The organism is Archangium sp. Cb G35 (assembly GCF_001896145.1).
GTDB classification, from domain to species: Bacteria; Myxococcota; Myxococcia; order Myxococcales; family Myxococcaceae; genus Archangium; species Archangium violaceum.
Genome location: NZ_MPOI01000021.1, coordinates 1 through 56,350 on the forward strand (window position 1 = coordinate 1; position 56,350 = coordinate 56,350).

The 56,350-nt window shown below is 70.6% G+C and carries 48 protein-coding genes (1 of these 48 cut by a window edge); 28 read left to right on the forward strand and 20 right to left on the reverse strand.

The annotated features are described in order from the left end of the window. The 6 genes from BO221_RS46970 to BO221_RS46995 all read left to right on the forward strand — a co-directional run. Positions 1-1,282, forward strand: a 1,282-nt coding sequence (locus tag BO221_RS46970; RefSeq protein WP_073567477.1) for a transposase, incomplete at its 5' end; no start/stop codon positions are given. 211 nt (positions 1,283-1,493) lie between these two features. After that, positions 1,494-2,396 carry a type VI immunity family protein gene (locus tag BO221_RS46975; RefSeq protein ID WP_083682549.1) on the forward strand — a complete coding sequence of 301 codons (903 nt, stop codon included), beginning with the start codon at positions 1,494-1,496 and terminating at the stop codon, positions 2,394-2,396. Between the two features lie 42 nt (positions 2,397-2,438). Next, complete coding sequence (locus BO221_RS46980) at positions 2,439-2,888, forward strand: hypothetical protein (RefSeq protein WP_233166575.1); 450 nt, start codon at positions 2,439-2,441, stop codon at positions 2,886-2,888. After that, entirely contained in the window at positions 2,885-4,714 is a 1,830-nt protein-coding gene (locus tag BO221_RS46985) for a hypothetical protein (RefSeq protein ID WP_073567479.1), read from the forward strand. The genes BO221_RS46980 and BO221_RS46985 overlap by 4 nt, the downstream gene beginning before the upstream one ends. Continuing rightward, complete coding sequence (locus tag BO221_RS46990; RefSeq protein WP_073567480.1) at positions 4,711-7,476, forward strand: bpX6 domain-containing protein; 2,766 nt, start codon at positions 4,711-4,713, stop codon at positions 7,474-7,476. The genes BO221_RS46985 and BO221_RS46990 overlap by 4 nt, the downstream gene beginning before the upstream one ends. Positions 7,477-7,597: 121 nt before the next feature. Beyond that, entirely contained in the window at positions 7,598-7,837 is a 240-nt protein-coding gene (locus tag BO221_RS46995) for a hypothetical protein (protein ID WP_043410804.1), read from the forward strand. Here the strand turns inward: BO221_RS46995 and BO221_RS47000 are convergent. Further along, complete coding sequence (locus BO221_RS47000; RefSeq protein WP_073567481.1) at positions 7,834-8,205, reverse strand: response regulator; 372 nt, start codon at positions 8,203-8,205, stop codon at positions 7,834-7,836. The two genes, BO221_RS46995 and BO221_RS47000, sit on opposite strands and share 4 nt — an antisense overlap. Positions 8,206-8,669: 464 nt before the next feature. On the opposite strand from BO221_RS47000, the gene BO221_RS47005 reads away from it, so the two are divergent. Both BO221_RS47005 and BO221_RS47010 read left to right on the forward strand, forming a co-directional pair. Then, positions 8,670-9,047 carry a helix-turn-helix domain-containing protein gene (locus BO221_RS47005; RefSeq protein ID WP_043410808.1) on the forward strand — a complete coding sequence of 126 codons (378 nt, stop codon included), beginning with the start codon at positions 8,670-8,672 and terminating at the stop codon, positions 9,045-9,047. A 97-nt stretch (positions 9,048-9,144) separates the two neighbouring features. Continuing rightward, the gene (locus BO221_RS47010; protein WP_073567482.1) at positions 9,145-12,054 is read left to right on the forward strand and encodes a TonB family protein; all 2,910 of its coding nucleotides are present in this window, start codon (positions 9,145-9,147) and stop codon (positions 12,052-12,054) included. Here BO221_RS47010 and BO221_RS47015 read toward each other — a convergent pair. After that, entirely contained in the window at positions 12,038-13,030 is a 993-nt protein-coding gene (locus tag BO221_RS47015) for an Rpn family recombination-promoting nuclease/putative transposase (RefSeq protein ID WP_073567604.1), read from the reverse strand. The two genes, BO221_RS47010 and BO221_RS47015, sit on opposite strands and share 17 nt — an antisense overlap. A 252-nt stretch (positions 13,031-13,282) precedes the next feature. Between BO221_RS47015 and BO221_RS47020 the strand changes: the two genes are divergently transcribed. Next, positions 13,283-15,217 (forward strand): PAS domain-containing sensor histidine kinase, encoded by a 1,935-nt coding sequence (locus BO221_RS47020; protein WP_143196098.1) that lies wholly within the window; start codon positions 13,283-13,285, stop codon positions 15,215-15,217. Positions 15,218-15,244: 27 nt separating this feature from the next. Here the strand turns inward: BO221_RS47020 and BO221_RS47025 are convergent, their stop codons facing one another. The 5 genes from BO221_RS47025 to BO221_RS47045 form a co-directional block, all read right to left on the reverse strand. Then, positions 15,245-16,159: a metallophosphoesterase gene (locus tag BO221_RS47025; protein ID WP_073567484.1), complete on the reverse strand. Its 915-nt coding sequence runs from the start codon at positions 16,157-16,159 to the stop codon at positions 15,245-15,247. 189 nt (positions 16,160-16,348) lie between these two features. Further along, a complete protein-coding gene (locus BO221_RS47030) occupies positions 16,349-17,812 on the reverse strand; it encodes a hypothetical protein (protein WP_233166576.1) in 1,464 nt (487 codons plus the stop codon). A gap of 260 nt (positions 17,813-18,072) precedes the next feature. Next, positions 18,073-18,549, reverse strand: coding sequence for a hypothetical protein (locus tag BO221_RS47035; RefSeq protein ID WP_073567485.1), 477 nt, complete (start codon positions 18,547-18,549; stop codon positions 18,073-18,075). 151 nt (positions 18,550-18,700) lie between these two features. Beyond that, on the reverse strand, positions 18,701-19,150 hold the full coding sequence (locus tag BO221_RS47040) for a Fur family transcriptional regulator (protein WP_073567606.1): 450 nt from the start codon (positions 19,148-19,150) through the stop codon (positions 18,701-18,703). A 304-nt stretch (positions 19,151-19,454) separates the two neighbouring features. Then, positions 19,455-21,404: a permease gene (locus tag BO221_RS47045; RefSeq protein ID WP_073567486.1), complete on the reverse strand. Its 1,950-nt coding sequence runs from the start codon at positions 21,402-21,404 to the stop codon at positions 19,455-19,457. Positions 21,405-21,598: 194 nt separating this feature from the next. Between BO221_RS47045 and BO221_RS47050 the strand changes: the two genes are divergently transcribed. Beyond that, a complete protein-coding gene (locus BO221_RS47050) occupies positions 21,599-22,015 on the forward strand; it encodes a DUF1490 family protein (RefSeq protein ID WP_083682551.1) in 417 nt (138 codons plus the stop codon). A gap of 1 nt (position 22,016) precedes the next feature. Continuing rightward, positions 22,017-24,359 carry a cation-translocating P-type ATPase gene (locus BO221_RS47055; protein ID WP_073567488.1) on the forward strand — a complete coding sequence of 781 codons (2,343 nt, stop codon included), beginning with the start codon at positions 22,017-22,019 and terminating at the stop codon, positions 24,357-24,359. On the opposite strand, the gene BO221_RS47060 is transcribed toward BO221_RS47055, so the two are convergent. Then, positions 24,304-24,735: a MerC domain-containing protein gene (locus BO221_RS47060; RefSeq protein WP_073567489.1), complete on the reverse strand. Its 432-nt coding sequence runs from the start codon at positions 24,733-24,735 to the stop codon at positions 24,304-24,306. The genes BO221_RS47055 and BO221_RS47060 overlap by 56 nt on opposite strands. A 264-nt stretch (positions 24,736-24,999) precedes the next feature. On the opposite strand from BO221_RS47060, the gene BO221_RS47065 reads away from it, so the two are divergent. The 6 genes from BO221_RS47065 to BO221_RS47090 all read left to right on the forward strand — a co-directional run bounded on the left by BO221_RS47065 (position 25,000) and on the right by BO221_RS47090 (position 31,940). Next, positions 25,000-25,353 carry a hypothetical protein gene (locus BO221_RS47065; RefSeq protein WP_073567490.1) on the forward strand — a complete coding sequence of 118 codons (354 nt, stop codon included), beginning with the start codon at positions 25,000-25,002 and terminating at the stop codon, positions 25,351-25,353. Between the two features lie 159 nt (positions 25,354-25,512). Next, positions 25,513-25,899: a response regulator gene (locus BO221_RS47070; RefSeq protein ID WP_073567491.1), complete on the forward strand. Its 387-nt coding sequence runs from the start codon at positions 25,513-25,515 to the stop codon at positions 25,897-25,899. After that, positions 25,880-26,782 carry a hypothetical protein gene (locus tag BO221_RS47075; protein WP_083682553.1) on the forward strand — a complete coding sequence of 301 codons (903 nt, stop codon included), beginning with the start codon at positions 25,880-25,882 and terminating at the stop codon, positions 26,780-26,782. Before BO221_RS47070 ends, BO221_RS47075 begins: the two co-directional genes overlap by 20 nt. A 68-nt stretch (positions 26,783-26,850) precedes the next feature. Continuing rightward, complete coding sequence (locus BO221_RS47080) at positions 26,851-27,351, forward strand: hypothetical protein (protein ID WP_073567492.1); 501 nt, start codon at positions 26,851-26,853, stop codon at positions 27,349-27,351. 84 nt (positions 27,352-27,435) lie between these two features. Further along, positions 27,436-29,091, forward strand: a complete 1,656-nt coding sequence (locus BO221_RS47085) for a glycosyltransferase family 39 protein (protein ID WP_073567493.1) — start codon at positions 27,436-27,438, stop codon at positions 29,089-29,091. A 200-nt stretch (positions 29,092-29,291) separates the two neighbouring features. Next, on the forward strand, positions 29,292-31,940 hold the full coding sequence (locus tag BO221_RS47090; protein WP_233166577.1) for an ATP-dependent Clp protease ATP-binding subunit: 2,649 nt from the start codon (positions 29,292-29,294) through the stop codon (positions 31,938-31,940). A 155-nt stretch (positions 31,941-32,095) separates the two neighbouring features. On the opposite strand, the gene BO221_RS47095 is transcribed toward BO221_RS47090, so the two are convergent. Continuing rightward, entirely contained in the window at positions 32,096-33,085 is a 990-nt protein-coding gene (locus BO221_RS47095; protein WP_083682556.1) for a TerC/Alx family metal homeostasis membrane protein, read from the reverse strand. Between the two features lie 276 nt (positions 33,086-33,361). Between BO221_RS47095 and BO221_RS47100 the strand changes: the two genes are divergently transcribed. After that, positions 33,362-33,790 carry a GAF domain-containing protein gene (locus BO221_RS47100; protein ID WP_073567494.1) on the forward strand — a complete coding sequence of 143 codons (429 nt, stop codon included), beginning with the start codon at positions 33,362-33,364 and terminating at the stop codon, positions 33,788-33,790. Positions 33,791-33,800: 10 nt separating this feature from the next. On the opposite strand, the gene BO221_RS47105 is transcribed toward BO221_RS47100, so the two are convergent. The 4 genes from BO221_RS47105 to cutA all read right to left on the reverse strand — a co-directional run bounded on the left by BO221_RS47105 (position 33,801) and on the right by cutA (position 37,907). After that, positions 33,801-35,804: a prolyl oligopeptidase family serine peptidase gene (locus BO221_RS47105; RefSeq protein WP_073567495.1), complete on the reverse strand. Its 2,004-nt coding sequence runs from the start codon at positions 35,802-35,804 to the stop codon at positions 33,801-33,803. Positions 35,805-35,963: 159 nt separating this feature from the next. Beyond that, the gene (locus BO221_RS47110) at positions 35,964-36,722 is read right to left on the reverse strand and encodes a hypothetical protein (protein ID WP_143196099.1); all 759 of its coding nucleotides are present in this window, start codon (positions 36,720-36,722) and stop codon (positions 35,964-35,966) included. A 99-nt stretch (positions 36,723-36,821) separates the two neighbouring features. Continuing rightward, entirely contained in the window at positions 36,822-37,526 is a 705-nt protein-coding gene (locus BO221_RS47115; protein ID WP_143196100.1) for a hypothetical protein, read from the reverse strand. A 54-nt stretch (positions 37,527-37,580) separates the two neighbouring features. Then, positions 37,581-37,907 carry a divalent-cation tolerance protein CutA gene (gene cutA / locus BO221_RS47120; RefSeq protein ID WP_073567609.1) on the reverse strand — a complete coding sequence of 109 codons (327 nt, stop codon included), beginning with the start codon at positions 37,905-37,907 and terminating at the stop codon, positions 37,581-37,583. 452 nt (positions 37,908-38,359) lie between these two features. On the opposite strand from cutA, the gene BO221_RS47125 reads away from it, so the two are divergent. From BO221_RS47125 to BO221_RS47155, 7 genes are read left to right on the forward strand one after another with little or no spacing between them, the layout of a single operon-like run. After that, positions 38,360-39,526 carry a response regulator gene (locus BO221_RS47125; RefSeq protein WP_073567498.1) on the forward strand — a complete coding sequence of 389 codons (1,167 nt, stop codon included), beginning with the start codon at positions 38,360-38,362 and terminating at the stop codon, positions 39,524-39,526. A gap of 32 nt (positions 39,527-39,558) precedes the next feature. Continuing rightward, positions 39,559-39,942 (forward strand): PleD family two-component system response regulator, encoded by a 384-nt coding sequence (locus BO221_RS47130; RefSeq protein ID WP_073567499.1) that lies wholly within the window; start codon positions 39,559-39,561, stop codon positions 39,940-39,942. Then, complete coding sequence (locus tag BO221_RS47135) at positions 39,939-40,571, forward strand: GAF domain-containing protein (protein ID WP_073567500.1); 633 nt, start codon at positions 39,939-39,941, stop codon at positions 40,569-40,571. Before BO221_RS47130 ends, BO221_RS47135 begins: the two co-directional genes overlap by 4 nt. Before the next feature lie 29 nt (positions 40,572-40,600). Beyond that, positions 40,601-42,220, forward strand: coding sequence for a chemotaxis protein CheA (locus BO221_RS47140; RefSeq protein WP_073567501.1), 1,620 nt, complete (start codon positions 40,601-40,603; stop codon positions 42,218-42,220). Positions 42,221-42,267: 47 nt separating this feature from the next. Continuing rightward, on the forward strand, positions 42,268-43,941 hold the full coding sequence (locus BO221_RS47145; protein WP_073567502.1) for a methyl-accepting chemotaxis protein: 1,674 nt from the start codon (positions 42,268-42,270) through the stop codon (positions 43,939-43,941). Between the two features lie 16 nt (positions 43,942-43,957). Then, the gene (locus tag BO221_RS47150) at positions 43,958-44,476 is read left to right on the forward strand and encodes a chemotaxis protein CheW (RefSeq protein WP_073567503.1); all 519 of its coding nucleotides are present in this window, start codon (positions 43,958-43,960) and stop codon (positions 44,474-44,476) included. Beyond that, positions 44,476-45,375 (forward strand): protein-glutamate O-methyltransferase CheR, encoded by a 900-nt coding sequence (locus BO221_RS47155; RefSeq protein WP_073567504.1) that lies wholly within the window; start codon positions 44,476-44,478, stop codon positions 45,373-45,375. The genes BO221_RS47150 and BO221_RS47155 overlap by 1 nt, the downstream gene beginning before the upstream one ends. On the opposite strand, the gene BO221_RS47160 is transcribed toward BO221_RS47155, so the two are convergent. Both BO221_RS47160 and BO221_RS47165 read right to left on the reverse strand, forming a co-directional pair. Continuing rightward, entirely contained in the window at positions 45,368-45,853 is a 486-nt protein-coding gene (locus tag BO221_RS47160) for a PilZ domain-containing protein (RefSeq protein ID WP_073567505.1), read from the reverse strand. The two genes, BO221_RS47155 and BO221_RS47160, sit on opposite strands and share 8 nt — an antisense overlap. A gap of 34 nt (positions 45,854-45,887) precedes the next feature. Next, on the reverse strand, positions 45,888-46,379 hold the full coding sequence (locus BO221_RS47165; protein ID WP_043405656.1) for a PilZ domain-containing protein: 492 nt from the start codon (positions 46,377-46,379) through the stop codon (positions 45,888-45,890). Between the two features lie 319 nt (positions 46,380-46,698). Between BO221_RS47165 and BO221_RS47170 the strand changes: the two genes are divergently transcribed. Beyond that, positions 46,699-47,142, forward strand: coding sequence for a hypothetical protein (locus tag BO221_RS47170; RefSeq protein WP_073567506.1), 444 nt, complete (start codon positions 46,699-46,701; stop codon positions 47,140-47,142). Between the two features lie 7 nt (positions 47,143-47,149). Then, positions 47,150-47,701, forward strand: coding sequence for a hypothetical protein (locus BO221_RS47175; protein ID WP_073567507.1), 552 nt, complete (start codon positions 47,150-47,152; stop codon positions 47,699-47,701). Here the strand turns inward: BO221_RS47175 and BO221_RS47180 are convergent, their stop codons facing one another. Next, positions 47,702-49,480 carry a metallophosphoesterase gene (locus tag BO221_RS47180; RefSeq protein WP_233166578.1) on the reverse strand — a complete coding sequence of 593 codons (1,779 nt, stop codon included), beginning with the start codon at positions 49,478-49,480 and terminating at the stop codon, positions 47,702-47,704. A 292-nt stretch (positions 49,481-49,772) separates the two neighbouring features. On the opposite strand from BO221_RS47180, the gene BO221_RS47185 reads away from it, so the two are divergent. Beyond that, entirely contained in the window at positions 49,773-50,153 is a 381-nt protein-coding gene (locus BO221_RS47185; protein ID WP_073567509.1) for a hypothetical protein, read from the forward strand. A 79-nt stretch (positions 50,154-50,232) separates the two neighbouring features. Here BO221_RS47185 and BO221_RS47190 read toward each other — a convergent pair whose 3' ends face one another. The 4 genes from BO221_RS47190 to BO221_RS47205 all read right to left on the reverse strand — a co-directional run. Then, positions 50,233-51,915, reverse strand: a complete 1,683-nt coding sequence (locus BO221_RS47190; RefSeq protein WP_073567510.1) for an ATP-binding protein — start codon at positions 51,913-51,915, stop codon at positions 50,233-50,235. Positions 51,916-52,047: 132 nt separating this feature from the next. Further along, positions 52,048-53,106, reverse strand: a complete 1,059-nt coding sequence (cheB, locus tag BO221_RS47195; RefSeq protein WP_073567511.1) for a chemotaxis-specific protein-glutamate methyltransferase CheB — start codon at positions 53,104-53,106, stop codon at positions 52,048-52,050. Beyond that, positions 53,103-55,244, reverse strand: coding sequence for a response regulator (locus tag BO221_RS47200; RefSeq protein WP_073567512.1), 2,142 nt, complete (start codon positions 55,242-55,244; stop codon positions 53,103-53,105). Before BO221_RS47200 ends, cheB begins: the two co-directional genes overlap by 4 nt. Before the next feature lie 2 nt (positions 55,245-55,246). Continuing rightward, positions 55,247-56,350: the 3' portion of a methyl-accepting chemotaxis protein gene (locus BO221_RS47205; protein ID WP_073567513.1), read on the reverse strand. The gene runs 546 nt beyond the window's last position; only the last 1,104 of its 1,650 coding nucleotides appear in the window; its start codon lies beyond the right edge, outside the window — the gene reads right to left on this strand; its stop codon occupies positions 55,247-55,249.

Here is a 56,350-nt window from a genome sequence, read left to right on the forward strand (position 1 = left end):
CCACCGCCTCATTGGCGCCAACATGGACCGGCGCCTGCTGGAGAAGAGCGTGGAGGTGGCCATGGGCCAGCAGGAGTTCGGCTGGCGCGCGCTGAAGTCCTCGCTGCGAGTGGCCATCGACTCGCGCCCATTGGAGGGAGCAGGCCGCGTCGAGGACACCTTCAACCTGCTGGGTCATGCCGCGCGCAAGGTGGTGGCATGCGTCGCGGGGCTGCTGAAATGCTCCACTGACAGGGTGTGTCGCGAGGCGGGCATTCCCCTGCTGCTGGAGTCGAGCGTGAAGAAGGCGCTGGATGTGGATTGGAATGAAGCCGGGCAGAGGACACGGGCGCTTCAAGTCCTCATCCAACAATTGGACAGCCTGGTGCAATGGCTGCGGCGGGAGTTGCCCGAGCAACTCGTGGAGGAGCCCCTGGCGGGGCACCTCAAGACGCTCGAGCAACTGCGCGGCCAGGACCTGGAGCCGGACCCGGACGGAGGAGGAGTGCGCATCCGCCAGACCGTGGCGCACGACAGGCGCGTGTCGGTGGAAGACGGCGAAATGCGTCACGGGCGCAAGAGCCAGAGCAAGCGCTTCAACGGCTTCAAACAACACATCGCGGCGGAGATGGAGTTGGACCTCATCGTGGCGTGCACCGTCACCCCAGCAAATCGGCCCGAGGCGGAAGCCACCCCAGAACTCCAAAAGGACATGCAACGGCAGGGAATGGAGATTGGCGAGCTGTACATCGACCGTGGGTACATCAAAAGCCCGGTGGTGGAGTCGGTGCTGGAGCAGCGAGGCGAGGTGCTGTGCAAGCCGTGGGCGACACAGAATGGGGAACTGTTGCCCAAGTCAGCATTCAAGCTGGACATGAGGAGCCGGACAGTCACATGCCCAGGAGGCCAGAGGCTGCCCTTCAAGCCTGGGTCTGTCGTGGAATTCGATGCAAAGGTATGCGGCCAATGCCCTCTACGTGCCGAGTGCACGACGGCTCAACCCGAGCACGGGCGGATGGTACGCATTGCCGAGGATGAGGCTCTCCAGCAGCGACTGCACAAACTGGTGAAGTCGCCGACGGGCCGCGCACGGCTCAGAGAACGGGTGAAGGTGGAGCACCGGCTGGCCCATCTGTCTCGCCGACAGGGACGGCGAGCCCGCTACCGCGGAGTGCGCAAGAACACCTTTGACCTGCGACGTGCCGCTACCCTCCAGAACATCGAGTCCTGGCAGCGGCACCTTGAATCGCCTCGGGCTCAAGCCCAAAAGACTGGGGTACCTTCAAACCGTCCGGTGCTCTAGACGCGAACGGCGTTGTCGTCCATGCGTACGATCTCAAGTTCCCGTGCCCGGGGACCAACGGTGCGAAATGGGAAACGTACGGGGAAGGGGATTACTGGAGGGATTGGTTGCAGGGTGATCTCTATGAAACCGCCCTCAATGTGGAGCCCTTGCTCGTTTCCCCTCGGAGTGGGGTATCCATACCGAAGAGGCAGTAGAGCGAGAGGCCGCGATGCGCTACCCCAGGTTGCGGTACCACAATGAGCGTGGAGGGCTGAGTGCGAGCGATGCCGTGCTCCTGTGCTTCTACTTGCCGCATCCCAACGAGTGGATTGCTCCTGCCGTCATCCGTGCCGTGGAACTCTTTCGGGAAAGGATAAAGCCGTATCAGTTCACCTGGAATGACACGGGTGACGGGCAGGCCGAGCCACTCGATGAGGCTTCGTGGGACAGGACCCGCAGGAAAACCCTTGAGGCGGAGCCTGGCGGGAGCGGTTCCTTGAGGTTGGTGGGTGAAGACCCCGGAGTAGATGACCTCCTCGTGGACTATCGGGGGCTGTCCCCTGTCCCCCTGCCCTGGCCTGAGCGGAAGGATGACGTCTGTGTCCTGTACCTGCGCCTGCCCACGGAGTACCTGGAGGAGCGGGGGCCGGAGCACGTTCATTCGCTCGCCCGCGAGCTGGCGGCGGAGCTTCCCTTCTCCTCGGGCTACGTGGATTTCGTCCTCTGTTCATCCAGTCTTCATGCGGTCCCGGCCCTCGAACTCGTCCGCCCGCGTTACCCGGGTGTGCATCTGACTTCGAGCGGTGCCACCATGTACGTGGGCATCCGCGTCGAGGGCGTGCACTGGATGAACTTCCTCGGGCAGCCCGTACTCGGAGAACTCGGCGGTGTGTCCAGCCTGCGCGAACGTCTGGCCCTCCCTGGCATCTCCCTCCAGGAGATGAGCGGAGACCGGGTCCTCATCACGCTGGGAGCACAGCCGGAAGTAGGGGAGGTGGAGGCGGACCGGCGGCTTGCCCCGTACCGCGCGCTCGCCCGCGTTCTCGAGCCCGTTCTCTACCAGCGAAAATCCATGTTCGGTCGCCGGGTTCCCGAGGAACTGCTGCGCTGGGACCGCCGCTTCCTGGAGTGACGATCCGCGTCCAGCGCACCATGAGGTAGGCTCCGCCTCGTGGTGAGCCTGTCGAGCCCAGACCCGCGTTTCTCTCCCTCCTGGAGTCCCCGGAGCTCGCCGCTGCCCGCGCTCGCGGTGGCGGGCGTGGGGCCAGTGGCGCTCGCGCTCGCGCGACGCGTACTGGCAGCCGACGACACGGAGCTCGCCCGGTGGAGTGGTGTGGCCGGCCCCGGGGTGCTCGTGCTGCTGGGCGACACGGAATTCCTTCCGTGGGTAGAGGGCGTCGTCTACCTCGGCCGCGACGCGGCGGCTCCCGCGCTGCTGCTGCCGTGCACGCTCGCTCCGGATGTGGCCCCCGCCCTGCTCGAGCGCGCGCTCGTCGCCCGCGCCCAGGTGGGCACGCCACTCGCCGTACTGCCTCGCACCTCGCACCTCGTACCCGTGGGCGCCGCGCGTCCCGTCTCCCGCGACACCGTGCGCGCCTGGCTCGCGAAGCAGGAGGGCGCATGAGCGAGCTGCCCGAGGCGCTGCGTCCCTGGGCCGCGCAGCTGTCCCTCTTCCCCGAGGACCTGGCGCTCAGCCTGGGGGCCCACGTGGCGCGGCTGGCCGCGGCGCTCGGCCCGATGCGCGCTCGCAACGAGATGGAGGGCGGCGAGCCCCAGGGCTACGACGGTCTCACCCGCCGCGGCTCCCCCGAGCGGCTGCTCATGAGCGAGTGGTTGATGGCCCTGGAGGCTCCGGACGAGTTCGTGCGCCGCGCGGCCTTCGGCGAGCAGGCCTTCCTCCGTCCCGCCTTCCGCCAGCCCCAGGGGGGACGCCGCACCGTGGCCCTGCTGGACGCCGGGCCGGATCAGCTCGGCGCTCCCCGCATCGCGCACATGGCGCTGCTGGTGGCGCTCGCCCGGCGCGCCGAGTCCGCGGGCGCGGCCTTCGCCTGGGGCGTGCTCCAGTCCCGTCCCGGAAAGCAGCCCTTCTCCACCGTCGACGCCGCCTCCCTCGGCCAGTGGTTGAAGGCCGGCTCCGATGCGCCTCCGCTGCCCGCGCAGCTCACCGCGTGGCGCGAAGCGCTCGAGCTGGGGCGTGCCCCCGAGGACGTGTGGCTGGTGGGCAGTGCGCGGCTGGCGCGCCTGCCGGGGGCCGAGGGCCTGTCCCACGTGGCCGTGGACGAGGTGGTAGCTCCCGGTGCCCGGCAGCTCTCGGTGGCGGTGCGGCCCGCGTCCCGGCCTCCACGCCAGGTGGTGCTGGAGCTGCCTCCCCCGCCCCAGTGCGTGCGGCTGCTGCGCGACCCCTTCGCCACCGCCGTCGCCGCTCCCGTGCTGGACTCCCGCACCAGCCTCGTGCGCTCCATCCAATTCTCCGCGGATGGTCTCCGGCTGCTGATGACGTATGCGAACGGCGGCGTCGCGGCGCAGGCGTTGCCTCAATCCCCACGTGACACGGCGCCCAGGCCCAAGCGCTTCATGGCCCCCACCGGCGAGCGGGTGGCGGCCCTGGGCTGGCGCCGCACCGGCGGGTTGCTCGTGGTGACGTGGCACCAGGCCGCGGCCTCGGTGCACGTGCATGGCACCCTGCGCGGGCACTCCGCTGGCCGCGTGTTGACCCTTCCCCTGGACGCCCTGCCCAAGACGCTGCATGCCTCGCTGGTCGCCGGGCCCCCGCTGCTGGCCCTGTCCATGTTGCGTGAGGGCCGGGAGGTTCCTCTCGTGCTGGACCGCGAGCGCACGCTCCATCAGCTCGCCTCGGGCGAGCGCCTCTTCACGCCGCTCCTCCATGGCGTGAGCGCGCTCTTCGAGCGCCGGAGCGGCCTCTTCTTCGTGGACCGGGACCGGCGGGAGGACCGGGCCGACTCGGCGCCGCGGATCGGCTGTCTCGCGCCCAAGGAGTTCGATGGATGGACGCGGACGCTGCCCGTCGAGGGGTCTGATGTCGCGTACTTCGGCCATATGCGGGACTTCTCCCGGCATACGCCGGGGCCCCCGCTCGCCATCCGCAAGCATCTGGACGAGTGGTGGGTGACGCGGGACTCCCATGATGAGCAGAAGGGTGCGTGGGTATCCTTCGGCCTCAATGGGCGCGTGGTGGGGTTGTGCTGCTGGCCGTTGGACACGCCGCTGCCCGGCCTGGTGGTGCTCGGGGATGACCAGCGCACCTTCTACTGGGTGACCGGGGACGGCCCCGCCAAACTCGTGGTGAAGGCATCGGATCGCGTCGTCTCCAGCGGGGTCAGCCCCGCACTGCCCCTGATGGCCTGGAGGACGGAGCAGGGCGAGGTCTGCGCCTGGAGCTTCCAGCACCGCGCCCTCGTCTATCGCGCCACGCCGGGAGGAACGTCATGAGACCCGCGCGTACGCCACGGCCTCGCGCCCATGTCCACCGTGGCTCCGTGGAGGGGGTGGCGCTCTGGTTCGACCCCGTGCTGCTGGGCGAGGCCGAGGCGCGCCGGCGCGTGCTGGCCGCGTGGACGCCCGGAGCGGGCGTGTATGCGCTCGATGGGGGTTTCCTGCTGCGGCTGCCGGCCCCCCGCCGCATGGAGTGCTCCGCGGCGCCGGGCCTGCCCTTCACCCTGGAGGACGGTGTCCTGCTCTCCGCGCCCCTCTCGCCCTCCGAGCGCGAGCGGCTCGCCCCCACCTCGGGAAGCGCCGTGCTGGTGCGCGAGGGGACGGCGCGGGTGCATCCGCTCGAGCCCTCGCGGCGGGTGGATGTGTCGGCATGGCTCGACGTGTCCCACTTCGACGTGGTGCCCATGGAGGGACTGGGCGCGCCACCGCCGCCCGTGGCCACGCTCGCGCCCATCGAGGCGCCCCCGCGCGCCCGTTTCGGCGTCGGACCACCCGCTCCCGAGGCCGAGGCGATGCGGGCCCGCATGGAGGGCCGGCCCGTGCCGCAGCCTCCCGTGCCACAGCCTCCCCGCGCTCCGGGACTGCTCGAGCGGCTGCGGGCCTGGTGGAGCGCGGTGCCCCAGCGGCCCGGCCAGGCGACCGTGAACGCGGGAGGCGCCGCGCGTGCGACGCTGCTCGAGCGGCTGCGGGCCTGGTGGAACGAGCGTGGGGGCACGGGCGTGGGCTCGGGCAGTGGCTCCGGGAAGGCTCTTCCCACACCCCCGCCTCCCCAGGGGCCGGGATTGTTCTCCCGGCTCGCCGAGTGGTTGGCCCGTTCCACGCCGCTGGGCTCGCTGCTGGGCCAGCGCAAGGCGGAGTACGTGCGGCGGCTCTTCGACCTCTTCGACGAGGGCAACCTCCAGGAGGCGCTGCGCTACGCCATCCCGCTGGCCAAGGGTGCACCGTCGGAGCACGCGCGGGTGTCGCTGGGGTTGCCGGGCCCCCGGGAGCAGCTCACCATCCAACCCCGTCAGGGCGGAGCGGCCAGCGTCTTCGGCGGCGGCGCGCAGGTCTACGATGCGCTGCGCGAGCGCTACCGCGAGGCCTTCCGGAAGCTGGAGCGCGAGGGCCGCATCGAGGAGGCCGCCTTCGTCCTCGCCGAGTTGCTGCACGAGAGCGAGCAGGCCGTCTCCTTCCTGGAGAAGCATGGCCGCCTCCGGCTGGCGGCGGAGCTGGCCGAGGGGCGCCAGCTGGCGCCGGGGCTGGTGGTGCGGCAGTGGCTGCTGGCCAAGGAGGTGGCACGGGCGGTGGACGTCGCCCGGCGCACGGGCGCCTTCGCGGACGCGGTGCTACGGCTGGAGCGCTCGCACCCGGCGGAGGGCCGGGTGCTGCGGGTGCTCTGGGGCGAGGTGCTCGCGCAGACGGGAGACTATGCGCGCGCGGTGGAGGTGGTCTGGCCGGTGGAGGACGCACGGCATCTCACCCACGCGTGGATGGAGCGGGGCGTGGCTCTGGGCGGTGTCTCCGGCGCGCGGCTGCTGGCGCGGATGCTGACGGTGTTTCCCGAGCACTTCGACAAGGTCCGGACGCGGGCGCTCGCGCTGCTCGACTCGGATGAAGCCGATGGGGCTCCCGCGCGCCAGGCCTTCACCGAGGCGCTGGCGCGAGAGGTGGAGAAGAGGGCGACGGAGCCGGGCTTCGCGCTCCTGCGTCCCGCCGTGCGCGCCCTGCTGCGGGACCGTGCGGCGGGCCACGTGCCCTTGAAGCCCCGCGAGCTGGGCAACCTGGCGTTGTTGACGGGAGACACGGTGCTGCAGGCGGACCTGCCCTCGTTGTCTGCCCTGCCCGAGCGCGGGGGCTTCCCGGCGGAAGCGGCGCCCCACGTCTTCGACGCGGCGGAGGGCGGACCCTGGTCCATCCACGACGCGGTGCCCCTGTCCGGAGGGAGGCTGCTGGTGGCGCTCGGCGAGGCGGGCGCGCGGCTCGTCACGAGTGATGGCCGGTGCGTGGCGCACTTCGACGTGCCCGCCTTCTCGCTGGTGCTCTCGGTGCACGAGGACCGGGCGTTGGCGCTCGCGCCGCGCGGGGAGCTGAAACGCGTCTCCCGGTTGGACCTCGCCGGACGCCGGGCCGAGCCCTGGTGCGACACGCGCGTGGACGCCTTCGCTCCGGTGTACGACGGCAACCTGTGGTTCTTCGCGGTGGAGGACACGGTGATGGCGGTGGATGCGCTCGCCGCCGAGCCGCGGGCGTTGTGGCGGGTGCCGCGGGTGGGCGGGCAGGTGCTGAAGCTGGCGGTGGGCCTGGGTGAGCTGAGCTTCGTCACCTTCAACGCGGCGGCGGAGCTCGAGCGCTGGACCTACTCGCTGCCGGACCCCACGTTGCGCTCGCGCCAGGTGATGGCTCGCAAGCTGGAGTCGCTGCGCCACCTCTCGCTCACGGTGGATGGGGAGGTGGCGGCGCTCAACGAGGAGGAGATCCGGTGGCTGGACGGCCACAGGGCGGCTCCGGTGCGGCCGCCCCTGCTGCCCTGGACGGCGCTGAGGGGACTGGTGCTCGGCGGGCCGAACATGGTGGCGATGGAGCCCACGCCCGCGGGCGAACGGGTGTGGCTGCTCGAAAGAAAGGAGGGCACGGCGCGCGCGCGCTTCTTCTTCGAGGGGGACGTGACGGTGTCCGTGCGTTTCCTCTTCGCGGAGCTGCTGCTCTTCGACACCGCGGGCCGGTTGGCCCGGGTGGACCTGACGCGGGGCGAGGTACGGCGGGTGGTGCTGCGCTGAACGCAGGCGCGCCGGTCCTCCCACATCCGCGTGCCCACCAGGTGACAGATGATTGCTCCATGGGACACTCCGCGCGAGGCCGTTTCTTGCCGTCCAAGGTTCTTGTGCGCACCGTAGGGACATGGCCCTCCAGTTCACACTGTCGCAGCAGGTGGCTCGCCTTCTGTCGGGCTGTCCCGCGACCGTGAGGGGGCGCGTCCTGCGCGAGCTGTCGCAGCGGCTCTCGGGTGTCCAGTCTCTTCCGCGCCGTGGACTGGAGGTGGGGGTGCTGCGCCTGCCCTCCGGCTTCCAGGTCAGCTACCGGCTGGACCGGGAGCGGCAGCAGGTGGAGATGCTCGACCTGGCCGGAGCGCCGGGCTAACAGCGCCGCATCGCCTCCCGCAGGAAGTTGCGCAGCACGTTCAGGTCCACCGGCTTGGGCACGGCGCCGAGGATGCCCTCGGGCAGCGGGTGGGCATCCCCCGCGCCGGACACCACCACCACGGGCAGCGAGCTCAGCGCGGGATCCTCGCGCACGTACCGCATCAACTCCCAGCCGCTCATCACCGGCATCATCAGGTCCAACACCATCACCGCGGGCCGGGGCTCGCACCGCAGCCGCTCGAGCGCCTGCAGTCCGTGCTCCGCCACGTCCACCTCGTAGCCGAGCGCCTCGAGGAACTCGGCGAGCAACTCCCGGCTGTCCGCATGGTCCTCCACGACGAGGATGCGGTTGCGCACTCCGCTCATTGTCCTCCTGGCCTTCCTTCCCGGCGGCCATAGCACGAGCCCACCACATGGGCCGGAAAGACGCTTGCGTCCGGGTGCGCCAGGGTTGGCTCCTGGACCGATGGAGCACCTCCTGGGGCCGGGAAAACCCTCCCGGCGTGGGGGGTTGGGCCCGAATCGTTCGGCGTGGGACATCTGGGGTACTCGGGGAAGACGAAAACCAGGTCCCATGTCCCGGACAGGATGTGAATGGTCACCCCGTCACCTGTCGCCTCCAGCGCGGGAGACGACCTGGAGCGTTCGGTTCACCTCTGAGGCCATGGGCTGGGGCGGCCATGAAGCACGCGGTCCCAACCTCGCGTTCCGGCGAGCACTATTAGGGTCCCAGATTTTCGCGACTACCCATCCTGTCCTGTCGCGGGCGGCCTCTCCGGCTCTAAGCAGACGGCCTGATGGGTCGTCTGCGCGAGAGTCAGAAAACCACCATGGGACAACCGTCGACCGGCAAGCTGGCAGCGAACGTGGGTGAGATCGCGCGTGAGGCGCGGGTTCGTTCGGGGCTGACGCAGGCCGACGTGGCGGAGCGGGTGGGGCTGGCGACGGAGGTGTACGGGCGGCTGGAGCGGGGGCGGATGCTGCCCAGCGTGCCCTCGTTGCGGCGGTTGTGCATCGCGCTGCGGACGCCCTCGGACACCTTCCTGGGCCTCAACACGGGGGAGGTGGCCACCTGGGTGGCCGAGTCCACTCCGCCCGAGTACGAGGAGGTGCCCGAGCTGCGCCGCCTCATGCGCACGCTGCGCAAGCTGGACGCCTCGCAGCTCAAGTTGATTGGCCTCGTGGCCGCGGCGCTGCAGAAACGTTGACCACTGGCGGGCAGGCGGGCCCCTCCGTGGCTGTCAGGGCTTGTCTTACCCCCGGCGGGCTGGCGTCATGGGCTCCTTCCCTGCACGGACGGGTGACATGGCGAACGAGCAGCGGCGTGTGAACGCGGTGTGGAAGGCTCGCGCGGCCCTGGTCCTGGCGCTGCTGGCGGGGCTGCTCCCCCTCGCGCCGGCCCGGGCGCAGGCACCCACCACGTTGCCCGGCCTGGGGAGTCTCCCGGACGCGCCCCTGGCCAGCCCCGACGCGGGCCTGGTGCCCACCGAGGTGGGCGTACAGCGCGCCGAGGGAGGCTTCACGTTGCAGGGGGCGGACGGGGGCACGCCGTCGGCCCTCGAGGCCCCCACGCTGGTGGCGGACGCGCCCGCGCGCTACCCCGAGGCGCTCGTCGCACAGCCGGTGGCGGGCACGGTGCGGTTGGAGCTGCTGGTGGACGAGGAGGGCGAGGTGGCCGAGGTCCGGCTCCTCCAGGGCCTGCACCCGCTGCTGGACGAGGCCGCCCTGCACGCCGCGCCCGGGCTGCGCTTCTCTCCCGCGAAGGTGGACGGGGCGCCGGTGCCGGTGCGGCTGCATTTCGAGTACCGCTTCGAGGCACCCCAGCCGGTGGCGGAAGCTGGCACGCCGCAGGCGCCCGTCACGCTGCGCGGGCTGGTTCGGGCCAAGGGCAACCGCAAGCCGCTGGCGGGCGCCGTGCTCGTGTCGAACGCCGCGGAAGGCATGCCCGTGGAGACGGGGCCGGATGGACGCTTCGAGGCGCGCCTGCCCCCGGGAAGGCAGACGGTGCGCATCAACGCTCCGGGCCACAAACCCGGCTACTTCCTCGAGGAGGTGCGCCAGGGCGAGACGCTCGAGGTGGTGTACGGCCTGGAGCCGCTGGTGGTGAACCCCTACGAGACGGTGGTGCGCGGAGACCGTGAGCGCACCGAGGTGTCCCGCGTCACGCTGCAGGACGCCGAGCTGCGGGAGATCCCCGGCACCATGGGAGACCCCTTCCGGGTGATGATGTTGATGCCCGGCGTGGGCAGCATGCTCTCGGGCGTTTCCTACCCGGTGGTGCGCGGCAGCCAGCCGGCCGCCACGGGTTACTTCCTCGACGGCATCCGCGTCCCCATCCTCTTCCACCTCTTCCTCGGGCCGGCCGTCATCCACCCGGACTTCATCGACTCCATCGACTTCTTCCCGGGCAACCCGTCCCCCCAGTACGGACGGCTCACCGGTGGCGCGGTGGAGGGCCGGCTGACGCGGCCTCGCGATGACCGGCTCCACGGCAGCGCCTACGCGGACCTCATCAACGCGGGCCTCTTCCTCGAGTACCCCTTCCAGTCCACTGGCACCAACGTCTCGGTGGCCGGGCGCGTCTCGTACACGCCGTGGTTGATCGCCGCGGCGGCCAACGCGCTGCAGCCGCCCGGTGCCAACGACTCGAAGCTGGTGCTGGACTTCTACGACTACCAGGCGCGCATCGAGCAGGAGGTGGGACCGGGCCGGCTGCGCCTCTTCGCCTTCGGCTCCTCGGACACCTTCGGCACCCAGGCGACGAGCGACGACGGCGTCACCGCGCTGCAGTCCGTGCTCTTCCACCGGGTAGACCTGCGTTACCGCCACCCCGTGGGCGGCGGCGAGCTGGAGGGCGGCGTCACCTGGGGCATGGACCGGTTCGCCCTGGGCAGTGAGAGCGCCTCCTCTGGCGGCACCACCATCGACATCGACCAGAGCAACCTCACCGCGCGCCTGGGCTACCAGCGCAAGTTCGGCGAGGCCTTCTCGCTGCGCAGTGGCCTGGACGTGGACCACAAGCGCGCGGTCGTCTCGCTCCTGCAGCGTTTCGTGCCTCCCACGGGCGGCCCGCTCGAGGAGATGAGCTTGGAGCTGCCGTTGGCGATCGGCACCTTCAGCGGCCTGTGGGCGGAGCTGCAGTGGGAGGAGAAGGACTCGCCGTGGACGGTGGTGCCCGGCCTGCGCGTGGACAACTACCACCTGTCCGGCGGCATCAACCATGTCGCGGTGGAGCCGCGCCTCACCGCGCGCCGGAGGCTGGGCGAGCAGCTCACCCTCAAGGGCGGCGTGGGCCTCTACCACCAGGCGCCCACCACGCTCATCAGCCTGCCCGTCGTCGACATCGCGGCGCTGGACCAGGGCCTGCAGCAGGCGCTGCAGGTGTCGGCGGGCGTGGAGTACAAGAACCTGTGGGGCTTCGACGTGAGCCTGGATGGGTACGTCAACCCGATGCTGCGCACGGTGGAGCTGACGCCCTTCGGCAACGAGGAGGCGCCCATCGTGACGCCGGACGATCCCGATGATGGAGTGGGGGACCCGCGGGATCCACGGCCCGGGCCCGGGCCCGGGCGAAGCCGCGTGGTGCGGGGCATGCAGGAGCAGATTCCCCTGCCCGACATCGAGATACCGAACGTGAGCAGCCGGGGCCTGTCGTACGGCCTGGAGTTGCTCATCCGCCGGCCGCTGGGAGGCAACTGGTTCGGCTGGCTGTCCTACTCGCTGCAGCGCAGCACGCGGCGTGTGCGCTTCACCCGCTTCAACGACCAGGACGTGCCGGTGGGCCAGGACGAGGCGGACCTGCCCTACGTCTTCGACCAGACGCACGTGGCCAACCTGGTGCTCAGCTACAAGTTCGCCAACAACTTCACGGTGGGCGGGGTGCTGCACTTCAACACCGGCCGTCCCGAGTCGGGCAACCTCACCAGCCGCACGATGACGCAGGGAACGGACAGCCTCGGCCAGCCGCGCTGGGTCCGGGTGGACAGGGACAGGGTGGACCGGCTGCCGCCCTTCTTCCGCTTCGATCTGCGTCTGTCCAAGGCCTGGGCCTACGACACCTTCACGCTCGAGGCGTACCTGGACATGCTCAACGTCACCATCAGCCAGGAGGTGGTGGCCTTCGACTACGCGGGGGGCATCGGCTTTCCCCTGCAGAAGCGCCCGACGGGCCTGCCCATCGTGCTGCCCATCCTCGGCCTCAAGGGCCGCTACTGAGCAGAACCTGACGGAGATGGGTAGCCTTCACGGCCCGATGGAACCACTGGTTGAGGATCGACAGGTCCTTGCACTCCAGGATTCGTTGCCGGGACTGCTCGTCGACGAGGATGCCCCGCTCGGTGAGGAGCATCAACACGCTTTCGGCGCGGGCTTGGATGTGCCCCCTCCGCTCTCCCCGGTCCATGAGTTGCTCGCCATAGCTTCGCATCAGCACCTCCGCTTGCCGCGCATCCATCACTGAATGTAACACCTGCCCAGTGGCTTGGCGGCTGCGCTTGTCCCCGATCCAGATGAGGTATCGGATGGCCACCAGCAGATTCTCGGTGCCATCGGGGGTGGCATGCACTTGCGCCAACAATGCCGTCCACTCCGGGAGACGGTCGGCCAGCTCCCCAGTGCGCCCGTAGCGCAGCACAAGCCACGCCAGCCGGGCCATGGGCGGGCCGGAACGCGCCATCAGCGCTGCGGCCCGCTCGGTGGTCAGGTCATCGAGCAGGTACTTGAAGCGCGGCACGAATGCGCGCCAGGCCTCCCGCTCGTCCTCTTCATCCGGCAGGTCGAACAACTCTTCCATCCGCCGTGGCGCGGACCAGGTGCCTTCCGGCCCGTGGTACATGACGAGCGGTATCACCACCGGCAACTTCTCGCTCTCCGGGTTCGCCTTGCGCCAGTGCTCGAGCTGGCGCACCACGTAGCGCAGCATGCGCAGCGCCATCCACCTGTTCACGGAGGACTGGTGCTCCAACAGCACGTAGAACAGCAGGGCCCTCCCACCCCGCAGGCGCGCCGAGAAGAGCAGGTCGCTCTGGGTCTCCCGCAGCTCCGGATCCACCACGGAGCCGGACTCCCGCCGCAGCGTGGACCAGTCCACCTGCGAGACGACCCCGGGAGGCAGCACGGCGCGCAGCTCGGCCGCGGCCCGCTCGGGCTGACCGAAGGTGTAACGGACGAAGAGATCATGAGGACCAGGCATGGCGGGCGGCGCCGGTAGGAGCACGTGGCGGGCCAGGGCCTCCGCGCTCTCGACCCATCTGTCCGGGTGTGTCCACACCCGTCCCCACCATCCCGCCCGAGAGACATCCCTCGAACACGTGAGGGCCCCCTCCCGGAGAATGAACACCAGGTCATGGCCGACACCGGGGGGGTCATGGCATACTGTTTCTTCGCACCGTCCTCCGGGCATCCCAGCGCTCGACCCGGGTGGAGGTGAGGCGGGGGGATTTCCGTGACTTCATCCTGGGTTCCAGGGCCCGAGCTCGCGCGGCAGCTACATGCCGAGTGTCCGGATGCATGCATCCTCTTCCAGTCCGTGCGGGACGACGCGGGTGCGCTGCTCGACTTCCAGGCGACGGCCCTCAATCCGGCCGCCGAGGCACTGGTGAAAGGCCTGTCTCCAGGTCCGTCTCCAGGCCGCTCTTTGTCCTCGTGGGCCGGCGCGCTGCGAGGCCTGCCGGAGCGGAGCGCCCTGGGCAGGGTGGTGGACTCGGGCACTCCGCTGTCCTTCGAGGTGCACGGCCGCCTGGATGGGGCGGAGCGCTGGTTCCGGGCCCGGGCGCTGAGGCGAGGGGATGGCTTCTCGCTGTGGCTCTCCGACATCACCGATGTCTTCGCGGAGCGGCATGTGCTGCGCGAGGAGCTGCACAAGGAGCGGGCCGCCCGGGCCCGGGAGGAGCACCTGCGGCTGGCGCTGGAGACGGCGCGGATGGTGACGTGGGAGTGGTCGGAGGCCCGGCTCACCCTCGTCTGGTCTCCCAACGCGGAGGCCTTCTTCGGCCATCCGCCCGGAGGGCTGGGCGACACCCTGGAGAGCTTCCTGGAGCGGGTGCTCCCCGGCGAGTGGACGCGGGTGGCCGAGGCCTTCCTGCAGGGACTGTGCGCGGAGGGCCCCTACACCTTCCAGTTCCGCGCGCCCTGGCCGGATGGCACCCAGCGTTGCTACGAGCTGGTGGGGCAGACGTACCGGGAGAATGGCCGGCCCACGCGGATGCTGGGCGTGGTGATGGACTGCACCGAGCGCGAGCGCTCGCAGGCCGCGTTGCGCGAGGCCGAGGAGCGCTACCGGCTGGTCTCCTGGGCCACCAATGACGTGCTCTGGGATTGGAACCCCTCCGGCGAGCACATCCACTGGGGCGAGGCCTGCCGCACGGTGTTCGGCTACGCGTCCGAGGAGATGGGGGGCATTTCCTGGTGGGAGCAGCAGCTGCACCCCGATGACCGGGAGCTGGTGCTGCGCAGCCTCGAGCACGTGCTGGGGTCGGGAGGGGAGTCGTGGCTGGCCGAGTACCGCTTCCGGCGCAAGGACGGCACGTACGTGCACGTGCTGGACCGGGGGCTGGTGGCCCGCGACGCCCAGGGACGTACGGCGCGGATGATCGGCTCGATGATGGACATCACCGAGCGCAAGCGCGCGGTGGAGCGGATGCAGGAGGAGGCGCAGTTCCGCGAGCGTTTCATCGGGATTCTCGGGCACGACCTGCGCAATCCGCTCAACGCCATCATGCTGTCCGCGCGGCAGTTGCGGCGGCGCGATACGCTGTCCACGGTGCAGCAACTGGCCCAGCGGATCGACGCGAGCGCGGCGCGCATGGGGAACATGATCTCCGACATCCTCGACCTGACGCGGGCGCGGCTGTCCGGGGGCATTCCCCTGCACCTGGCGCCCACGAGCCTGCCCGCGGTGTGCCGGCAGGTGGTGGAGGAGCTGACGGTGGCGCACCCGGGGCGCGACATCCTCGTGGAGGCCGAGGGGGGGGGAGACGGTATCTGGGACCCGGAGCGGCTGGCCCAGGTGGTGAGCAACCTGGTGGGCAACGCGCTGGAGCACGGCGAGCGCGAGGGGCCCGTCTTCGTGCGCTGCCGGGACGAGGCCGGGCAACAGGTGTTGGAGATCTCCAACGCGGGCACGCCCATTCCGGGTCATCTGCTGGCCACGCTGTTCGACCCGTTCCGTCAGGTGGGAGCGGCCCGGAGCGGGCGGGGCAGCGGGCTGGGGCTGGGGCTCTTCATCGTCCGCGAGCTCGTCGAGGCCCACGGCGGCCAGGTGACGGTGCGCTCCACGGAGGAAGAGGGGACGACCTTCACGGTGATGCTGCCCCGGGACGCGCGAGCGTTGGACCGGGGCGGCAGTGGCGTCCTCCCGGAGGAGGCGCACACCGGTTGAGGTTCGGACAGCGGCTCGGGCCGGGGCTCAGGCCTGGGCGCTGCTCGTCTCGACGTGGCGCAGGGTGAAGAAGGCCACCTCGGGGTAGGTGCCCCGGCGCAGGTAGGGCCCGCCGAAGCCGAAGCCCAGCCCCATGTTCACGTACAGCTGGTTGCCGCGCACGTGGTAGTGGCCCTGGATGTAGGGCTGGCCGGCGCGGCGGAAGATGGCCTCGGTGAGGCCGCGCACCACGAACTGGCCGCCGTGCGTGTGCCCGGAGAACTGCACCAGGTTGCCGTTGGGCGGCAGCTTGTCGACGGTGGGCGGCGCATGCGTGAGCACCAGGCGCGTGCCCGACTCGGGTGCTCCCCGGAACGTGGTCTCCACGTCGTCGCGGTGCGTGCGCCCATCGTCGATGCCCAGCACCGTCACCGGCGCCCCGCGCATGGGCACCACCCGGTGCTCGTTCTGCAGCACGGTGTAGCCCAGGCGCTCGAAGCCCGTGCGCAGGTAGTGCGCGTCCACCCAGTGGTCATGGTTGCCCAGCACCACGAAGACGGGGCTGGTGAAGCCGGCCAGCAGCTCGATGACGCGCGGCAGCGGCTTGGGGCTGTGCGTGACGTAGTCGCCCGTGAGGAACACCAGGTCCGGGGTGCGCGCGTTCACCTCGGCCACCGCCCGGCGGATGCGCACCGCGGACGTCGCCTGGCCCACGTGGATGTCCGACAGGTGCGCGATGCGCAGCCCATCGTGCTCCCGGTGCATCCCCGGCACGTGCAGCACGTTCTCCGACAGCGTGAAGTGGTCGCGCCACCGCAGCCGCGCGTCCGGCCGCAGTGGATCCGGTCCGATGGCCCTCAACTCGTTCCGCTTCATGTGGTTCCGGTGCGGCCCGGGCTCGTGGGCGGAGACCGCCTTGGCGGTCAGGGTGGCGGAACGGCGGCGGGCGAGTCTCAAGGCCATGAATTTCCTTCCGTCGGCGGGGATCGGCTCGAATTGTAGAGGACACCGGCCACGGACGACGAGGCCGGGCCCCGAGTCCGCTTGTCCGGTCTCCAGCCGATGTCAGCGGGCGGAAGGTAAAGGCTGGGAGCCCTTCGAATATTCCGGGCCGCCGGCATCCCGCCCGGCGGCCCGGTGGTGGAGCGGGCCTCAGTGGCCCCGGATGACCGTGAGCCCCGCGTTGGTGAGCACGTAGAGCATCGCCGGCTTCACGGTGGGGTCGTACAGCAACTGCCTCACCACCGTTCCGTTCACGCCCTCGACGTGCGTCAGGCCCTTCTGCCCTTCCATCCGCCACAGCCCGAAGCCCTCGGTGCCGATGAAGAGCGAGCCATCATCCGTGGCCGCCAGCGAGGTGAGCCGGTCGGTGGGCAGCCCCGAGAGCTTGGTGCCATGGGCCTCGGAGCGGCGCGCGATGGTCATCTTCCACAGTCCGTAGTCCTTGCTCGCCACGTAGTAGAGCCCGTCCGTCGTCTGCTGGATGCCGCGCCAGTGGTCCATCTCCGGCTCGCTGTTGAGCCCCTGGAGGTAGGAGTTGAGCTTCTCCGGGTTGAGCGTCTGGCTGGTCTTGTCCCAGTCGGCCAGGAGCTCCGAGGGCGTCACCACGCCGAGGCTCCAGTCATTGCCGATGAGCACGTCTCCGTTCTGCGCGATGCCCAGCGCGTACGTGTAGCCGGCCATCTGCGACAGGGTTCCGTCCGGCTTGGGCTTGAACCACACCGGGTGCCGGTGGCTGTTGTAGACGGTGCCCTGGATGCGCGTCACACCGTGGTTGGTGCCGATGTAGACCTGCCCGCGGTGCTTGCCGCGCATCACCTTCGTGCAACTGAGCACCGAGCGGTCCTCGTCGAAGTGGTGGTCGTTCGTGTTGCGGATGCCGACGTCCTGCGGCCCGTTGCTGCGCGCCGAGCGGCTCAGGTGCGTCTCCAGCGCCACGCTGCCATCCGGCTGCAGCTTCACCACGTCCAGGTCACCCTTCTGGTACTCCTGGTAGCGCACCGGATCGAAGCGCGCCGGGTCCGGATCGTTGTAGGCGGGGAAGTTGCTGCCATCCGGGCTGTAGATGAAGGCGCTGTCCAGCTCGTACGTGTGGTAGCCCACGTACGCGCGGCCCGCGCTGCCACCGCAGATGACGGTGGAGCCGAGGGCCAGCTTGTCCGGTCCGAAGCCCGGCGCCGCCTGGCCCACTCCGCTCGTCCACCGCGGCGAGGTGTCCCCGGGCCGCAGCACGCCGATGCGGTCTCCGTCGAGCAGCCAGATGTTGTACGCGTCATCCACCGCCACCGACCGCACGGTGCCGAGCCCGTAGCGGCTCGAGTAGTTCACCACCGGCTCGTCCGGCCAGGGCCCCGCCGTCACCACCGGATCCGTGGGACCGGGGTCGACCGGGTCCGGGTCCGTGGGACCGGGGTCGACCGGGTCCGGATCCGTGGGACCGGGATCGACGGTGACCGGAGGCTCCGTGTCCGGAGGCTGCGGGCCCACCGGCGGAGGCGGCTCCTCGTTCTGCGCCGGGTTCTCGTCCACTCCGGGGTTGCGCGGCTCCTCCGTCGTATTGCCGCAACCCCACGCCACCATCGCTCCCACCGCCCACGCCCCCAACAGTCTGCGCATGACCTCTCCCGCCTCCTCGGGCCTCGTCTCCAGACGAGTCTCGAAACACTCCGGGTAGAGCAAGCGCCGTACCCGCGAGGGTGAGGCGCCGGGTGGGAACGCGCGTGCCTCGCGCGGTGCCACGGAGGGAAGTGGATTCCCCCTCGCGTTCCCCGCCATGCCAGGGATGGGGCGGAAAACGACCGGGCCCGCTTCCCGGAGAGGGAAACGGGCCCGTCGTGTGTCTTGGGTCTTGCCCGGGGAGTGTCCCAGGCGTTGCCCTACTTGTTGCTCTTCTTGGCACCCTTGGGGCTCGTGGCGTTGATCTCCACCGCGACGGGCTCCTCGCCCTCGAGCTGGAACTTCGCGCGCACCTGGGCGCCCTCGGGGATGTCCTTCACCGCGACCTTCTTGCCGTCCAGCATCACCTTCGTCTGGTCACGCACGTCCAGGTCCGCGTCGGGCAGGCCCTGGCGCGTGAGGGTGATCTCCTCCCTCGCCTGGCCCTTGAGGGTGCCCGTGACGGAGAAGGCCTTGTCCGTCTTGAAGGTGCCGTCCTTGTTCGTGTCGAGCCCCACCGCGGCGGCCGCCTCCTTCGCCTTGTCCTCGATGGCCGGACCGACCTCGCTGGCGTCCAGGCCCGTCTTGACGCGGGTGGTGTCGTTCTTCTGGTGCTGCTCCTGGGCCTGGGTGGTGTCCGTCTGCGCCAGGGCGGCCGTGCTCAGCGTGAGAACCAGTGCAGTCAGCAGCTTCTTCATGATGACCCCTCCAGTTGCGTGTGGGATACCTGCCGCCAAAGGGTGGTATCCCGAGGGGTTGGCGCCAACCCGGAGCTATTCCGGACGAGGGCTTCCGTCCGGAGAGCAGGCAGGCGGGAAGGCGGGGGCTGTCACGGCGGGGCGAGCGCCCCTAGCCGCACTGGTCGCACAAGCCGCGCAGTTGGATGTCCACCGAGCGGGCGGCCACGGACTTGGGCGCTCCCTTGGTCGACGAGAGGCGGACGGACTCGGAGGGCAGGCAGGCCACGGTGCCGCAGTCGGTGCACGTGAAGTGCGGGTGCGTGCCCTGGTGGGCCTTCTCCTCGCGCTTGAGCTCGAAGCGCCAGACGTGGTCCCCCAGGTCCGCCCGCACCACCAGTCCGGCCTCGGTGAGGTCGGTGAGGTTGCGGTAGATGGTGACGCGGTCGTAGCCCTCTTCCCCCAGCGCCTCCACCAGGTCGGCGTGGCTCAGGGGAGACGTGGCGGACTCCAACTCGCGCAGCACGGCCACTCGCGGTGAAGTGCTGCGCAGCCCCGCGGAGCGCAGGCGGTCCTGGTAATCGGTCAGCTTCGGCTGGGTTGCATTCTTCCTGGCAGCCATCTTCCTCCGCATAACCCAACTTCTCGAAAGTTGCATCTCACTTGCTACGCATGTGGTGCGGTCGTGTGCATTTTGAAGTTCGCGCGGGCGGTTCCGGCCGGTGGGAGAACGGCCGGGCGGCTCTGGCACATCGCGGCGAACCTCTTGTTCCCAGGTCGTACGGGGGACTGCGTAGCGACGGAGGGTGAAGATGCAATGTGATTGTAGGTGAAAAGGGGTTGCGCTGAACGCCCATGTGTGGACGGTGGCCAGGCTGACCACCGGAGCCCCGCCGGGCGCGGGGGCGGGGCGCGGACACAGTGCGTCAGGAGCCGTGGGGGCAGGCCTTCCCGTCCTCACACGCGGGCCCGTGGACATGTGCCTGGGGAAGCACGAGGCGCGGGACGGGCGCGTGCCCGTGCTGGCAGCCGGGACCGTGGACGTGGGCCCGGGGAGTCAGGACAAGGGGTGGACGTGTCCCGGGAGTGCGAGGCGCGTGCCCGGGGTCATGGCCGCACGCGGGCCCGTGCACGTGCAACTCCGAGAGCTTGTCTCCGGTGGGCACTGCGCCCTCTCCGTGGTCCGCACCGGGCAGCAATTGTGTGAGGAAGCCGCGCGGGCCCTGCCGCAGCAGCGAGGCGAGGAAGAGCGCCCCCAGCAGCACCAGGCTCACCCACTCCAGCGGCCCCTCGTGCTCCGCGTGCCGCGGGACGTGGGCGAGGCCCGTCTGCGCCGGGACGAGCGCGTTGAGGGCCAGGCCCAGGACGATGGAGGTGCCGGCCACCACCGCGCCGAAGGCGAGGGTCACCTTGCGCCCATGCAACCGGGACATCACCGCGAAGGTGGTGACGTTGGTGGCCGGGCCGGTGATGAGGAAGGCGAGCGCGGCGCCCGGCGACAAGCCCTTGTGCAGCAGCACCGCCACCAGCGGCGTGGCCCCGGAGGCGCACACGAAGCTGGGCACGCCCAGCAGCGCGAAGAGGGGAACGTCCAGGCCCGGCGGCAGACGCGAGAGCCACTCGGCCGCCAGCAGCGGCTCCACCAGGGCCGCCATGCCCACGCCCACGATGATCCACGGGGCCGTGTGGTCCACCGACTCGACGAGCCCCTCGCGCAGCCCGTGGGCCAGCCGCTCGCGCAGGGGCGGGGTGGGGCCCGCCGCCGGGGCGGCCATGGCGGCGGTCTGGGAGGCCGGAATCAGCCGGCTCACGAGGATGCCGGAGAGCACGGCCACGACGAAGGCCCCTCCCAGGCGGGCCAGGGTGAGGGGCCAGCCAATGAGCGGCACCGAGACGAGGAAGGCGCCCACGCCAATCTCCGGCGCGGCCACCAGGAAGGACAGCGCGGCGGCGATGGGGACGCCCTTGCGGATGAGGCCGCGGTACACGGGCAGCACCCCGCAGGAGCACAGCGCCAGGGGCAGGCCCACCACGGTGCCGCGCAGGGACTGCGACAGCGAGGAGCCGCGCTTGAGCCAGGCCAGCGAGGCCTCGCCGAGGAAGGCCTGGAGAACACCCGTGAGGACATAGGCGGCCAGCAGCGCGGGTGCCGTTTCCAACGACAGGTGGAGGAAGGTGGTGCCCGCGCCGAGCTCCCCGGGCTGCGCACCCAGCACCGGGTGCGCGTGTGAGACGAGCACCAGCAGCGCCACGGCCGTGACGGCCCCCAGTCCCGCGGCGAGCCGCTGCCCGGGCCCCTCGGTGCCGCCCGCGCGTCCCCGGAAAAGGGCCGGGAGGAAGGCGCCCGCGATGAAGGCCTGGACGAGCGCGGCCGCCTGGAGCGGGCCGGGCTCCAGCACCCACCCGCCCCAGCCCAGGCCCGCGCCTCCGACGAGCGCCACGGCTACCAGCAACGCGCTCGCCCCCAGCGTGCCCACCACCGGACGGACGAGCCACCACAGGCCCAGGCCCAGCGGCAACCGGTGCAGCACCACCGCGAGCATGGCGAGCGCTCCACTCCCGGTGCCGTGCAGGGACAGGGCTCGTCCCTCCAGCGCCGCGTGCACCGCCAGCCCCACCACCGCCAGCACCGGCCCGGCCGTCGCGGGCAGCCGCCGCCCCAGCGTCAGCGCCAGGCCCAGTCCCACCCCCGCCGCCCCCAGCGCTCCCATCCCCGCCAGCGCCAGCCCATGCGGGAGGATGTGCACCAGCACCATGCCGCCCAGCGCCACGAAGACGAGTCCCTCCAGCGCCGCGGTGGCCGTTCTCCTTCCCCTCACACACCACTCCACCAGCGGAGCCAGCACCCACGCCGCCAGACTCAGGGGAAGCGTCATCGGGGGTTCCTCGCAATCCGGGACAGAACCGGCAGGTTATCTTCGTTCCGTTGTATCTGCAACACGGTGGCAATGACTGGCCCACCGAAGATGCATGGCCCCTCGGTGCGGGCCCTGGGCTGGCCGCCAGGCGTCAGCTTGTCGGGTGAAGAACACCGCCCTATCTCGACCAGGGTAGGAGAGAGGAGTGGGACATGGCCGGAGGGTCTCGAGCCAGGACGCAGGTGGTCCGGGAGCGGGTGAAAGAGGACGGTGGGGCGCGGGAGGAGGAAGTCACACCCGGGAGCGCTCCTCGCCGGGGCGTGAGCGGGCTGACGGGCTTCGGGCTGGGCTTCGCGCTGGCGGCGGTGATGGGGGCGGCCGGAGGGCCGTTGGCCCGGGCGTTCCGGCCCGTGCTGCGGACAGCCGTCAAGGGAGGCATCCGGACGGGCCGTTGGCTGTCGGAGGTGGCCGAGCAGACGCGCGAGCACTTCGAGGACGTGGTGGCGGAGGCTCGCCACGAGATGGGGGAGGAGCGCGAGACGCACGGCCACTCCCACGGCCACCACGAGCACGGGCACGGCCACGGTCACGTGCATCCCGTCCCACCTCCTCCCAGGAAGGAGAGCTGAGATGGCGGTGGCCGCGGCGCCGCGGGTGGAGGTGCTGTCGGACATTCCGGGACGCACGCGCTACCGGGTGGTGCGGGTGAAGGGGCGGAGCCGGCTCGCGCGGGTGCTCGAGCAGGACGTGGCGCGCCTGCCCGGGGTGGAGCAGGCGCGGGTCAACCCGCTCACCGGGGGTGTGCTGTTGCTCTGGCACGGCGAGGCCCCGCCCACCGAGGCACTGGCCCGGGCGGTGGAGCTGCTCCTGTCGCGTCCGGAGCCGCCCCCGGAGGAGCAGCAGCCGCGGGGCACGCCCCACCTGCATGAGTTGTCGGGCAAGCACACCGACACCGAGGGCGTCCCGGGCCACCACCATCACCATGACAATCCCTACGAGCTCACCAAGGAGGAGAGTGACGCGGTGGAGCGGGGGCACATCCTCCGCCTGATGATCGGCGGAGCGGTGCTGACGCTGGTGCTGGCCAAGAAGCTGCTGATGGGCCGGAGCAGCGCGCCTGTCTCGGGACCGCTGAAGGTGGCGGCGGGCGTGGTGACGCTCATCACCGGTTACCCCTTCTTCAAGGGAGGCGTGCGCAGCCTGGCGCGGCCGAGCCACATCGACACGGACACCCTGGTGACGGTGGCCACCCTCGCCAGCCTGGTGCTGCGAGAGAACGTGCCGGCCCTCGTCGTCATCTGGCTGCTCAACCTGGGCGAGTACCTGCGCTTCCTCACGCTGCGGCGCTCGCGCCAGGCCATCGAGGAATTGCTGTCGCTGGGCGAGGACGAGGTCTTCGTGGTGGTGGACGGCACGGAGGTGAAGCGTCCGCTGAGCGAGGTGCAGGTGGGGCAGACGGTGGCCTTCTACGAGGGCCAGAAGGTGGCGGTGGACGGCACCGTGCTGAGCGGCAATGGCACCGTCAACCAGGCGCCCATCACCGGCGAGAGCCTGCCGGTGATGAAGTCCTCGGGGGACGAGGTGTACGCGGGCACGCTGTTGGTGGCGGGCAGTCTCCAGGTGAAGGCGACGCGCCTGGGCAACCAGACGGCCATGGGGCGGCTGATTCAACGGGTGGAGGAGGCGCGCGAGCACCAGGCTCCCATCGAGCTCGTGGGCGAGCGCTTCAGCAGCCGTTTCGTGCCGTGGTCCTTCGCCATGTCCGGGCTGGTGCTGCTGCTCACCGGGGACTACCGCCGGGCGCTCACCATGCTGGTGGTGGCCTGCCCGTGCGCGGCCGGACTCGCCACGCCCACCGCCGTCACCGCCACCATTGGCAACGCGGCCCGGCGCGGCATCCTCATCAAGGGCGGCGCCTACCTGGAGGAGGCGGGCTCGCTGGACACCATCGTCTTCGACAAGACGGGCACACTCACCGTGGGCACGCCGCGGGTGACGCGCGTCGTGTCGCTGGACAAGGAGTATCCGCCGCTGGACGTGGTCACCGTGGCGGCCAGTGGTGAGCTGCACAGCCAGCACCCGCTGGCGCTCGCGGTGCTCCAGTACACCAGCGAGCGGGAGATGAAGGTACCGGAGCACACCGCCTGCGAGGTGGTGGTGGGCCGCGGCATGCGGGCGGACCTGGCGGGCAATCGGATCCTGGTGGGCAGCCGCCGGCTGTTGCGCGAGCACGACGTGCCCGTGACGGAGGCGCTGAATCTCGAGGTGGAGGAGTTCCAGCGCAGCGGCGACACCGCCATCTGCGTCGCGGTGAACGACAAGGCCATCGGCGTGGTGGGCGTGGCCGACACGGTGCGGCCCGAGGCCGCCGAGGCCATCGAGGCACTGCGTGCCTCCGGCATCCGCCGCATCCTCATGCTCACGGGTGATGCCGCCGAGAGCGCCGCCGTGGTGGCCAGCAGCCTGGGCATCGACGAGGTGAAGGCCAACCTCCTGCCGGAAGACAAGTACGCCCTCGTCCGCCAGTTGCGTGACCAGGGGGCCCGCGTGGCCATGGTGGGCGATGGCATCAACGACGCTCCCGCGCTCGCGCTGGCCAACGTGGGCATCGCGCTGGACACCGCGGGCAGTGACGTGGCCGTGGAGGCCGCCGACATCGCCCTGGCCTCCAATGACCTGCGTGGCGTGGTGGATGTGCTGACGCTCGGGCGCCGGACGCTCGGCGTCATCCAGCAGAATTACGCCGTGTCGGTGGTGGTCAACTCGGGCGGTGTGGCCATTGGCGCGCTGGGCCTGCTCAACCCGGTGATGGCCGCCATCATGCACAACCTGAGCACGCAAATCGTGGTGCTCAACTCGCTGCGCCTGCTGCGCTACCAGCCCGCGCTCCCGGAGGGGGCTCGGGCCGGGGACGGGCTCAGTGGCTCCGCGCGAGCGGCACCGGGCAGCACTCCTGACAGCGGCGGCGATTGAGCCCGTGCGCCACCACCAGGGCGGTGCCTCCCGCCAGCGTCATCCCCGTTTCGGCCATGCCCTCGGGGAGCACCGTCTGGGCGAGCCCCAGCAACGCCAGTCCCGCCGCGCCCAGGGTGAGCACGCGCCAGTCCCGGTGCTGGCGGAAACCCGGCACGAAGCTGGCCACGCCGAAGACCGCCGCCAGCGCCAGCACACCGAGGTGGATGGGGGTTTCCTCCAGTGACTGGCTCAGCACCGCGGGCATCGCGCCCAGCGCCAGCGGCAGCAGCACGCAATGGGCCATGCACAGCACCGACAGCGCCTGGCCCCACGCATCCCAGCGTCCGGCCCGGAAGGCTCCCTCGTCTACTCGTGCCAGCGTTTCGCGCGTCATGGGGCCGGGTTCTTAGATGAGGGGGAAGGTCCGCCGCAACCAGGACTCTGAAGACTCACAGCTGAAGATGTATCCAGGTTACAAAAGCAAAACAGGAAATCTTTTCCCGGGATTCGTGGGGAGGACCGCATTCCCGAGCGGAAAAGCGCACGCTGCGCTGCGTGGAAGATGTTCGTCCCCGCGAGGGTGTGGGTAGCTTCACTCCCGGTCCGGCCCGCTTGGGGGGGACCAGGAACGCCACATCACTTGAAGGGAAGAACGACCATGAGCCACGGTACCCACAACCACGCCTCGCACGAGCACCAGCACTCCAGCGGCTGCGGCCACAAGGCCGTGCAGCACGGTGACCACGTGGACTACCTGCACGAGGGCCACCTGCACCGCGAGGACGGCCAGCAGTACAACGAGTGCCGCATCGAGGCGACCGCGGCGAACCCCGCGCAGTGCACGCCGAAGCACGCCTGCGCCGACCACGCGAAGGACCACCAGCACGGAGCTCAGTGCGGCCACGAGGCGGTGCCGCACGGCGACCACGTGGACTACCTGGTGGGCGGCCACCTGCACCACCCGCACGGCACCCACTGTGACGACCACGGCACCCTGCGTGTGGTGGCCTGAGACGTCCCTTCCCCGGGGGCGGTTCCACCGCCGCCCCGGGGCCCGTTTCGGGAGGCCCTGGGGCCTGTCCTAAAAGCGCCGCATGTCCTAGCGTCCAGCTTGTGAGGAAGGCCGGGGGCGTCACGCGCTCCGGGCCCCAGCCAGCGGGGAGGGTGGGACGTGTTACGGGTGCTCGTACTCGAGGACGATGCGGACTTGCGGACCATCCTCTGCGAGCTGCTTTCGCTGTCCGGCGCGGAGGAGTGTGTACGCGCCGGCTCGCTGGAGGAGGTCAAGCGCAAGCGCGTCGAGGCGCTCGGGTGCGGGCTGGCCCTGCTGGACATCAACCTCGGGGCGGGGGTGCCCAGCGGGCTGGATGCGTACCGCTGGTTGAAGGAGAACGGCTTCACCGGGCGCACCGTCTTCCTCACCGGCCATGCCCGCTCCCATCCGCTGGTGCGCGAGGCCCTGGAGCTGACGAACGTCCAGGTGATTCCCAAACCCATCGAGTCGAAGGTCCTCCTGGCGCTGGTGAGGGGCGGTTCCCATGGGTCCGGAACGGCCTAGGCTGGGCGCGCTGGGCGTGGTGGAGGAGGAGGTGCTGCGCCGGGGCTGGCGCGGCGTCTTCTTCGGCAACGTCCTGGTCGCCCTGACGGAGCTGGCCTACATCTTCATCGACTACCGGGTGTTCCTCGGCGCCCTCCTGCTGCCGGTCCTGCGCCTGCTGCATGTGCTCTGGGTGCTGGGGGTGCTGGGCGTCCTGTTCGCTCGCCGGAGCCGTCCCACCCCGCTGTTGATCAACGGCGGCTTCGCGGCGGCGGCGGTGCCCTTCCTGCCCATCTTCGCCCTGGCCGAGTACTTCATGACCGGCTCGGGGCTCACCTGGGTGCCCATGACGGGCCACCGGCTGGTGATGCTGGCCATTGGCATGCTCGTCCCCACCAGCCTGGGGTTGGGAGGAGGGTTGATCGCCGCCTTCGCCCTGGAGGCGGTGGTGCTCTGGTTCGCGCTGGGGCTCGGCAGCCACCCCGGGGTGCGCTCTCCGTGGGAGCCCTGGGGCACCCTCGTCTACGGCGGCGTGGGGCTGGCCATGCTGGCCTACCGGGTGCGCAGCCAGAGCATCGAGCTGAAGCTGCGGGCGGCGCGCGCGGAGGCCGAGGCCCTGGAGCGGCTGGCCCGGCTCTTCATCGCGGTGCGCGACGCCACCAACACCCCGTTGCAGACGCTGGAGCTGAGCATCGCCCTGCTGCGCCAGCGCAGCCCCGAGAGCGAGCCCACCATCGCCGCCATGGAGCGGGCCGTGCACCGGATACGCTCCCTCACCCAGCGCCTGGGCAGCGTGGATCCGCTGCTGGTGTGGCGCGAGGGCGACGAGTCCTTCGACGCCGATGCCATGTTGCGTCACCTGGAGGAGGATCTCGCGCGGGAGCTCGAGCGGCGGCGTCATTGAGCCGCCACTTGTCAACCCCGCTTGTCATCCCCAGTTTCCTGCTCGGGGCCTACACGAAAGGACATCCGATGCCGGAGAAACAGACGCTCCAGCGCGCGCGTCAGGCGAAGCGCACGGGCAAGAAGCCCACCACGCAGGCCAGTGAGTTCGTCCGCGAGGAGATGCACCACATGAAGGAGGGCCGGCACGGGCCCGAGTCCCGCGAACAGGCCATCGCCGTCGGCCTCTCCAAGGCGCGCCGGGCCGGAGTGGACCTGAAGCCTCCGGCCCCTGGCCAGGCCTCGCGCAAGACGCGGCAGAGCGCACGGAGCGCGCACCGTCTCGGACAGGAGGAGGGTGAGCTGAGCGACAAGAAGACCACCCGCCGCTCCACCACCGGGCGCAAGCGCACCACCGCCCGCAAGAGCACCCCGGCGCGCAAGCGCACCACCACCCGGGGCACCAAGAAGGGGGGCCGCACCGCCACCGCGGGCCGCACCGGCCGCGCGAAGAAGGCCTCGGGCCGTGGCACCGCCCGCCGGGGCGCTTCCACGTCCCGGAGCCGCACCTCCTCTCGCACGAAGAAGTAGTCGCGTGCGCCTCGTCGGGTGAGCCCACGGGCCGGCCCTCCTTTTCCCGGAGCGCTGGTTCTGCTTTCGTGGCGTTCGCCCCCCATGGCCCGCTCTCCGCGACGCACGACGCCTCCCGCACCACCCGAGTCTCCCGTTCCGGGCGCACACCTGGAGGCGCCGAGGGCCCGGGTGCCGGTCTGGGCGCTCGTTCTCGCCGTGGGGCTCGGGGTGCGTCTGGCGTACCTGCTCACCGCGCACGGCCCCGCCTTCGAGGCGCCGCTGATCGACGCGGACTACTACGACTACCTGGGCACGCGGCTGGCGCGGGGCGAGGGTTTCGACCCGGGGCCCTTCTGGCAGCCGCCGCTCTATCCGCTGGTGCTGGGGGGCCTCTACGGGTTGGGGGGACACAGCCTGTGGTGGCCGCGTCTCCTCCAGGCCCTGCTCGGCGCCTTCACCGCCGCGCTCGCCTGTGGCGTGGCCCGGCGGCTCTCTGGCCGCGACACGGTGGGGTTGAGCGCGGGCCTGCTCGTGGCGCTGCACGGGCCGCTCGTCTTCTATGACGGGGAATTGCTGGCCACGTCCCTGGGCACCTTCCTGGGCACCGCGGCGCTGTGGCTGGCCGTGCGCGAGTCTCCCCGCCCGGGAACCGCGCTGCTGTGCGGGGCGTGCATCGGCCTGGGGGCGCTCGCGGTGGCGCCCTTGCTGCTGCTGGTGTTGCCGTTGGCCTGGGCCCTCGCTCGGGGACGTCCGCTGCGCGCCGTGCTGTGCGTGACGGCCTGTGCCGCCGTGGTGTCGTGCGCCACGGCCGCCAACCGCGTGCGCTCGGGCGAGTGGGTGCTCATCTCCGCCAATGGTGGCATCAACCTGTGGTTGGGCAACAACGCGGACGTGGACGGGGCCATGGCCATCCGCCCCGGTGCCGCCTGGGAGGCGCTCGTCAACGAGCCCTCGCGCTACGGTTTCCACTCGCCGGCCGCGCAGGACGCGTGGTTCCACCGGAAGGCGCTGGACTGGTGCCGCTCGCGCCCGCGCGAGTGCGTGGGCAACCTGCTGTGGAAGACGCGGTTGCTGCTGGTGGGGCGCGAGCTGCCTCGCAACGAGGACCTCTACGTCGTCCGCGCGCAGTCGCCCGTGCTGTGGGCCCTCACCGCGCGGCCCGGGGGCGTCGCATTGCCCTACGCGCTGCTGTGGCCGCTCGCGGCGGCGGGGGCCGTGGCACTCTGGCGTCAGTGGCGGGCGAAGGAGGACGTGCGCGCGGCGCTCACCGTGGTGGGGGCCGCGCTGATGCTCGCCGCTCCGTCCGTGCTCTTCTTCGTCTCCGGCCGCTACCGCGCACCCCTCGCCCCGGCGCTGTGCGTGCTCGCGGCGCTGGGGCTGCACGCGCTGCTGCCGCGAGCCTCCGCGCGAGGGGTGCCCGTGGCGGTGGCCCTGGCCGTGCTGATGGTGTCCGTGTGGCCGGTGCGGCTGGCGGTGGACGCCGTCGACTTCGAGGCCGAGCTGCACTACGCGGTGGGCGGCCGTCACTCCCGGTTGGGAAATGACGCGGCCGCGGTGGAGGCGTGGCGGCACGCGGTGGAGCTCCAGCCGGACTACCTCGAGGCGGGGTACAACCTGGGCCTCGCCTTGGAGCGGCTGGGCCGGACGGGCGAGGCCTCGCGGACGTATGAGTCGTTGTTGCGCCGGTACCCGCGCGAGGCCCTGCTGCGAGAGCGGTTGCGCCTCTTGCGAGGCACCGCACGGGACGGCGGACCCTGAGCGCCTGGCGGGGCGTTTCTCGGGGTGGGCCCGCCGTCCCCCCCCACCAGCTTCATTCGCGAAGGCAGGGCATGCATCGACCCAGGGGGCGTGAACGGCCGGAGCGGGGCTTGCCCGCCTGCCTGCCCATGTTCCGCTGAACGATTGGGTTCTCCCTGGCCGCGTCCCTAGCTTGCCTGGAGGACGCACGCAGGAGGCGGATGATGCTGTGTGAGAACTGCCGGGCGAGACCCGCGGTGGTGTTCTTCAAACAGCAGTCGGGCGAGGGAGAGGAGAGTTCCCTGAGCCTCTGCAACCACTGCGCGAGCTCCATGAACATGGCGCCGGGGTCCATGCCCTTCGGCTCGTTGGAGAGCCTGATGGCGCAGATGACGGGTCCCCGCGCGAGGCGGGAGAACATCCTGTCGCAACTCTCGGAGCTGGCGCAGCAGGTGTTGGAGCACGCGGCGCGGCTGACGCTGGAGTGGGGCTATGAGCGCATCCGCATCGAGCACCTGTTGCTGGCGCTCATCCACAAGGTGCCGGACATCCGCGTGGCGCTGGAGATGGAGGGGACGGACGTGGCCGAGTACGAGGCCCGTCTGGAGCATGTGATGGAGCGGCGGCCGCCCCGCCGGGCCGAGGGGGTGGGATTGTCCTCGGGGATGAAGCGCGTGCTGCAACTCGCCCGGCTCCAGGCGGCGCAGATGGGGCACACCTTCATCGGCCCCGAGCACCTGCTGCTGGCCCTCATGGCCGAGGGGGAGAGCTTCGCCGCCCAGTTCCTCTCCGACATCGACGCGGACGAGCTGCGGCAATTGCTGAAGGCGCCCGCGGCGCCGGCCACTTCCGGGACCGGGCGGGGGACGGAATCGCTTCCACCGAATCTCACCCGCTTCACGCGCGACCTCACCGCGCTGGCGAAGGCGGGCGAGTTGGATCCCATCATCGGCCGGGAGAGGGAAATCGCCCGCTGCATCCGCATCCTCAGCCGCAAGACGAAGAACAACCCGGTGCTCATCGGCGAGCCGGGCGTGGGCAAGACGGCCATCGCCGAGGGCCTGGCCCAGCGGATCATCTCGGGCGATGTGCCCGATGCGCTCAAGGACAAGAAGGTGCTCTCGCTGGACCTGGCGAGTGTCATCGGCGGCTCGAAGTTCCGCGGTGAGTTCGAGGAGCGCTTCAAGGGATTGATGGAGGAGATCCGCGCCCTCAAGGGCAGGGTCATCCTGTTCATCGACGAGGTGCACACCATCGTCGGGGCCGGTGCGGGCGAGGGCTCGATGGACGCGGCCAACATGCTCAAGCCGGCCCTGGCGCGGGGAGAGCTCCAGTGTCTGGGCGCCACCACGCTGGACGAGCATCGCAAGCACATCGAGAAGGACGCCGCCCTGGAGCGCCGCTTCCAGCCGGTGATGGTGGCCGAGCCCACCCCCGAGCAGGCAATGGACATCCTCCGGGGGCTGCGTGACTCGTACGAGGCCCACCACCGGGTGAAGATCACGGATGCCGCGCTCACCGCCGCGGTGGAGCTCTCCGACAAGTACATCAGCGACCGCTTCCTGCCGGACAAGGCGATTGATCTGCTCGATGAAGCGGCGGCCATGGTGCGGCTGGGGGCGCACACGGAGCCGGGCCGGATGAAGGTGCTGGAGGAGCGGCTGGCGCAGAAGGAGAAGGACAAGGAGGCCGCGGTGGCGGGCGAGCGCTACGAGGAGGCCTCGCGGTTGAAGGGGGAGCTCGAGGCGCTGCGCGCGGAGGTGGACGGGCTGCGCACGCAGTGGCAGCAGGCCCGGGGTCTGGCCGAGCCCATCGTCGCGCCGGAGGCGATCGCCACGGTGGTGAGTGAGTGGACGGGGATTCCGGCGAAGAAGCTGCAGCAGGAGGAGTCGCAGCGGCTGCTGGAGATGGAGCAGTCGTTGCGCCAGCGGGTGGTGGGCCAGGAGGAAGCGCTGCGTGCCATCTCCGAGGCGGTGCGCCGGGCGCGCGCGGGGCTGAAGGATCCGGGGCGGCCCATCGGCTCGTTCATCTTCCTGGGGCCCACGGGGGTGGGGAAGACGGAGACGGCGCGCGCGCTCGCCGACTACCTCTTCAACGACGAGAGCGCGATGCTGCGCTTCGACATGTCCGAGTACATGGAGCGGCACACGGTGAGCCGGCTCGTCGGCGCGCCTCCGGGCTACGTGGGCTACGAGGAGGCCGGCCGCCTCACCGAGTCCGTGCGGCGGCGGCCGTACTCGGTGCTCCTCTTCGATGAAATCGAGAAGGCCCACCCGGATGTGTTCAACCTGCTGCTGCAGATATTGGACGACGGGCGGCTCACGGACTCGAAGGGGCGCACGGTGGACTTCAAGAACACCGTCATCATCATGACGTCCAACCTCGGGGCCGAGCAGCTGGGGTTGCGCAAGGGAGCACTGGGATTCCAGCGGCCCCCGGAGGGCAGCGTGAACGTGGAGGACGAGCGCGTGGCCGCGACGGTGATGGAGGCGCTGCGCCAGCACTTCCGGCCGGAGTTCCTGAACCGCATCGATGAGATCATCGTCTTCCACGCGCTGGATCGGGAGCAGCTCAACCGCATCGTGGATTCGATGCTGGCGTCCACCCGGAGGAAGCTGCACGGGCAGAACATCCTGTTGGAGGTGCGGGACGCGGCGAAGGACGAGCTGGCACGGCGCGGGTTCGACCCGAAGTTCGGTGCCCGGCCGCTGCGGCGGGTCATCCAGCGTGAGCTGGAGACGGAGCTCAGCCGGATGCTGCTGCGAGGGACCGTGCACGAAGGGGACCGGGTGGTCGTGGACTTCGTGGACGGGCGGTTCACGTTCGGTGTCGAGGGACGGAGCGCCGGACAAGAAACGCCGGTGCATTGAACTGTCTACAGAGCGCCCACGATTTCCCCTCTCCCCTCGGGAGAGGGACGGGGTGAGGGTATCTCGTGGACTCGGGTTCGCATCCACACGGGTTCAACCCGTGGGCCCCGATACCCTCACCCTGACCCTCTCCCGGAGGGCGAGGGGAGGGATGCTCAAGCGTGGACCTCTTCCCGCTGTCCACCGCGAGGCCGCTCATCCCTCGCCAGGACGGCCCTCCGCGTGGCCTCCCGCTTGCGCGCGCGCACGCTCAGCCCCACCGAGATACCAATACACGTCACGATGATGGCCACCGAGACCAGCGGGGCCACATGGACCCACTCGGAGAGGATCATCTTCAATCCGGCGAAGGCGAGCACCGCCGCCAGTCCCCAGTGCAGGTAGCGCAGCTCGTGCACCGTCTTGGCCAGGGCGATGTACAGCGCGCGCAGTCCGAGAATGGCGAAGACGTTGGACGTGTAGACGACGAACAGGTTGTGACTCACGGACAGCGCCGCGGGCACCGAGTCGATGGCGAAGGCCACGTCCGACAGCTCGATGGCGATCAACGCGATGAGGAGGGGAGTGGCCTGCCACTTGCCGTCCACGTGCTTGAAGAACTGCTTGCCCTCGTACTCCGAGGTCACGGGCAGGCGCTTCTCCAGCCAGGACACCACCGTGTTGTTGCCCGTGGACTCCTCGGAGGGATGGCGGCGAGCCACGCGCCAGGCCGCGACGAGCAGGATGGCGCCGAAGATGTAGACCACCCAGTGCCAGCGGGAGATGGCCTCCAGGCCCAGGAAGATGAACAGGCCGCGGAACACCAGGGCGCCGAAGATGCCCCAGAAGAGCACCCGGCGTTGTTTGTTCTCCGGCACGCTCAGGCTGGCGAAGATGACGAGGAAGACGAACAGGTTGTCCAGGCTGAGGCTCTTCTCGATGAGATAGGCCCCCAGGTACTCCTGGGCGTTGTTGCTTCCGTGCCTCGCCCAGACGAACAGGCCGAAGGCCAGGCCCACGGCGATCCACACGGCACTCCAGATATAGGCCGCCTTCTTCGTCTCCCCCCGCTTCGACCGGTGGGCCAGCAGGTCGACGAGGATCATCGCCACCACGATGACCCCGAAGACGCCCCACTCCCAGGGGGAGATGCTATCCGGATTCATCGGGGGGCCTCCGACGGATGAGCCATGCACACCTCCCGGCCACCAGCACGGGGCCGTGTGGGGAAGCTGACAATGCAGGGCCCCATCAACAACCAGGGTGGCTGCCGTTTCGTCATCCCGTGTGCGCTTGCTCCGCGTGGAGGCCGCACACCGTGCGACGAGCATGGCGCCTGCCCGTCCGCCCTCTCTACAGTCCCGCCTTCGCCTTCATGCCCGCCGTCAGCTTCTGCGCACGACAATCCACCCCCCGCCCAGGGGATCGACCCGGAGCACCGCATGGATGGAGTCGCAACGCCGCAGTACCAGTCCTGGTTGGAGTCCTTCGCGGCCGCTCGGGGTGCCATGGCCGGCACCATCCACGTGCGGCGGGGCGAGGTGCTGGAGTTGGTGGCCGCGCTCAATATCCCGCCGCCGGTGGTGGATGCCGTGCGCACGGTGCCTCGTGGCAAGGGCATGGCGGGGCTCGCCCTGTCCACCCGTGAGCCGGTGCAGACCTGCAACCTCCAGACGGACGAGAGCGGCCGCGTCCAGCCCGGGGCTCGCAGGGTGCCCGTGCGCGCCTCGGTGGCCCTGCCGGTGCTCGACGCGGCAGGGGAGGTGCGCGCCGTGGTGGGAATCGCCTTCCTCCACGAGGGAGACCTCCCCGCCGAGATGACGCGCGCCCTGCTGGCCGCCGCGGCCGGGCTTCCACCCGGCGGCCCGTGACACCCGTTTCCTAGCGGCGTGGACCCTCGGGCAGCGCCGGCTCGAGCGCCACCGGCTCCAGCGTCTCCGCCAGCTTCAGCCCCATCACCTGCGAGTAGAAGGCCAGCTCGGCCTCCAGCGCCTTCTTCGTGTCGGTGGTGACGCGCGGGCCGTACGGCTCGCCGTCCACGGGCAGCATCGCCGTCGCCACCCCGTTGGCGCGCAGCTTGCGCATCATCTCCTCCGTCTCCCGCTGCGACGTCTGCCCATCCAGCCTCGCCTGGATGAAGAGCACCGGGCTGCGCTTGATGTTGTCCAGGTGCAGGCTCGGCGAGCGGTCCTGCAGCAGCTGCCTCGACTCCGGCTGCGGCCCCAGCACCTGGTCCATGTAGTGCGCCTCGAACTTCTCCGCGTGCTCCACCAGCGACTCCAGGTTGGTCACGGCGCTGGCGCTCGTGCCGCAGCGCAGGATGTCCCGGAAGGCCAGCAGCGACAGCGTGGTGTACCCGCCCGTGCCGCCGCCTCGCGCCACCAGCCGCCGCGCGTCCACCTTGCCCTCCTGCACCAGCCGCAGCGCGGCGTTGGCGCAGTCATCCACGTCCATCACTCCCCAGTTGCCATACAGCGACAGCCGGTACTCGCGCCCGTAGCCCGTGCTGCCCCGGTAGTTCACGTCCACCACCGCGAAGCCCCGGCTGGTGAAGTACTGGATGGTCCAGTCCAGCTTCGTCGACGCCGAGGCCGTGGGGCCTCCGTGGTTCATGATGAGCAGCGGTGGCTTCTCGCCCGCCGGCGCCGCGTGGTCCGGATGGGTGGGCGGGTAGTACCAGGCGTGGGCCTCGCCCAGCTCCGTGGTGGGGAAGTGCAGCGGCTCGCAGCGCGACAGGTAGGGCACCAGCTCCTCGGGCATCCGCGTGGACGTCTTGAGCACCTGCGGCTTGCCCGACTCCATGTCCAGCCGCACCACGCTCGCCGGCTGCTCCGGCCCTCCGCCCACGAAGTACGCCGTGGCCAGTCCCCCACGCACCTGCGACACGTCCGTGAACGGCGTGGCCATCTCCGCGAACTGGCCCAGCACCACGTCCAGCCGCCCCAGCTTCCACTGGCCCTGCTCGTTGAAGGCACACACCACGTGCCGCGGCGAGATGAAGGCATACGTGGACATGCCCAACTGCCACTGCGCCGTGCCGAACTCCGCCTTGCGCTCCAGCACCGGCACCACGCTGCGCCCCTGCAGCCGGTACAGGTTCCACCAGTTGTTCCGGTCGCTCACGAAGTACAGCTCGCCCTGCGGGCTCCACTCGGGCTGGAAGATGGACTCGGTGGTGCCGCCGGCCACCAGCCTCGGGTGGTGCGGCGTGCCCAGCTCGTCCACGTCCGCCACCCACAGCTCGCAGCCATCCCACGGCATGCAGGGGTAGTCCCACGCCAGCCACGCCATGCGCCGCCCATTGGGGCTCATCGTGGGCGAGGAGTAGAAGTCCCTCCCCTCCGCCAGCACCGTCTGCCTCTGCCCGTCCAGGTCCACCGCCACCAGCGCGGCCTTCGGGTGCCCGTCCTTCAGGTTGCGCCAGTCCTCGCGCACGCACACCACCCGGTTGCGCGTCCGGTCCATGACCAGGTCCCCGAAGCGATGCTTGCCCCCCGTGTCCGGCGTCAGCGGCACCGGCGTGCGGCCCGGATTCACCCGGTACAGCCGTTGATCCACGTGCAGCCCGGTGCTCGCGTGGTTGACGAAGATGACCAGCCCCTCGGACACCGCGAACGAGCCGCCGCCATGGCCATACACCAGGCTGTGCGAGCTGTAGGCCACCCGGCCCTCTCCCGCCGGCGGCAGCACGTCCGTGAGCGTCCCATCCACCGAGCGCCGGACGATGACGTGCCGTCCCCGCTCGCTGGGGCGCACCTCCAGCCAGTACACGTCATCGCCATCCACGGCCACCTCACCCAGCGACAACGTCTGGGTGGCGATCATGTCGGCGGTGATGGGGGACTTCCATGAGCCGTAGGGAGCCTCCCGACTTGCGAGCGTCATGAGCAGGCCTTTCCTTGGGTTTGCGTGAGGAGAACGGCCCGTTTCTTACCACCCCGGCACGACGTGACGTGCCGGGGGGGCGGAGCCGGTTTCGTGGGGAAGTGTCGCATTTCGCGCACCCGGCGTCGATCACCGGCCCCCCCCGCCTGGCCGCCCTGATCAGAAAGTTCCGCCCAGACCCACCAGCGTGCCGCGCGAGGAGAACGCCAGCACGGGCTGGAGGCGGGGGCGCGCGGAGGCCACGGCGGGGGACGGAGGGCCGGCCGCCGGGGACCGCTGCGAGAGCTCGTAGCCCACGATGGCGCCGATCAGGGCGCCAGGGACGGTGAAGTAGAGCCCGAGGTCACCCCTCCCGGACGCCAGCCCCGAGAGCAGGCCCAGCACGATGCCCGAGCCCATTCCCGCCAGTGCACCGAGCAGCTTTCCGTCTCCACCGGCCACTTCGCCGCCCCACCAGACTCCCAGGGTGACGCCGAGGCCCGCGCCGAGGATCAGCCCGAGGGCGGCCGAATCCAAGCAGCCGAAGAAGCCGCTCCTGTTACCGACGAGCCCCATCTCGCACAGGCCACCACCGGCCAGCAAGCCGAGGAACCCACCTCCGGTGCCCGTCAGCAGGCTGGCTCCCGTCTCCACCAGGATGCGCAGGGCGCGGTGAGGGCGGGGGTCCTCCTTCTCGGCCTGGGCCCAGTCGTCCTCACGCAGCCGCAGGGGGGCACGCGCGTCCGTGCCGGGCAGGCCGGAGGAGGCCAGGCGCGGCTCGGAGAGGGGGGCGTGCCGCGCCAGGGGCTCGAGGGCGGGCTCCGGGGCGGCGAGGCCCACGCCAGGGGCGAGCAGGAGGAGCAGCAGCAGGGGAAGCCGGGAGGGGGCGGACAGGACGTCATTCATGTCCGTGGCACCGTGCAACAGCAGCGCCATCATCCCCTCCCGAGTGGGGCGGGCCCCGCGCACCTCGGGATCTGTGCAATTCGAGATACAGGTGTGCGCGGGGTGTGCGAACTCCCATCCAGCGCGGATGCTTCAGAAGGAACCGCCCAGACCACCGACCACCGTGCCGCGCCGGGAGAAGGCCAGCACGGGCTGAACGCGGGCCTGGTAGCTGGAGCCCACGGTACGCTGGGTGATCTCGTAGCCCACGATGGAGCCGAGCAGCGAGAGGGGGACGCCGACGAGGAGCCCGACGGAGGGCTCCTGGGTGGTCAGCGCCAGGGTCGTGCCCAGCGCCGCGCTCACGGCGAAGCCGCCCAGGGCCCCGAGCAGCTTTCCGTCTCCACCGGCCAATTCGCCGCCCCACCAGACGCCCAGGGCGAACCCGGCGCCTCCGCCCACGAGCACCCCGGAGAGGGCCGGACCCAGGCAGGGCATGAAGCCACCGGAGGAGCCGATGACGCCCGCATCGCACAGCGATGAAGCGGCGTACCCGCCGGCGATACCCGGGCCCAGGCTCGTCACCAGACCGGCCGCCACCTCCGCGAGGATGCGCACGCCCTGCGGAGGAGGGCGGGAGTTCTCGTAACGCTGGACCGGGTCGTCCTCGCGCAGCCGCAGGGGCGCGCGCTCGTCCGTGCCGGACTGCCCGGAGTGGGCCTGGAGGAGCCTCTGCACGGGGGCCCCGGCGCGAAGTCCGGATGGGAAGGGCGCTTCGGCGGCGAGGCCCACGCCGGGGGTGAGCAGGAGGATCAGCAGCAGGGAGAGCCGGGAGGGGAGGGGGGGGTGATTCGTCATGGACGCGGTGGTTTGCAAGGCCCGGACCACGGGTGCGAACACCGCTTCGTGCCCTCAGGGCGTGGGGCGCACGTTGTCGCGAATCCACTGGAGGTACGGCGCGTGGCCCTCCGGCACGTCCAACCGCAGCACCTCCGGGCACTGGTAGGGGTGCAGTTGCACCACGCGCTCGCGCAGGGCCTCGAAGTGCGAGGCGCGCGTCTTGAGCAGGAGCAGCGCTTCCGGCTCATCGTGCACCTTGCCCTCCCACCGGTAGATGGAGCGCAGGCCGGGCACCACGTTGCCGCAGGCCGCCAGGCCCTCTTCCACCAGGGCGCGGGCGAGCTCCGCCGCCTTGCCGGCCGTTGGCGCGGTCACCATGACGAGGATGGCATCGGTCATGGACCCACACATACCCGCCTGCTCGTGAGCGGGGAAGGGGCAGTCAATTCCTTACATGGGTCATCCTCGACGCTTGAGAGTTTTTACATAGACGGATCATTCCTGACGTGCGGCCTGGAATGTTTTGCCTGTCTTGAATAAGCATTTCCAAGACTGTGTTCCGCCAGACAACAGACTTCTGGTGGGGCCATGTCCGACCCTCCGCGAGGGCAATGCAGTGTCCGGTAGCGGATGCGGCAACCCCCATGTTTTCCAGGGGAAAGAGAGACATGGGCCCCGCGGGGCGAGCGGAGTGTCCGCTAGCTTCCATGGAGCGGAAGCGGTTTCCGTGGGCCAGTAGGCGAGCAGGCGTCGTTTCCCGTATTCCCTTTCATGTTATTTACTCTCAGTGCTCCCGGATTCCTGTGAGCCGTCAGGGAATGAGCGGGGCACGGTCCACGGGGGGAATCGCCATGCCATTCGCCACGCACGCACTGTCCCAGCAGTCCGGAGTGTCCGCGGAGCCCTCGCGCAAGGTGTTGCTGGTGGACCAGGCCAAGGAGCTGCGGCTGTACCTGACGCCCCTGCTGCGCGCGGTGGGGTGCGAGGTGGTGTCGGTGGACAACATGCTGGCGGCCCGGGTGGAGCTGGGCCGCTGCCGGCCGCTGATGGTGGTGGTGGACTGGCGGGTGCTGCCGGCGGACGGCTCGCCCGGGTGCGTGGCGCTGCGGAGCCACGCGCAGCATGGAGACGTGCCCATCCTCGTCGTGGTGGGAGAGCACACGCCGTCGGAGCTGCTGGAGACGTGCGTGCGGGGCGGGGCGGAGGACTGCCTGCTGGGCCCGGTGCGCATCACCGAGCTGCAGGCGCGCCTGGACGTGCTGCGCGAGCGGACGCCCGGCTCGCCAGTCTGGCCGGTGGAGCGGCGGACCCCGCGCACCGTGCTGCTGGTGGGCGAGGCACCGAACACGCCCGGCGGCCTGGGCGCGGACCTGGAGGCGTGTGGCCACCACCTGCTGTACGCCTCCAGCACCGAGCAGGCCGTGGCCCGGGTGGCCGAGTACGGCGAGCCCATCCACCTGCTGCTCACGCGCGCCCGTGTCACCTCGGCCGAGGAGATGATGCGCGTGGAGCGCCTGCGCACCGAGGCGCGCCTGACCCGGGTGCCCACCGTGGTGGTGGCGGACGGCGACGTCACGGAGGTGCCCATGCTCGGGCAGGTGTGGCTGAGCGCGCGCACCCTGGCGCCACGCCACCTGCTGTCGCGCATCAACGGCCAGCTCCAGCGCAACCTCGCCGCGCTGCTGGTGGACGAGCGCGTGCCCTTCGTCTGCCCGGTGGAGTACCGCGAGGTGGGCAGCTACGCCTGGTCCTCCTGCTACTCCAGCGAGCTCAGCCCGGGTGCCCTCTTCGTGCGCACCCTGGTGCCCGCCCGCCCCGGTGCCGCCCTGGAGCTGCGCATCCACCTGTCCACCATCCGCGAGGTGCTCGAGGGCCCCGGCATCGTCACCTGGTCCAATCCCTACACCGCGCGCCGCACCGCCTCCTATCCGCTCGGCATGGGCATCCAGTTCCTGGGCATGAGCCCCCGCCGGTTGATGCATCTGCGCGAGCTCATCCGCGGCACCCGCCTCATGTAGCCCCCTCTCCCCCCGCATCACGGAGGTACGTCATGGCCAGGAAGAAGATCCTCCTCGTCGACGATTCGAGCACCGTGCTGTTGCTGCACCGGATGATGCTGTCGCATTGCGGCTACGAGCTGGTCACCGCCCGGGATGGACAGGAGGCGCTCGACAAGGTCTCCACCGAGCGGCCGGACCTCATCTTCCTGGATGTCCTCATGCCGCGCATGGATGGCTTCCAGACGTGCCGGGCCCTGCGCGCGCGCTCGGACACGAAGGACGTGCCCATCATCCTCGTCACCACCCGGGGCGAGCCGCACTACGTGCGCCAGGGCTTCGAGAGCGGGTGCACCGACTACATCACCAAGCCCTTCGATGGTGAGGAGCTGCTGGCCAAGGTGCGTGGCCACCTGGAAGAGGCGCGGCTCGCATGAGGGAGCAGCTCCATTGGGAGAACGAGGCCCTGCGCGCGGAGATGGCCGTGCTGCGCGCGGAGAACGAACAACTGAGGGCCTCGCTCGCGCGGCGCGAGGAGGACGAGCGGTGGCGGGCCCAGCGCCAGGGGCTGGTGGAGGCGGAGATGGGCCACCTGGTGCGTCTGCGTGTGGCGACCCAGCGGCTGCACGAGACGCTCCATCCGCTGGAGCTGCTGGACATCCTGCAGGACCTGATCATCAACCTGGTGGGCTCGGAGACGCTGGGCATCTTCGAGCGCGAGGGCGCGGAGCTGGTGCTGCGGGTGTCGCTGGGCATCGACGCCGAGCGCTTCCGCCGGCTGCCGCTGGAGGTGGATGGCCCCATTGGCCACTCGGCGCGCACCGGCGTCTCCTGGCTGGAGGAGTTGATGGAGGCGGGGAGCGCCCAGAACCGGACAGACGGGCCGCGTGCGTGCGTCCCCCTGAGACTGGGAGGGCACGTTCTCGGGATGATGGTGTTGTTCGGCCTGCTACCCCACAAACCGCGCCTCGAGCCCGAGGACCGTGAGCTGTTGGAACTGCTCGCGGCGGAAGGTGGCAGGGCCTTGTTTTGTGCCCGCGGCATGGCCGCCGGCAAGCCGTCCTGAACGGGCGGCTTCGAGGGAGGGGGACGAACTTGGAACTGGATCGCGCGCGGCTGCTCGCCACGTTCGCCGAGGAGTCGGGCGAGCTGCTCACGCAGATGGAGGAGACGCTCGTCTCGATGGAGGAGCACCCGGACGAGGAGCGGCTGCGGTCCATCTTCCGGGGCGCGCACACGGTGAAGGGCGCGGCGGCGGCGATGGGCTTCACCGGCATGACGGACGTGTCCCACGTGCTGGAGGACGTGCTGGAGACGCTGGTGGATCGGCGGCTGCCGGTGAAGGACGAGCACGTGACGCTGCTGTTGTCGGCGGTGGACCGGTTGCGCGAGCTGCTGGCGGCGGTGCTCGCGGGACAGGAGCCTCCGGCGGAGGAGGACGCGCTGCTGGTGGAGCGGCTGCGCGCGTGCGCCGAGGGGTTGCGCCAGCAGGAGGCGCCGCGGACGGTGTACGCGCCCCGGGTGGAGGAGCCGGGGCCGGAGGACGCCGCGGGGCGGCGCGCGCGCACGCTGCGGGTGGACGTGGAGAAGCTGGACCGCATCGCCATCCTCACGGGCGAGCTGGCCATCGCGCGCACGCGTCTGGCGCGGGTGCTGGCCACGGGCACGGCCGAGGAGGCGCTGGAGGTGCACCTGGAGGCGGACCGGCTGCACGAGGAATTGCAGGAAGAGGTGATGCGGGTGCGGATGGTGCCGGTGGGCCCGCTCTTCCGGCAGCACCTGCGCACGGTGAGGGATTTGACGCGGGGGGAGCGCAAGTGGGCACGGCTGGTGCTGGAGGGCGAGGAGGTGGAGGTGGACACGGCGCTGGTGGAGGGCCTGCGCGAGCCGCTGTTGCACCTGGTGCGCAACGCGGTGGACCACGGGCTGGAGACGCCGGAGGAGCGCAAGGCGGCGGGGAAGGAGGCGTGCGGCACGCTGGTGCTGAGGGCCTTCCACGAACCGGGTTCGCTGGTGGTGGAGCTGAGTGATGACGGCCGGGGCCTGCGCTACGACCGGCTGCGGGAGAAGGCGCGCGGGCTGGGGATGGAGCCCGAGCGGATGACGGAGGAGGAGTTGGAGGAGCTCGTCTTCCTGCCGGGGTTGAGCACGGCGGAGGCGGTGACGGAGGTGTCCGGGCGCGGCGTGGGCATGGACGTGGTGCGCCGGAGCGTGGAAGCGCTGCGGGGCCTGGTGACGCTGCACAGCCAGGAAGGACGGGGCACCACGGTGACGCTGCGCGTGCCGCTGACGCTGGCCACCATCCAGGGCTTCTCGGTGGGTGTGGGCGAGGAGACGTACGTGCTGCCGCTGGAGGCGGTGCGCGAGTGTCTGGAATTGCCTGTGGAGCGCACCGGGCAGCCAGGGGGCGGCGTGTTGAACCTGCGCGGCCGGGCGCTGCCCTACCTGCGGCTGCGCGAGATGCTGGGCGTGGAGGCCCCCGCGGCGGGCCGGGAGAGCGTCGTCGTGCTGGGGCACGGCGGGAGCCGGGCGGGCCTGGTGGTGGACGCGCTCTTCGGCGAGGGCCAATGCGTCCTCAAGCCCCTGGGCCGGCTCTTCCGCCACCTGCCCGGCGTGTCCGGCTCCACCATCCTCGGCAGTGGCCGCGTGGGGCTCGTCCTGGACGTGCCCACGCTGCTGCGCACCGCCATCCGCCAGCGGGCCGCCGTGAGCTGACGCTCCGCGTGCCCCGGGCCCTTCTTCCTGCATCCCGAAAGAGAACCATGCTCCAGAACCTCACCATCTCCCGGAAGTTACAGCTCGGCTTCGGAGTCCTCGTCGCGCTGCTCGCCACCACCATCTGGGGGGCCTATGGATTCTTCCTGATGCTGGTGAGCAATCAGGACTACTACCGCTCCCGGGATGTGCAGATCGCCAGCTTCGCCACGGGCATCCACCTGGTGCGGATGGAGAACCGGGTGATGGAGTTCGCGCTCACGGGCAACGAGTCCCTGCTCGAGCCCCTGCCCCAGTGGAAGGCCGCGGTTCTCGAGAACCACGCCCAGGTGGAAAAGCTGACGGCCAACAACTCCCATGCGGAGCAGTTGTTGCGGCAACTCATGGAGCAGTACCAGCAGCAGTTCCTTCCCCATGTCGAGCACCAGGTTCAGCTGCGCCGGGACGCGGATGCCGGGCGCGTTCCGATGGAGCACGTCGTCGACTACGTGAAGAGTGGCAAGGGGCGGAAGAGCCTGGAACTCATGCAGGGCCTGGCGATGACCGTCATCCAGGACGAGATGGCGCTGAACCAGAAGAACACCGAGGTGACCGACGCACAGGTGCTCTCCGTTCAGCGGATGTTGCTGGGAGGGGGCATCGTGGGACCCCTGCTGGCGGTGCTGCTGGCGTGGTGGTTGGCGCGCAGCATCACCCAGCCGTTGACCGAGGCGGTGGGACTGACGGGACGGTTGGCCTCGGGAGACCTCACCGCTTCCATCGAGGTGCGGGGACGGGACGAGACGGCGCAGATGCTGGCCGGAATGCGGGAGATGGTGCAGCGCTTCGGCGGCGTGTTGGGAGAGGTGAGGGGAGCGGTGGGCTCGCTGTCGGGAGCGTCGGGGCAGGTGGCGGCGGCGGCGCAAGCGCTGTCACAGGGGACGAGCACCCAGGCGGCSTCRGTGGAGGAGACGACGACGAGCCTGGAGCAGCTGAGCACGTCCATCAGCCAGAACGCGGAGACGAGCAAGACGTTGGAGCAGATGGCGGTGAGRGGRGCGGCGGAGGCGGAGGAGAGYGGGCTGGCGGTGAACGAGACGGTGGAGGCGATGGCGTCCATCGCCGAGAGGATCTCCATCGTGGAGGAGATCGCGTACCAGACGAACCTGCTGGCGCTGAACGCGGCGGTGGAGGCGGCGAGGGCCGGGGAGCATGGGMGRGGGTTCGCGGTGGTGGCGGCGGAGGTGAGGAAGCTGGCGGAGAGGAGCCAGAAGGCRGCCAAGGAGATTGGGAGCCTGGCGGGAAGCAGCGTGAAGGTGGCGGAGCGCTCGGGGAAGTTGCTGAAGGAGCTGGTGCCGTCGATTCGGAAGACGGCGGAGCTGGTGCAACAGGTGGCGGCGGTGTCGAGGGAGCAGGCCAGCGGGGTGGTACAGATGAACCGGGCGATGGTGCAGGTGGACCAGGTGACGCAGAGGAATGCGTCCGCGGCGGAGGAGTTGTCGTCGACGGCGGAGGAGCTGGCGGCGCAGGCGGAGTCGCTACAGCAGATGATGACGTTCTTCCGGGTGGCGGAGGAGGTGCGGGCGTTGCACGGAGCGGTGCAGCCGATGCGCTCGCTGAGGCCGGCACCGGTGCACCTGCCGCCGGTGCCTTCACCCGTGCAGGGGCTGAAGGCGGTGGCTCAGTCGCTGCCCGTACAGGTGCCCCCCACCGGCGCGGCCCATGGCTTCAAGCGCATCTAGGACGGAGAGGCCCACCATGAGCACGAACACGAACACCGCCACCGAAGTCGCCCGTCCGGCGCAGTACCTGGGTTTCTCGCTGGCCGGTGAGACGTACGCCATCGAGCTGTTGCGCATCCGCGAAATCATCGAGCACGTGCCCATCACCCGGGTGCCGGGCATGCCTCCGGCGGTGCTGGGCGTCATCAACCTGCGGGGCCGGGTGGTGCCGGTGGTGGACCTCGCGGTGAAGATGGCGCTCGGCCCGCGCCCCATCACCCGGTGGACGTGCTTCGTCATCGTCGAGGCGCTGCTGGACGGCGAGCGCACTACGCTGGGACTGCTGGCCGACTCGGTCAGCGAGGTCATCGACCTGGGGCCGGACGACATCGAGCCGCCGCCCGCCTTCGGTACGCGCACCCCGGTGGAGTACCTGCGCGGCATGGGCCGGCAGGAGCAGCGCTTCATCCTCCTGCTGGACCTGGACCGGGTGCTGAGCACGGAGGAACTGCTGGGCCTGGCCGCCGCCGCATCCAATGAGGGGGCAGGAGGGTGATGGCCCCGGCGGAGACAGTGCTGCCCGTGGTGGGCCCACTCCCCTTGTCGGAGCGGGAGTTCTCCCTCTTCCAGCTGCTGGTGGAGCGCGAGGCGGGCATCCACCTGGGCCCCTCGAAGCAGGCGCTGCTGGTGGGGCGGCTGTCCCGGCGGGTGCGCGCGCTGGGGCTGACGTCCTTCGGCGCCTACTACCGCTTCGTCACCGCGCGCGGCAACGAGGCGGAGCGGGTGCGGATGATCGACTGCCTCTGCACCAACGAGACGCACTTCTTCCGCGAGCCCGAGCACTTCGCGTTCCTCCGCCAGCGTGTCTTCCCCGAGTGGACGCGGCGGGCGGCGCAGGGATTGATGGCGCGGCGCGTGCGGGTGTGGAGCGCGGGGTGCTCGACGGGCGAGGAGCCCTATTCGCTGGCCATGGAGCTGCTCTCGCACTTCCCTCCGGACTCGGGGTGGGAGGTGGAGGTGCTGGCGACGGACCTGTCCACCTGGGCGCTGGAGCGCGCCCGGCAGGGGCTGTGGCCCATGGAGAAGGCGGCGAGCATTCCCCGGCCCCTGCTGCGCGCCTTCATGCTCAAGGGCGTGCGCAGCCAGGAGGGGTGGATGCAGGCGGGGCCGGAGCTGCGCGAGGTGCTGCGCTTCGCACGCGTCAACCTGAACGACGAGCGCGGATGGCCCCAGGGGCCCTTCGAGCTCGTCTTCTGCCGCAACGTCCTCATCTATTTCGGAGCCCAGGCCCGGGCACAGGCGCTGAGCGCCCTGCTGCGGCGGTTGCCTCCCACCGGCTACCTCTTCCTCGGCCACGCCGAGAGCCTCACCGGCACCGCCGAGTCCGCCCGCTGCGTGGCTCCCAACGTCTATTGCGCCAGGGGCTCGCCACCCGCGGGTGTCAGCCCTACTTGATGCGCTCCAGCGCCAGGTCGAACAGCGCCGTCTCCAGCCGCTCCGTGTCCTTCTCCGTCACGCCGTGCGTGGAGAACGAGACGCGGTGGGTTCCAATCTTGCGCTGCACCGACACCACCTTCGCCTTGCCCTTCACCGGCTCCTGATTGCCCGGCAGCCGCAGCGTGAACGCTGGCTCCTCCGACTCGGCGGGCGGCTTGTGCAGCATCACCGAGAAGCCACCCACCGACACATCCAGCGTCATGGCCTTCATGGGGCCGGCGGCGAAGGCCAGGTCCACCTGCAGTCCCTGGGCGATGCGGAAACTGCGGCGCGCGGACTGGCCGGGGGGCAGCCGCATGCCCTGGGCCGCCGTCAGTGCTCGCGCGAACTGCTCCCGGGCAGCGATGTAGCGTCGCTTCTCTTCCTCGGACATCGGCCCCTTGCGCGCACGCGCATGGAGCGCCCGGAATTGCTCCACCCACAGATTGGCGCTCATCACGGCTCTCCGAGGCGTCTGGGGGGACTTCCTTCTACGGAGGGGTGATGCCCACCCGCTCCAACGCGAAGTCGATGAGGAAGCCCTCGAGCAGCTCGCTCTCGCGCTCGGTCAGGTCCATGAAGGCGAAGGAGGCGCGGTGCTTGTCGGCGCGCTGGAACTGGGACACCACGCGCACCCGGCCCGCCAGCGTCGAGCCGTCCGGCAGGTACAGCAGCGCGCTGGGCCGCTCCTTCACGTCCACCGCGTGCGGCAGCGTCACCGAGAAGCCTCCGGCCGAGATGTCCAACGTGTTCGTCCACACGTTGCCGTAGGCCATCTGCAGCTCCACGGGCAGCTGGTGCGCCACGCGGTAATGGCGCCGGGCCTCGGCTCCGTCGAGCATCAGCCCCTGGGCGTTCAAGAGGGCTCGCGCGAACTGCTCGCGCTTGGCCAGGTAGTCCTGGCGTTCGGACTCCCCCAGCTTCCCCTGCCGCGCCCTCGTGTGGAGCGCGCGGAATTCATCAATGAACTGGATCACGCCCATGGTGTCGCTCCTGTGTCCTGGTTCTTACTGGGATTTTCGCGATCCCGCCATCAGGGAGTGGGCATCGGCCCCCGCTTCCCAGCCCATCCGACGGCGGCGATCAGGCGTCCCTGAAAGTCGCCGCCATGCCTGTCCTACCCGGGTGGGTCCTTGTGGGAGACGGAATGGAAGGCAACTCATCACTGGCCGTACGATAACCGGGGCGCCGGGGCGGCCGGAACCCGGGGTGTGTGGTTTCTCTCGGGGTGCGTCCCGGCTCTCTCCGGGAGAGGAGGGGAAGGGTCTACACTGATGCCCTCTCTGCTCCAGGAGGGTTCTCATGAGGAACGGGTGGGTGCTGCTGGCCGGGCTCTCCCTCGTGGTGGGCGCTTGCGGTCATGTGTCTGGGGTGGAGCGGGGGGCGCCAGCCCACGGCGTGGGTGCCGAGTGCAACACCGCCGCCGCGCGTATCCAGGCGCTGATCGCGCAGGGCCGGTTGGCCGAGGCCGAGGCGCTCATCGCCGAGTCCACTGCCGCGGGTCTGATTTCCAGGCCGCACGCCACCCAACTGCTGACGCGTATCGCCCAGCTGAACACGAAGCTGGGGGAGATTCCCGCGCGTCTCCAGCGGGCTAAGGATTTCCCCTCACAGCTCAAGGACCACACGCTGTATCAAATCGAGAAGATGATGGCGGACAGAGACTTCAGCCTCGCGACGAAGGCCCAACTGCAGGAGGCCGCCAAGCTCATCAAGGAGCAGCCGCGCCTCATGGATAAGCTCTGAGGCTCCCATGACACACCCCAGTCTCGACGAGATGATCGCCCGGATGCGGGCGGCCCGGGAGGCCGGCTCGGCCAATGAGGCGAGTCCGGAGCAGCTTCAGCGGCTCCGAGAGCTGGCTCGGGATTGTCCCGCGTTCACGCCCAACCTGTTGGAGCTCGCGCGGCTGTTGCGGTTGACCGATGAGCCCGAGGTCGAGATGGAGCAGGCACTCGAGGAGATCCAGGGACTGCTGGAGAAGGCCGTGCAGGCCTCCGGCCGGAGTGCACCGGCGCTGCTGGAGCTCGCTCATTTCGTCGACGTCTTCCGCGATTCGCCCAAGTTGGCGGAGGCGCTCTTCGAGGAGAGTGTGGCGAGCGCCCTGCGTGCCCTGGAGGGTTCATGGGCCGGGCTCATCGACTTCTGGGCCATGGAGCGGACGAAGGACACGCTGGAGAAGGCCCTGAAGCTCAGCGAGCTGGCGGAGCGGGTCTTCCCGGAGTCCACCAGCATCTTCAATGCCGTCCAGGACACGAGGGAGAAGGCCGCCCAGGAGGGCCTCCTCCCCCGGAACGAGGGCTGATTACGGTGCCGCGGGCCCGGCGTACTCCGGGGAACTCCGCCCCGCTATGCGGGGAGCCGTGGGCCGTGCCGCGCCGATGACGATGGGCGGCTCGATGAGCTCCGGGGGGGTGGCGTCCTTGTCATCGGCCACCCACTCCGGATCCCTCGCCGTCTCTCCCCGCTTCCAGTTGCGAGGCACCCGCCTCAGTCCAATCGGGTAGAGCCACAGGCGCCCCTCCCGGTCGATGCGCAGCCGCAGGAAGTTCTTCCAGTCCGGAATGGTCAGCGAGGAGAACGCCTCGTTGGCGTGCGCCTCGAAGCCGTTGAGCGAGACGAGCAGGTAGACGCCCATGAGCGTCGGCCCCAGCAGGAAGCCTCCGGCGAAGACGAGCAACGCTCCGAGCATTTCCTGCGGAACGCTCCCGAGCGGCAGCAACTCGCCCGTGAGCGCGAAGGCCCCCCAGAAGACGAAGAGCGACGCGGCCAGGTGCGCGACTCCGTGCAGCACCCCCACCACCCAGCGTCCCCGGCCGAAGCGCGCATCCGCCAGCCCCACCATCCCCAGCACCAGCATCACCGAGAGCAACAGCACCCCCGGGTTGACGAGCGCCGCTCCCAGCACCCTCGACAGCTTCCACGCCACCGTGCCGCCCTCGCTCAGGTCCGCCACCTGCATCCACGCCAACAGCAGGTACAGCAGCCCGGTGAGCACGCCGAAGCTCGGGTTGTGCCCGAGGAATCCCAGGTTGCGCCAGCACAGCCGCCGGGACTCCTCTTTCGACGGGAACGTCTTGCGCGCGGTGAAGCCGTCCGGCAGCGAGGCCTCCTTGCGCGGCACGTGCGTCGGGTGCAGGAAGGCCCCGCCTCCGCCCGCGATGATCTTCTGCCGTCCCTCCTCGTTCGCGTGCCGCCGGTAATGGTGGATGTCTCCCGTCAGGAAGACGCTCACCTTCTTGCCCAGCACCTGCTGCTCGAGGAAGTCCAGGTTGTTGTCCAGGTACGTGCGCTCCCCCGGCGGGCGCACCTGCCCCACCAGCCACGCCGGCTCCGCCAGGCAGAGGATGATGCGGTCCTCCTCCTTCATGTGCTTCGCCAGCTCCTGGAAGTACTGCACCTGCGGCTCGTCGATGTCCGACTCGAGCTGCATGTCCGTGCCGAGCAGCCACCAGCCGTGCGGTAGTTTCACCGCGAAGTAGCTGCGCCGCTGGTGCGTGTGCCACCCCGCAGGCCGCCGGCCCTGACAGAACAGCCGCATGAACGACACCAGCCCGTCATACCAATCATGGTTGCCGGGAACCGCGAACAGGTGCGGTGCCGGCCCCTGCCCCCGCATCGCCGCCTCCCACGGACGCACCGTGCGCTCCTCGTACTCCTTCACGCTCGCCTCCGGGTACACCTCGTCCCCTCCGAATACGAGCACCTCGCCCCGGCGCGTCTCGTAGGCCGTGCCCGTCTCGTCCCTCAGCGTCAGCGCCGGCCTCGACACCGTCTGCGCCACCGCGTACGTGGAGTCCCAGCCGTCTCCCAGGTCCGCCACGTAGTCCAACCACAGCTCCTCCCGCGGCTGCCCCGCCTCGTCCACCGAGAAGTCACTCGGCTCCACCTTCGGGGCCGCCAGCGCATCGAGCAGCCGGCGATCCGCCTGCTCCCCGATGGTGGTGGAGATGGTGGAGCGCACCCCCGCCTTGAGGAGCACGAATGGATCGAACCAGCGCACCATCTTCCGGCCCTGGGGCCGCTCGGGCGGCCCGCCTGGAGCTCGCTGGGGGGCGGTGAGGGTTTCTGTACCCGAGGCCATGGCTCTTCCTCCGTGTGAACGGGAGGGGACACGCGAGAGCGGCACGGCACGGGGGCTGCTTCAAGCCTGTGCGGCGTTGCTTCCCGGTACAAGAGAACTCGAGAATCCGGGCCCGGGTGTCGGGTTTCCCGCACGGTGTGGGACTCGCCGGGGGAGCGCCTCGTCCCGTCCCCGCTCCGTCCGGTCCTTCTTCCGACAAACGTGCGCTTCCGCCTCCCCGAGGGGTTGCCTCCCCGCCGCGGCCCGACACATTGATACCGGTCGCCACATCCCGCGTGGCAGGGGGTCCACCATGAACGAGTCCTCTTCGCGGCCTGGCCTGGAGCGGACGCTGCGGGCGCTCGCCTCCGCGGCCCGCCCTCATGCCTCCGAGTCGGAGGAGTATGCCGTCATCGCGCTCGCCGCCCGCGCCCTTCTCTTCCTCCACTCCCGCGACGAGCTCGAGGACTTCTACGGCTGGCTCGAATCCCGTGAGGCCGGTGGTTCCTCCTCGGGCCCCGTGCAGACGTTTCCCTCCATGAACGAGGCCCTCGGGTGGCTCGAGCTCCAACCCGAGGCCGCCCATGGCTCCCTCGTCGAGGTGGAGCATGAGACGTATGTGATTGCCCTGGGGCCCACCGGCTCCTTCGTGCTCGTGCGCACGGTGACCCACCACGAACCCGTGGGGGCTTGAGTACCGGGGGAACCCGGGGCCCTCGATACCCTCACCCCGTCCCTCTCCCGGGGGGAGAGGGGAGAGTGGGGGAGTGTGGCTACAGGGACGGGTGGGAGGCCTTCTTCTGGAGGCTCGTGCTCGCCGTGGGCAGCGTGAAGGTGAAGGTGCTTCCCTTCCCCCACTGGCTCTCCGCCCAGATGCGGCCGCCGTGCGCCTCGACGATTCCCTTCGCGATGTACAGCCCCAGCCCCGTTCCCCGGCTCTCCGCGTCCTTCTCCTGCCAGTAACGCTCGAAGACGTGCGGCAACGCCTCGGGCCGGATGCCCGTCCCCGTGTCCCTCACCCACAACTGCACCTCGCCCCGGTGCACCCGCGCCCCCGCCGTCAACACCCCTCCGTCCGGCGTGAACTTCAACGCGTTGCCCAGCAGGTTTCCCATCACCTGCAACACCCGCGTCCGGTCGCACTTCACCTGCATGTCGTCGTCCGGCAGCTCCGCCGCCACCCTCAGCCCCCGCACCTCCGCCAACGGCCTCACGCTCTCCAGCGCCTCCGTCACCAGCGACGACACGTGCTGCTCCGAGGGCTCCAGCGGCAGTCCGCCCGCTTCGATCCGCCCCCAGTCCAGCAGGTCCGAGATGAGCCGCCCCATCCGGTCCGCTGCCGCCTGGATGCGGCCCGCCTGCTTCAGCACCGGCTCGCTCCCCGGTTTGCCCTGCGCTCCCCGCACCAGCAGCGCCGAGGCCAGCTGCACCACTCCCAGCGGGTTCTTCAGATCGTGGCTCACCACCGCCAACAGATCCTCGCGCGCCCGTGTCGCCCGCCTCGACTCGCCGAAGAGCCTCGCGTTGTCGATGGCGAGGCTCGCCCGCACGCACAGGTCCTCCGCCAGGGCCAGGTCGTTCGGGCCGTAGCGCCGCCCCGAGGCCGAGGACACGAATGTCACCGCCCCCAGCGTGTGCCCTCGCGCCTTCAGCGGGATGATCATGTACGAGCGCGCCTGCAACCGGCTCAGCAGCGCCGGGTGCTCCGGCTCCGACGCCGCCGCGCGCAACAACGAGTCCGTCACCGCCGGCACCAGCTCCGGCTCACCCGTGTGCAGCACCCGCAGCACGCCCACCGGCGCCTCGCGCCGCTCGAAGCGCCTCGTCAGCCCCCGCGCCTGCTCGAACTGTGTCGGGTCCAGGTGCGCCACCGCCACCCGCGACACCCACGCGCCCTGCTCCACCGCGTCCACCAGACACCAGTCCGCCAGGTCCGGCACCGCCAGGTGCGCCAGCAGCGTGTACATGCCCTGCGGATCCGGCGGGTGCGCGAAGAGCGTCGTCATCGCCTGGTACAGGAAGGACTGCCGGCGCTCGGCGGCCTCCACCTCCGCGCGGGCCGCCTGCTCCAGCGCCAGGGCCCGTGCATGCACGGCCTCGGCCTCGGTGAGCGGACGCACCGTCACCAGCACCCGCACCGGGCCGTTCGCCTCCCGCATGGGGGTGAAACAGAAGCGGTGGGGCCGGGGGCCGTGCTCGCCCAACCACGTGCCGTCCACCGAGTGTTGCGCTCCCGTGGCCATGGCCACCCCGCGCCCCGACTCCAGCAGGGCCCCTTCCTCGGGGCCCAGCGCCAGCCCGGCCCAGTGCTGGCCGAGCAACAGCTCCGATGGCATGCCCAGGACGCTCGCCCCCACGGTGCTGCACACGAGCACTCGTCCCGCCTCGTCCAGGAGGTAGGCCGGTTCTGGCAGGGCCTTGAAGGCCATCTCGAATCCAGAGGCGGAAAGACTCATCGCAGCGCCACAACCGGTGGCGGGGGGGACCTCTTCATTTCATACCACTGGGCACTCCGCTCCACCTTTTGGAGAGGGTGCTGGCGAGCGGCGTCCGGAAGGCGACGTTGCTCGGCCGTTCACCTCCACTTCTCACGCTCCTCCGCTCTCCCCCCCGGCGAGCTCCCGGAAACGCCGGGAGAAGTCACTCAGCGGCAGCACCTCGTGGGCGAGTCCCGCCGCCACGGCCACCCCCGGCATTCCATAGACGACGCTGGTCGCCTCGTCCTGGGCCATCACCCAGCCTCCCGCTTCGTGTACCTCCCGCAAACCGTCCAGGCCGTCCTGCCCCATCCCCGTGAGGACGACGGCCGCCAGCGAGGGCCCGAAAACCTGGGTCGCCGAGCGGAACATCCACGTGCCCGAGGGCCGGAAGCCTCCCACCGGGGCCGCGTTGGACACCTCCACCCGCCTGTCCGCCCTCACCCCGAGGTGCCGGTCATCCGGGGCGATGTAGACGACTCCCGGACGCAGGGCCTCGCCGTCCTCGGCCACCTTCACCTCCAGCTTGCAGACGCTGTCCAGCCAGGTGGCCAGGCCCTTGGCGAAGCCCAGGGCGATGTGCTGCACCACCAGGATGGGGAGCGGGAAGCCGGCGGGCAGCTCCGAGAGGATGCGGTGCAGGGCCGCGGGGCCTCCCGTGGACGCGGCGATGGCCAGCAGCGCGGACCGGCTCCGGCGCGCCGGCACCACGGGGACGCGTGGGGTGGGCCCCTCCTCGCGCGCGGGCCAGTGCCGGATGACCTTCACCTCGGCCATGGCCTTCAGCGTGTCGCGCAGCCGGCGGGCCTCCGTCTCGAAGTCCAGCGCCTGCGGGCCCACCAGCTTCTGCAGCACCGCCAGCGCCCCGGCGCGCAGCGCGGCCATGGACGTCTGGATGTCGCGCTCCACCAGCGTGGACACCACCACCACCGGCGTGGGCACCTCCGTCATGATGCGCCGGGTGGCCTCCAGCCCATCCATGTTCGGCATCTGGATGTCCATGGTGACCAGATTCGGGCGCAGGCGGCGGGTGAGCTCCAGCGCCTCCACGCCATCCTTCGCCTCGCCCACCACCTCGAAGGCGGGGTCGGCCCGTAGGATTTCCACCAGCAGGCGCCGGGCGGTGGGGGAGTCTTCGGCGACGACGACGCGGAGCTTGTCGGGCTTCATAGGAGCTGCCTCAGGGTCTCCAGCAGGTGGGTTTGATCGAACGCACTCTTCACCAGATAGGCGCTGGCGCCCACCTGGAGGCCACGGGCCTTGTCCTCGGGCCGGGAGCGCGCGGTGACGAGGACGACGGGCAGCCGGCCAAAGCGCTGCGAGCCACGCACCGCCTCGGTGAGGGCGAAGCCGTCCATGCGCGGCATCTCCACGTCCGAGACGACGGCGTCCGCCCCCTCCGCCAGCAGCCGCTCCCAGGCCTCCTGCCCGTCCGCGCAGGCCAGTACCTCGTAGCCGGCGGCTTCGAGGATGCTCTGCTCCAGGGCGCGGGTGGTCATCGAGTCGTCGGCGAGCAGCACGCGCCTGCGGGCCTTCTTCTCCACGGGGGCGGGGAAGAGGCCGGCGTGGGCGGTGCGGCCCTCGGCGGCGCGCACCAGGGAGGCGGCGTTGAGCAGCGGGGCCATGCGTCCGTCCGGCAGCACCGCCACGCCCGAGACATGGCGCGCCCGGCGGATGCGCGAGCCCAGGCCCCGGACGAGCACCTCCTGCTCCGCCACCACCTCATCCACCACCAGCGCGGCGCGCAGCTCGCCCGCGCTCAGCACCATGGCGCCCGGGCGTGGCCGGGGGGCACTGGCCTCCAGGCCCAGCACCGCCGTCAGCGTGGCCAGCGGCACCAGCGCCCCGGGCGCGGCCCACATCTGCCGGCCCTCCACCACGCGCACGTCTCCGGGGCCCAGCCGCAGCAGGCGCTCCACGCTCTCGCCCGCCACCGCGAAGGTCTGCCTGCCCGCCGTCACCAGCAGCACCCGCAGCGTGCTCAGCGTCAGGGGCACGTCCAGGGTGAAGCGCGTGCCCTGGCCCGGAACGAAGGACACGTCCACGCTGCCCCGCATCCCCTCCACCTGCGCGCGCACCACGTCCAACCCCACCCCGCGCCCGGACATGGACGTCACCGCCTCGGCCGTGGACAGGCCCGGCATGAAGATGAGCCGCGCGTCCCCGGCGTCCTGCAGCACCGGCAGCCCGCGCGCCCGCGCCCGCTCGCGGATGCTGGCCATGTCCAGCCCCCGCCCATCATCCTCCACCACCACCTGCACCCGGCCCCCGCGCAGCCGCGCGGACAGCGTCACCCGGCCCTCCTCGGGCTTTCCCGCATCGCGCCGCGCCGTGGGCGTCTCCAACCCGTGCGCCACCGCGTTGCGCACCAGGTGCAGCAGCGGCTCGCGCAGGCCCTGCAGCAGCGAGCGGTCCAGCTCCAACGCGCCTCCCCGCACCTCCACCCGGGCCTGCTTGCCCGAGGCGAGCGCCAGGTCCCTCGCGTTGCGCTCCAACCCCGCGCAGGCCTCGGCGAAGGGCAGCGTGCGCGCGCGCCGCACCTCCTCGTCCAGGCCGCCCGTGGCCTGCAGCAGCGTGCGCCGGTCCGCCGCGAGCGCCCGGCCGAGCTGCGCCAGCCTTGCCTCCAGCCGCCGCGCCACCGCCTCGTCCGTGCCCCTCAGCCGCAGGCGCAGGTGGTACAGCTCCTCGTGCACCGCCTCCACCCACTCCACCCGGCCCTCCATGCGCAGGCCCGCCACGCGCAGCTCGCCACTGCGGGCCAGCAGTGCGTCCAGCTTCTGGGCGGACACGCGCACCGGCAGGCCCTCCAGGCCAGGGGCGGGCGCATCCATGGTGGGCGGTGATGCCTCGGGCGCGGGCGTGTCCGGTGGCTCGGGAGCGGCCGGGGCCGTGGGGCGGAGGGAGCCGGGAGCGCGGGCCGCCTCCTCCAACCGGGGCAGCAGGGCCTCCAAGGGCGAGCCCTTCAGCTCCTGTTTCAGCGCCAGCCGCCGCCCCGCGTCGTCCAGCGCGTCCACGGCGGTGAAGCACACCTCCATCAGCTCCGGGGTGGTGTGCTCCCGTTGCTGCACCACCAGCAGCACCTCTTCCAGCCGGTGGCAGGCCGTCTCGATGAGGGACTCGCTCACCGCCCGCGAGGCCCCCTTCACGCTGTGCACCGTGCGCAGCAATGACGTCATCAGCTCGCCGAAGCGCGCGGGCGAGGCCGCCTTCTCCAGCGCGAGCAGGTCCCGGTTGAGCGCCGCCACGTGTCCCTCGAGTTCCTCGAGGAAGGTGGCCATCAGCGCCTGGGCGAGCCTGTCCCGGTCCATCGTCATGCGGCGCGCCCGTACTCGCTCAGCAGGCCCTTGAGCTTCTGGCCCATGGCGTTGAGGTCCTGCACCGCGCGCTCCGTCTGCCGGATGCTGGTGAGCGTCTGCTGCGTGGCCTGGCTCACGTCCCGCATCGCCTGGCGGATCTGCCCGGTGCCGGTGGCCTGCTGGCTGGCCGACGCCGAAATCTGCGCCGCCGTGAGCGAGGCCTGCGCGAGCAACTCGCTGAGCGTCTGGATGTGGGTGCCCGCTTGCGTCACCACCCGGGTGGCCGAGGCCACGCTCTTGGTGCCCTCCTCCGTCGTCATCACCGCGCCCTGGGTGGCCTTCTGAATCTGTCCCAGAATCTGCCGCACCTGGGTGGTGGCCTTCTTGGACTGGTCGGCCAGGGCCTTCACCTCGGCGGCCACCACCGCGAAGCCCCGCCCGTGCTCACCCGCGCGGCTGGCCTCGATGGAGGCGTTGAGCGCCAGCATGTGCGTCTGCTCGGAGATGTCGTTGACGGTGGTGATGATGTCGCCAATGGCCTGCGCCTGCTCGGCCAGGGCGAGAATCCGCGAGGCGATGGACTCCACCTGCTCGCGCACGGTGGTCATGGAGGCGATGGTCTCGTCCACCGCGCGCCGGCCGTTCTTGCCCACCTCCTCCGAGTGACGCGCCGACTCGCTCACCGCGCGCGCCCGGCCCGCGGCCTCCTCGGACATCTGGACGATCTCCTCCACGGTGCTCACCGTCTCCGCCACCGCGCTGCCCTGCTCCTGGGCACCGGCCACCTGCTCCGTGGTGCTGGCGAGGATTTCCGCCGTGGTGCCCGCGAGCTGATTGACGAACTCGGCCACCGTCCGCAGCGTGTGCTCGCGCTCCCCGGCCTGCTTCGACAGCTGCGCCTCGGCCTGCTGGCGGCGCTCGGACATGGCGTTGAAGGCCCGCGCGAGCTCTCCCGTCTCGTCATCGTTGTGCACCTCGATGCGGTGGGCGAAGTTGCCGCGGCCGATCTGATCGGCGCCCTTCACCAGCTTGTCCAGCGGGCCGGTGATGGTGCGGGTGATGAGGATGCTGCCCAGGCTGACGACGAGCAGCCCCAGCAGCGTGCCCAGTCCCAGCAC

Bases quoted from the DNA above. Each gene is read 5' to 3' on its own strand.
- BO221_RS47065 (WP_073567490.1), top strand. From the start codon at position 25,000: ATGAGCCACGGTACCCACAACCACGCCTCGCACGAGCACCAGCACTCC.
- BO221_RS47105 (WP_073567495.1), bottom strand. From the start codon at position 35,804: ATGACGCTCGCAAGTCGGGAGGCTCCCTACGGCTCATGGAAGTCCCCC.
- BO221_RS47100 (WP_073567494.1), top strand. From the start codon at position 33,362: ATGGATGGAGTCGCAACGCCGCAGTACCAGTCCTGGTTGGAGTCCTTC.
- BO221_RS47090 (WP_233166577.1), top strand. From the start codon at position 29,292: ATGATGCTGTGTGAGAACTGCCGGGCGAGACCCGCGGTGGTGTTCTTC.
- BO221_RS47130 (WP_073567499.1), top strand. From the start codon at position 39,559: ATGGCCAGGAAGAAGATCCTCCTCGTCGACGATTCGAGCACCGTGCTG.
- BO221_RS47165 (WP_043405656.1), bottom strand. From the start codon at position 46,379: ATGGGCGTGATCCAGTTCATTGATGAATTCCGCGCGCTCCACACGAGG.
- BO221_RS47060 (WP_073567489.1), bottom strand. From the start codon at position 24,735: ATGACGCGCGAAACGCTGGCACGAGTAGACGAGGGAGCCTTCCGGGCC.
- BO221_RS47000 (WP_073567481.1), bottom strand. From the start codon at position 8,205: ATGAGCGGAGTGCGCAACCGCATCCTCGTCGTGGAGGACCATGCGGAC.
- BO221_RS47170 (WP_073567506.1), top strand. From the start codon at position 46,699: ATGAGGAACGGGTGGGTGCTGCTGGCCGGGCTCTCCCTCGTGGTGGGC.
- BO221_RS47185 (WP_073567509.1), top strand. From the start codon at position 49,773: ATGAACGAGTCCTCTTCGCGGCCTGGCCTGGAGCGGACGCTGCGGGCG.
- BO221_RS46990 (WP_073567480.1), top strand. From the start codon at position 4,711: ATGAGACCCGCGCGTACGCCACGGCCTCGCGCCCATGTCCACCGTGGC.
- BO221_RS47080 (WP_073567492.1), top strand. From the start codon at position 26,851: ATGCCGGAGAAACAGACGCTCCAGCGCGCGCGTCAGGCGAAGCGCACG.
- BO221_RS47110 (WP_143196099.1), bottom strand. From the start codon at position 36,722: ATGATGGCGCTGCTGTTGCACGGTGCCACGGACATGAATGACGTCCTG.
- BO221_RS47010 (WP_073567482.1), top strand. From the start codon at position 9,145: ATGGCGAACGAGCAGCGGCGTGTGAACGCGGTGTGGAAGGCTCGCGCG.
- BO221_RS47175 (WP_073567507.1), top strand. From the start codon at position 47,150: ATGACACACCCCAGTCTCGACGAGATGATCGCCCGGATGCGGGCGGCC.
- cutA (WP_073567609.1), bottom strand. From the start codon at position 37,907: ATGACCGATGCCATCCTCGTCATGGTGACCGCGCCAACGGCCGGCAAG.
- BO221_RS47030 (WP_233166576.1), bottom strand. From the start codon at position 17,812: ATGCGCAGACTGTTGGGGGCGTGGGCGGTGGGAGCGATGGTGGCGTGG.
- BO221_RS47085 (WP_073567493.1), top strand. From the start codon at position 27,436: ATGGCCCGCTCTCCGCGACGCACGACGCCTCCCGCACCACCCGAGTCT.
- BO221_RS47190 (WP_073567510.1), bottom strand. From the start codon at position 51,915: ATGAGTCTTTCCGCCTCTGGATTCGAGATGGCCTTCAAGGCCCTGCCA.
- BO221_RS46985 (WP_073567479.1), top strand. From the start codon at position 2,885: ATGAGCGAGCTGCCCGAGGCGCTGCGTCCCTGGGCCGCGCAGCTGTCC.
- BO221_RS47055 (WP_073567488.1), top strand. From the start codon at position 22,017: ATGGCGGTGGCCGCGGCGCCGCGGGTGGAGGTGCTGTCGGACATTCCG.
- cheB (WP_073567511.1), bottom strand. From the start codon at position 53,106: ATGAAGCCCGACAAGCTCCGCGTCGTCGTCGCCGAAGACTCCCCCACC.
- BO221_RS47015 (WP_073567604.1), bottom strand. From the start codon at position 13,030: ATGCCTGGTCCTCATGATCTCTTCGTCCGTTACACCTTCGGTCAGCCC.
- BO221_RS47050 (WP_083682551.1), top strand. From the start codon at position 21,599: ATGGCCGGAGGGTCTCGAGCCAGGACGCAGGTGGTCCGGGAGCGGGTG.
- BO221_RS47045 (WP_073567486.1), bottom strand. From the start codon at position 21,404: ATGACGCTTCCCCTGAGTCTGGCGGCGTGGGTGCTGGCTCCGCTGGTG.
- BO221_RS47200 (WP_073567512.1), bottom strand. From the start codon at position 55,244: ATGGACCGGGACAGGCTCGCCCAGGCGCTGATGGCCACCTTCCTCGAG.
- BO221_RS47150 (WP_073567503.1), top strand. From the start codon at position 43,958: ATGAGCACGAACACGAACACCGCCACCGAAGTCGCCCGTCCGGCGCAG.
- BO221_RS47115 (WP_143196100.1), bottom strand. From the start codon at position 37,526: ATGACGAATCACCCCCCCCTCCCCTCCCGGCTCTCCCTGCTGCTGATC.
- BO221_RS46975 (WP_083682549.1), top strand. From the start codon at position 1,494: ATGCGCTACCCCAGGTTGCGGTACCACAATGAGCGTGGAGGGCTGAGT.
- BO221_RS47155 (WP_073567504.1), top strand. From the start codon at position 44,476: ATGGCCCCGGCGGAGACAGTGCTGCCCGTGGTGGGCCCACTCCCCTTG.
- BO221_RS47180 (WP_233166578.1), bottom strand. From the start codon at position 49,480: ATGGCCTCGGGTACAGAAACCCTCACCGCCCCCCAGCGAGCTCCAGGC.
- BO221_RS47160 (WP_073567505.1), bottom strand. From the start codon at position 45,853: ATGAGCGCCAATCTGTGGGTGGAGCAATTCCGGGCGCTCCATGCGCGT.
- BO221_RS47005 (WP_043410808.1), top strand. From the start codon at position 8,670: ATGGGACAACCGTCGACCGGCAAGCTGGCAGCGAACGTGGGTGAGATC.
- BO221_RS47125 (WP_073567498.1), top strand. From the start codon at position 38,360: ATGCCATTCGCCACGCACGCACTGTCCCAGCAGTCCGGAGTGTCCGCG.
- BO221_RS47095 (WP_083682556.1), bottom strand. From the start codon at position 33,085: ATGAATCCGGATAGCATCTCCCCCTGGGAGTGGGGCGTCTTCGGGGTC.
- BO221_RS46995 (WP_043410804.1), top strand. From the start codon at position 7,598: ATGGCCCTCCAGTTCACACTGTCGCAGCAGGTGGCTCGCCTTCTGTCG.
- BO221_RS47135 (WP_073567500.1), top strand. From the start codon at position 39,939: ATGAGGGAGCAGCTCCATTGGGAGAACGAGGCCCTGCGCGCGGAGATG.
- BO221_RS47040 (WP_073567606.1), bottom strand. From the start codon at position 19,150: ATGGCTGCCAGGAAGAATGCAACCCAGCCGAAGCTGACCGATTACCAG.
- BO221_RS47025 (WP_073567484.1), bottom strand. From the start codon at position 16,159: ATGGCCTTGAGACTCGCCCGCCGCCGTTCCGCCACCCTGACCGCCAAG.
- BO221_RS47075 (WP_083682553.1), top strand. From the start codon at position 25,880: ATGGGTCCGGAACGGCCTAGGCTGGGCGCGCTGGGCGTGGTGGAGGAG.
- BO221_RS47035 (WP_073567485.1), bottom strand. From the start codon at position 18,549: ATGAAGAAGCTGCTGACTGCACTGGTTCTCACGCTGAGCACGGCCGCC.